This window comes from Kitasatospora sp. NPDC058444 (genome assembly GCF_042721415.1).
Taxonomy (GTDB): Bacteria; Actinomycetota; Actinomycetes; order Streptomycetales; family Streptomycetaceae; genus Kitasatospora.
Window position 1 is genome coordinate 111993 of record NZ_JBHXLL010000019.1, and the last position, 43976, is coordinate 155968.

Consider the following 43976-nt stretch of genomic DNA (forward strand, 5'->3'; position numbering starts at 1 on the left):
CCGGGGCCTACCAGCCGAGGAGGTGGGTGCGGTGGGTGAGGGCGGCGAGGACGGAGCCGGCGGTGGCCTCGGGGGTGAGGGCGGTGGTGTCGAGGCTGTGGGTGGCGGGCTTGGGGGCCGGGCCGGCGTGGAGGACGACGTAGTGGAGGGCGGCGCCGGTGGTGCGGCTCTCGCGGCGGAAGGTGTCGAGGGCGGCCGGGGCGGCGGAGGCCTCCACCACGACCTGGTAGCCGCGGGTGGCGTAGGCGAAGGCGGCCTGGGCGGCCGCGGCCAGGGCGGTGGCGTTCTGGCGCCCGGCCTCGGGCAGGTGGGGCGGGAGCTGGCCGCTGCGGATGACCCGCAGGAAGTCGTCCGTCCGCAGGTGGACGCTCGGGTTCAGCTCCCGGGCGAGCAGCTCCGCGACCGGGCTGTTCCCGGCCCCGGCCGGGTCGACGAGGACGAGGACGCCCCCGGCGCCACGGCCGCCCCCGAGCTCCGGCCCACCTACGGTCGTACGGTTCACAGCTGCTGATCCCTTCGCGGGCCGGGGACGGACGGGGAGCCGGGGCGGGGCGGTCGGAGTGCGAAGGGGCTGGTCGGCCCATATCCGGACAACCGACCGCCTCGTCCCTACGACTGATGCGTTTCGGGGATCAACCTAGTCCAAACGGGTGGCCCGAGTCGTCCCCCATCCGGTTCCTGGGCGGGTCGGCGGACCGGTCGGTGGCCGCCCGGCGGCCGGTCGGGGGCCGGTCGGTGGCCGGGCGGTGGCGGTGCGGCGGGGCAGCCGACGGGGAGTCGGGGGCGGTGCGGCGGGCGGTCGGGGCGCCCGCCGCGGGCCGCTACCGGTCCCCGGTGCGCAGCACGACCGGGTTGGTGAGCGCCGCCATCGGGCCCCAGGGCAGGTCGGGGCCCATCGCGTTGCCCTTGCCCGGGGTGCCGTCCGCCTTCGGGTGGCGCACCTCGGCCCGGACGTACGCGGCGAGCGAGGCGGTGGTGCGCCAGACCACGGTGCCGGCGCCGTCGGCGGGCAGCGACTCCTGGTGCATCTGCCCCTCGTCCGTGAGCAGGCGGACCGTCCCGCCGGGCACGCCGGAGACGGTGAGCCGGACGTCCAGCGGGGCGTCGCCCGGGACGGTCAGCTCCTCGCCGACGCCTGCCCGGCGGCCGTGCCCGGTCACGGTGAAGTCCACCTCGACGGCCGGGGATTCGGCCAGCCAGCTGCGCCCGGCGCGCAGCCCGTCGAGGATCGCGTCCCGGGTGAGGTCCTCGGCCAGCACCACGGTGTGGGGGGAGCCGATGACCTGCGGTTCGCTGTGCGCGTCGCTGTTGCCCAGGGCGGGCAGCCAGGAGCGGCCCTCGCGCAGGGCGACGGCGAGCCGGCCGTCCCAGGTGTCCACCGCGGACTCGTCGTCGTACGTCCAGGGGCCGTTCCACACCTCGACGGCGTCGGCCTCCTCGTAGCCGAACTTCCACTGGCAGGCGACGTAGGGGCAGTACGGGTGCGCGGGCACGACCAGGCCGCCGGCCCGGTGGACCTGGCGGACGAAGCGGGGGTACTCCTCGTCGCGCGAGCGGTAGCGCCAGTCGACGAACTGGCCGGGCTCCAGCCCGAGGGCCAGCCAGTGGCCGTTGCGGGTGGTGATCTCCTCGCCCGGCAGGATCAGCAGGTCGGGGCCGGCCAGCGGGCCCCAGGCGGCGTGCGAGGAGCTGGTGTTGTGGTCGGTCGAGACGATGAAGTCGAGGCCGGCCGCGCGTGCCCCGGCCGCCACCTCCTCGGGCTTGCGCCGCCCGTCGGAGTGGACGGTGTGCAGGTGGCAGTCGCCGCGGTACCAGGCCCGGCCGCGGCCGCGGGCGCGCTCCGCCGGGTACTGCGGGGTGAACTTCGGCCCGGGTGTGCCGAACCGGAGGGTGACCTCGACGTGGTAGTCCAGGCCCTGCGGGGCCACCTGGTAGGGGCCGAGGACCACGTGCCAGGTGCCGGGGTTGATCGGGCCGGGGAGGTAGCCGGGGGTCGCGGCGCCGCGGGAGAGGCTGAACCCGGTGCGGAAGCCGCCGGACCAGCCGCGGAAGCCGGGGCCGCCGAGGTCGGTGCCGCGCTCGTCGAAGATGCCGATGTCGCAGGAGTTGCCGGGGGTGCCGGCCGGGACCGGCGGCTTGTCGTAGCCGTAGGTGACGGCCATCTCCCGGACGCCTTCGGGGACTTCGACCGGGAGGTAGACGAAGTCGGGGGCGCCGGTGGGCAGGTGGCCGGTGAGGGTGAGGGTGCGGTCGGTGGGGGTGGTGCCGGGGCCGTCGGCGGGGGCGGCGTGCGCCTGGCCGGCGGTGGCGGCGAGGCCGAGGGCGGTGGCGGCGCCGGTGGCCAGGCCGGTGCGGAGCAGGTCACGGCGGGCTGGCCCGGCGGCCGGCGGGGAGGCGGGCTGGTCGGGGCGCGGTAAGGCGGACGGCACGGCGGACGGGGTGGTCGGCTGGTCGGGGCGCGGGGTGCTGGGTTCGGTCGGCATCGAGGCCTCCGGATCGGGGCGGGCGGGTCGCTCGCGTGCCTACCCCGGCGAGTGAACCGGGGGTGAGTCGGGGCCCACGGGGGCGGGGCGGGTCGGTGAAGAGGGGCCGGGCGGGGGCGGGGGCGAGTTGCGGGGAGTGACGAATGGTCGGTTCATTGTCATGTCATCGGTTTATATGAGAAATAGCGGAAAGGGGAGACGGACGTGGCGGTGAGTCGGCGGACGCTGCTCATGGTGGTGGCCGGAGGCGCCTTGGCGGGGTGCGGCGGCAGGACGGCGGAGGCCGGCCCGCCCGCACCGGCGGGCTCGGACCCGGCGGCCTCGGCGATACCGTCCGCCGCGCCGGCCGTCGCACCCTCCACCTCCACCTCCACCTCCACCGAGCCGCTCGCGACGCCGTCCGGAGGGCCTGCCGAGGCCGCCGCCGCACCGACGTCCGCACCGACGTCCGCGCCGGCGCCCACGCCGTCGCCCACCTCGACGCCCGCGCCGGAACCCGCGCACCAGCCGACCCGGGCCCAGGTGGTCGAGCGGTACGGGGCGCTGGCCCCGAGCGAGTGGGGCCTGGAGGTCTCCGGGGTGATCACCGACCTGCCGGACGGCGAGAGCGCCACAGCGCTCACCTTCGACGCCTGCGGCGGCCCCGGCGGCAACGGCTACGACGCCGACCTGATCGACTTCCTGCGGGCGCACGCCGTGCCGGCCACGCTCTTCCTGAACGCCCGCTGGATCGACGCCAACCCGGACGAGTTCGAGCAGCTCGCCGCCGACCCGCTGTTCGAGATCGGCAACCACGGCACCGTCCACCGCCCGCTCTCGGTCACCGGCCGCTCCGCCTACGGCATCGCCGGCACGGGCGACGTCGCCGAGGTGTACGACGAGGTGGCGGGCAACGCCCGGAAGCTCACGGAACTGCTCGGGCACCCGCCCCGGTTCTTCCGCTCCGGCACCGCGCACTACGACGACGTCGCCACCCGGGTGGTCGCCGACCTGGGCCAGCGCGTGGCGGGCTTCAGCGTGAACGGGGACGGCGGGGCGACGCTGCGGGCCGCCGAGGTGCGGCAGGAGTTCGCCTCCGCCCCGCCCGGCGCGATCGTGATCGGCCACCTGAACCACCCGGGAGGCGGCACCGCCCCCGGGGTGGCGGCGGCGCTGCCGGGGCTGCTGGCGGCGGGGCGGCGCTTCGTCCGGCTCTCGGAGGTGCTGTAGCCGGACGTCCCGGCCCGGGCCGGGAGGCCCAGGTGGCTTCAGGCCGGACGCCGCTGGCCGCCGGACGCATCGGGCCGGACGCCTCCGGCCGGGCCTCGGGCCGGACGCCTCGGGCCGCGCGCCTCGGGCTCGTCGGCTCAGGCCAGGCGCAGGCCGCCCGGGTGCTCCTCCTCGATGATCCGGACCAGCCAGTCGAAGACCGTCGGCCCCCGGCCCGCCCGGGCGGCCTCCAGCTCGGCGGTGATGCGCGCGCGGTTGGTGGGGTGGGCGTGGGCCAGCCGCAGCTCCAGCCGGCGGACCGTCTCCGGGTGGCCGAGGTTGCGGCGGGAGACCTCGTGGTGGCGCCACTCGATGACCCAGTCGCCGTCCTCGGGCGTGCCGTAGCCGCCGCGCAGGCAGTCGGCGAAGGCGTCGAGGTTGCGGCCGAAGTAGCCGTCCTCGCCGATGGTCCGCCCGACCACGTCCCAGAAGTCGTCCAGGGTCCTGATCCCGTTGCCGTCGATCACATACGTCACCGTCACGGGGTCGAGGATATGCCGCGTCGACGGCGGGTCGGAGGGCGCCGGGGAGATCGGGGAGGATGCCGGGGCGGGCAGGGGTGACGTCCGGCGGGACGTCAGGAGGGACGTCAGGGGGAGACGGCGATCGCGGTCGCGAGCAGCCCGTCCCGGACCGCCCAGCGGCCGTCGAAGCCGTCGAGCCGGCGGCCGTCGACCACCGGGCCCGGGACGAGCAGCCGGGCGGTGAAGGTGCCGTCCGGGGAGAGGTCCAGTTCGGCCTCGTCGAAGTCCAGGAACAGCCGGGTCAGCGGGAACCAGGCCTTGTAGACCGACTCCTTGGCGCTGAACAGGATGCGGTCCCACGGGACGCCCGGGTGCTCGGCCGCCAGCTTGGCGAGCCGCTGCCGCTCGACCGGCAGCGCGACGGTCTCCTGGACGCCCTCCGGCAGCGCCAGCGCGGGCTCGGCGTCGATGCCGACGGAGACGAGGACACCGGCCCGGGCGACGGCCGCGGCGCGGAACCCGTCGCAGTGGGTGAGGCTGCCGACCACGCCGTCCGGCCAGCTCGGCGCGCCGCGCAGGCCCGGGACGAGCGGCTGGTACGGGACGCCGAGCCGGGCGAGGGCGGTCCGGGCGCAGTGCCGGACGGTGGTGAACTCGCGGCGCCGCTTGTCGACGGCCCGGGCGACGGCCGGCTCCTCCTCGGGCTCCAGCCGGGCCTCCGGCGGGTCGTCGTAGGCCACCTCGGTCACCACGACGTCCGGCAGCAGGTCCCCGATCATCCGTTCCCCCCTCGGTCGGCCGCGCGGCCGGCTCGCCGCGCGGGACGAGGGTAACCCGCGCGGAGGGATCTTGGCGGGCGATCGGGGAGCAAGGCCGGGCGGCCCGGCTGCTCGGAGGCGGCCGCCTCCTCACGCAGCGCCCGGGCCTGGTGCGGCGGTCGTCACTGCGGCAGGAGCAGGTGGGCGAAGTCCAGCCCGAGGCTGCCGAGGACGGGCAGCGCGCCGAGGTCGGTCACGCCGGCGACCGGGATGCTGTAGCCCTGGTTCACCTCGCGGGGTGCCGCGTCGGCGGCGAGGGGTGCGGTGGTCGGGAGCAGGACGGTGCCGAGGAGCAGGGCGACGAGCGAGGTGCGCATCTGAGGGGGCCTCCGGAGGGGTTCGGGTGACGGGCTGTCAACACCCTCCGTGGTGGGGCGGTCACGCATCTTCGCCCCTTCGGCCGTATTGGTAAAGATGCCTGCCTTGTGTTCATGCCAACATCGCGAAGGTCTGGACCACCTTGCGGGCGGACGCATACCTTTCCTCCACGGGGGCGGACATTCGGGCGCCGAACTGTCGTGCGAATGCGTCGAGTTCCGAATGTCATGCTCATGACCTGAAGTGCACCCGCACCGCACCTGTACGGCACCTGCACCGCTCATGACCTGCACCTCAACCGGAGGGAACGAACCATGCGCGCCATCGGCAAGAACCTCAGGATCCTCGCGGGCGCCCCGCTCGCCGCAGCCGCCCTCATCGCCCTCACGGCCGGCTCCGCCAGCGCCGCGATACCGATCAACAAGCCCATGACCGGCAAGGCCACCTACTACAACGACGCCGGCTACGGCGCCTGCGGCACCCAGATCAACGCCGCCACCCAGATGCTGGTCGCCGTCTCGCACACCTGGTGGACCACCGCCAACCCCAACAACGACCCGGTCTGCAAGGGCATTTCGGTCAAGGTCACCTACCAGGGCAAGACCATCACCGTCCCGGTGAAGGACCAGTGCCCCTCCTGCGACTCCACCCACATCGACCTCAGCCAGCCGGCCTTCGCCAAGCTCGCCCCGCTGGACAAGGGCGTCATCTCCGGCCTGAGCTGGCAGTTCGTCAAGACCGCCCTGAACGGCAAGACCGTCGAGCTCTCCGCCCCGATCACCGGCTCCACCATCGGCTGAGCCCGCCCCTGACGGCGCTGCCCGCCCCCGCCTGGTCGCGGGGGCGGGCAGCGGCCCCGAGGGGCCCGGTGGCCGGTCGGTTGAACAGCGGGCGGGTGTCGGCGGTTCGGGATCACCGCCCACCGTCTCCGGGCGGCGCCCCGGCCTCCCCCAGTGGCGGCGCCATCGCCAGCAGCAGCTGGACGGCCGGCGGCGCCGTCCGCGGATCGTGGGCCAGCCCCAGCGTGACGGTCGGCACCGGGGCGGTGAGCCGGCGCAGGCAGACACCGGGTATCCGGAACACCCGGGCCCGGCCCTCCGGGATCGGCGCGATGCCGTACCCCGCCGCCACCGCCAGCAGCAGCTGCTCGTCGTCCGGTTCCTCCCGTACGATCCGCGGCGACCGGCCCGGCCACAGCTGTCCGGTGATCAGCGCGTGCATCCCGGGCCCGTTCTCCCGCGGCCACAGCACCACCGGCTCGTCCGCGATCCGGTGCCGGCCGATCCGGGCCCGGGAGCGGGCCAGCGGATGGCCGGCCGGCACGGCGAGCAGCAACTCCTCCTCGGCGATGACCCGGCAGTCGAGCCCGGGAACGTCCAGCGGCGGCCGGACGAACGCCGCGTCCAGCCGTCCGGCGAGCAGTTCGGCCACGTTGTGCGAGGTCCAGCCGGTCTGCAGGGCGACGTCCAGCCGGGGGTAGCGGTTGCGGAACTCCGTCACCAGGGCGTCGCAGGCCCCGCCCCGGGCCGAGCGGGTGTACGCCACCCGCAGCCGCCCCTCCCGCCCCTGGACCACCGCCGCGAGCCGCTCCTCGGCCGCCGCCACCTCCCGCAGCACCCGCCGCGCCTCCTCGGCGACGGCCCGCCCGACCGGGGTCAGCGCGCAGCCCCTGCTGGTCCGCTCCACCAGCTGCGCGCCGAGCTGCCGCTCCAGCGCCCTGACCTGCTGGCTCAGCGCGGGCTGCGCCACGTGCAGCCGGCGGGCCGCCCGGGTGAAGTTCAACTCCTCGGCCAGCACGGCGAAGTAGCGCATGCGGCGCAGATCGATCCGCAGATCCATCCGGCGATGATAAGCGCGGTTTATCGCCCGGGGACAGAACCGGTCTTGGACGGCCTGCGACGCGACCGGCTTTCCTGGAGACGGCCGCCGACACCCGGTGGGCGGCCCTTCGAGGGAGGAGTTCACGATGGACGTCGTCGTGGTCGGAAGCGGGATCATCGGGCTCACCACAGCGATCCGCCTTCAGGAGAGAGGACTTCGGGCCGTCGTGGTGACGGCCGACGGCCTGCTGTCGACGACCTCGGCCGTCGCCGCCGCCGTCTGGTTCCCCGTCGCCACGGGCACGAGCGGCCAGGTGGCGGACTGGTCCGCGACCGCCTTCGCCGAGTTCGCCCGCCAGGCCGCCGAGGGCGTCCCCGGGGTGTCGATGCGCAGCACCCGCATGCTGGCGCACGAGCCGCAGCCGGCGGGCCTGCCCTGGTGGGGCGAGGCCGTCCCCGACCTGCGCCGGCTGACGGCCGCCGAACGCGGACCGGAGTGCGCGGACGGCTGGTCCTTCACGGCCCCGGCCGTCGAGATGCCGCTCTACCTGCCCTGGCTGCTCGGCCGGTTCCTGGACAACGGGGGAGAGATCGTCCACCGCCGCCTCGACACCCTCGAGCAGGCCCTGGCCTGGGCGCCCGTGGTGGTCAACGCCACCGGAATCGGCGCCCGGCAGCTCTGCGAGGACCAGGCCGTGCACCCCGTGCGGGGCCAGCTCGTCCTGGTCTCCAACCCCGGCCTGCCCACCTCGACCCGCATCCAGGACGACCCGGCCGGCTACACCTACGTCCACCCCCGCAGCTCCGACGTCGTCCTCGGCGGCACCTTCGAGCCGGGCGACTGGAACACCGTCCCCGACCCGGGCACCGCCGAGGCCATCCTGGCCCGCTGCACGGCCCACATCCCGCAACTGCGCGACGCCCGCGTCCTCGGCCACACCGTCGGCCTGCGCCCCGCCCGCCACGGCGGCCCCCGCCTCGAAGCCGACCCGGACGGCCGGATCGTCCACAACTACGGCCACGGCGGCGCCGGCGTCACCCTCAGCTGGGGCTGCGCCGACGCCGCGGCCGCCCTGGTGGGCTGACCGGGGCCCCGGTGGCGACGGGACGCCGGGGATCCGCCCCCATCAGGGCACCCCGGCGGAACGTTTTCGCTACGGTTGCGCGCTGGGACCATCCCGCTCCACTCCCGAATTCCGTGTCTCCGGAGGAACCTTGGCCTCGATCACGCTCGACGCGGAGCGCCGCGTCCACGCCGACACCGGGCGCGTCCGGGTCACCGCCGTGGACGTCCTGCGCTCGCTCGGCTTCCAGATCACCTCGGAGATGGCCACCGTGGTGGAGGCCCGGCGCGGCTCCGCCGTCCGCTCGGCGATGCTCCTGCCCGACCAGGTGCCGCTGGCGGCCCGCCTCCACTTCGCTCCGGTCGAGGACGAACGCACCGCGGTGTCCCTGCACTTGACGGACCGGGCGATCTCGGTGATCGCGCTGGGCGTCCAGGACCCGTACGTGGCCGCCTTCCAGGCCGCGCTGCTGGCCCTCGACCAGGCCCTCGGCGGCCTCGACCCGACGGCGGCCGGGGCGGGCTTCCCCCCGCCCCGGTGGTGGACCCGCGCACCTCGGGCCGACGGCCTGGCCCGGCACCACGAGACCGGCCAACGCTTCGTCGGCGGGGTCGCCGCCCGCGTCAACGAGCGGCTCTCCGGCGGGCGCCGCTCCACCGGACCGTCCCTGTGGGAGGGCATCGAGCGCATCGTGTTCCGTTCCCCGGCCGGCTACCTGGCGATGGACATGGCCACCGCCCGCAGCCTGCTGGCGATCCCGGTGATGATCGGCAGCCGGCCGCAGGGCGTGCCGGACCAACTGGCCGCCGACGTCGCACGGTTGGCGGCCGTGGTGGAGGGCGGCCTCAGCTCGGGAGGGCTGGGCTCCGTGGAGGTGGCGGTCGCCGAGGCGGACCGCCCGGCCTTCGAGTTCCTGCACCGCCAGTTCGGCATCCGCTCGCGCCTGCCCGTCCGCACGCTCTGCACCTGCCGGGACTGCCGGCAGACCAAGGTGGTGAACCTGGACCTCAAGCGGCTGCGGCAGCGCAAGAGCCGGCTCAAGACGATCGCCTCCGTCGTCCAGACGACGTACGAGAAGGACGGCGACCCCAACCCCTTCCTGATCTTCGGGTCGATCTTCCAACAGTCCAGGATCGACCCCGACTTCGTCTGCGTGCGCTGCGAGAGCACCGTCGCCGACGAGCAGCCGGTGACCTTCTGCCCGAGCTGCGGCGACATGCGCACCGAATCCGTCCTGGACACCTGCTCCGAGTGCGGGCACGACTTCCAGGCCCTCGCCGCGGACCTTCCCGCCTGGGGCGCCGCACCCCCACCCCCGCTCGCCCCGCCGGTGCCACCCGCCCCGCCGGCCGCGCCGCCTCCGCCGCCGCCCGTCGCGCCCCCGATGCCCGCGGCTCCGCCGGCGCCGGGCTTCACCGCGCCCCGTCCGAGCTGCGGCATCTGCGGCGGCAGCTACCCGGTGCTCTGGTCCGTCCAGGTCCTCGACGGCCCCCACGCCAGACCGCTCACCGTCTGTGCGGCCACCCCCCGCTGCTCCCCGCCCTCCGTCGCCCCACCGGTCCGGATCCGCGTCTGAGGCCGCCCGCGGACGAGGCCCGCCGCCGCGCTCCCGCCGCGGCCCTGCCGCGGCGGACGGGGGTGCGGATCGCGGACTTCGTGCCCGGCTCGTACAGCTGGACGCGGGCCCTGGAACTGCTGCGGGACTGACAGGGTGGCTGATCCGGTGCGGTGATCCTTGCAGTGTGGGGGGTGGCCCGCGCCGGACCTCCGGCGGTAGCGTCCGGGCAGGTCAGCGAGGGTGTGGGAGGTTTCCGGTGGCGGCGGTCAACGGCGAGGTGTCGTTCTGGTACGCGGCGGACGGAGTGCCCGACCCGGGGCCGGCCCTCCCCGGGGACGCGGACGTGGACGTGTGCGTCGTCGGCGGCGGTTACACGGGGCTCTGGACCGCCTACTACCTGAAGAAGGCCGACCCCTCCCTCCGGATCGCCGTCCTGGAACAGCGCTTCTGCGGCTACGGCGCCTCCGGGCGCAACGGCGGCTGGCTGTACAACGGCTTCGCGGGCCGCGGCGCCTTCGCCAGGACGTACGGGCGGCAGCGCGCGGCGGCCATGCAGCGGGTGATGGACGAGGCGGTCGGGGAGGTCATCGGCATCGCGGAGGCCGAGGGGATCGAGGCGGACATCGTCCGCGGCGGCGTCCTCGAAGTCGCGCGCAGCAAACCCCAGTTGGACCGTCTGCGGGCCCACGTCGAGAGCGAGCGGGCCTACGGCGAGGGCCGCGTCGAGCTGCTCGGAGAAGAGGAGACGAGGCGCCGGATCGACGTCGCCGGCACCCTCGGCGGCTGCTGGACGGCGTACGGCGCCCGCATCCAGCCCGCCCGGCTCGCCCGCGGACTCGCGCGCACCGTACGCGAATTGGGTGTTGAGGTGCACGAGGGGACGGCGGTCACCGCGATCCTGCCCGGCTCCCGCTACCGCAAGCCCCGCGCCGTCACCCCGTACGGCACCGTCACCGCCGACCACGTGCTGCGCGCCACCGAGGGGTTCACCGCCGGGCTGCGCGGCGAGAAGCGCACCTGGCTGCCGATGAACTCCGCGATGGTCGCCACCGAGCCACTGCCCGCCGAGTTCTGGGCGGAGGCCGGCTGGGAGGGCCGCGAGGTGCTGGGCGACTTCGCGCACGCCTACATGTACGCGCAGCGCACCGCCGACGACCGGATCGCGCTCGGCGGGCGGGGCGTGCCGTACCGGTTCGGCTCGCGGACGGACTCCGACGGCAGCACCCAGGTGGAGACCGTCCGCCAGCTCCACCGCATCCTCGACCGGTTCTTCCCGGCCGCCGCCCACGCCCGGATCGACCACGCCTGGGCGGGCGTGCTCGGCGTCCCCCGGGACTGGTGTGCCACCGTGGAGCTGGACCGGCTGAGCGGACTCGGCTGGGCGGGCGGGTACGTCGGCAGCGGGGTGACCACCACCAACCTGGCCGGCCGCACCCTGCGGGACCTGGTGCTGGGCCGGGACACCGAGCTGACCCGGCTGCCCTGGGTGGGCCACACCGTGCGGCGCTGGGAGCCGGAGCCGCTGCGCTGGCTGGGCGTGCACGCGATGTACGCCGCGTACCACGCCGCCGACCGGCAGGAGGCGGCAGGGCGGGCCACCACCTCGCCGATCGCCCGGATCGCGGACGTCGTCGCCGGACGCTGAGCGCCCGGGTGTTGAACCCCCGAATGCCGAACGGGCGCCGAACGGGCGCCCGTTCGCGTGCGGGCGGCGTCCGGTTGACGGCCCGGCGGCGTGCCGCGCCGGCGGCGACGGCCTCCGGTGCGGTCGTCCCGCCAGGATGTGCGGATGACAGTCAACGAGGCGCAACCGCCGCCGTCGTCGCAGGAGCCACGGCCGTCGCGTCGATCGTCCGTTCGGACGTGCCGCCGAGCGGAGTCGGCCCGCAGCACCGACGGTGAAGGCGTGCTGAGGAGAACGCTGTCGGCCCTCGCGGTCGCCCTGCTGCTCTGCGCGCCCGGAAGCGGCGCGTGGGCCAGGTCGCCGGGCCGGCAGGTGGTGGTCGTCGACCAGGCCTCGCGCAGCGTGCTGGTGTTGCAGAGCGCCGAGGAGCTGATGGCCTACCGCGGGCCGGACCGGCTGCCGGTGGTCTGGGGCTGGAGTGCCGACCGGGCACCGGAGTTGGCGGATCTGACGCCCGCGCGCAGCTGGACCAACCCGGACGAGGCCAAGTCCCGCGTCCGGCACGGGCGGCGTTATCTGCTGACGACCGCCTCCGGTGGGCTGGCGGCCGTCGTGGAGACCACCACGGGCCGCGTCCACTGGGCGGCGGACCTGGGGACGGGCGCCAACCCGCACAGCATCGAGCTGCTGCCGGACGGCAACGTCGCCGTGGCGGCGAGCGCGGGCGGCTGGGTGCGGCTGTACGCGGCCTCACAGGGCCCGCGGGCCGCGGCGTACGCGGAGTTCCCGTTGCCGGGCGCGCACGGGGTGCACTGGGACGGGCGGAGCGGACTGCTCTGGGTGCTCGGTGACACGGCGCTGACCGCGCTGCGGGTCGGCGGCAGCCCGTCCGCGCCCACCCTGACCGCGGTGCGGAGCAGCGCGCTGCCGGGGCGCGGCGGGCACGACCTGGCGGGCGTCCTGGCGGCTCCCGGCCGGTTCTGGGTGACCACGTTGGCCGGTCTGTGGCGCTTCGACCCGGCCACCGACCGCTTCTCGGCCGTGCACCTGGCCGATCCGGCCGGCGAGCGGGACCTCAAGAGCGTCGGCGACGAGCCCGGCACCGGCCGCCTGCTCACGGTGGCGCCCGAGCACACCGGTCCGTGCGACTGGTGCACCTCGGTGATCACCCTGCACCGGCCGGAGGGGGAGCGGTCGCTGCGCGGCACGCATCTGTACAAGGCGAGGTGGTGGAGTGGCTGGTAGCAGACTTCGGCCCCCGGGGCGGCGATCTCGGCGCGCGCGTCGGAGATACCACCCGAAATGCGGACGGCATTCGGCTGATGGGGCATATTGTGTACACCGACAAACTACTCCGATGGAGGTCAGTTTCCCGTCGCGGTCCGCAAACCATCAGTCGACCCCGTTCGGCTGGGATAGCGTCGTGGGGTCGGGGGGTCGACACCGATCCGGTGCATTCGAACGCTAGCTACTGGGCCGTAATGGCCGAATGAGTCATGGAGAAAAACATGCGGAATTTCCCTGCGGAAAACCGGCCGGATGCAGTGGACGACCTTCAGCTCGCGATGGAATCACTGGCCGCCTTCCCGTCCCGGAACGCCGGAAGCGGGGCGGATGTGACCGAGCGGCTCGCGGCCGTTCACGACCTGTGCCGCGCCGTCGACGCGGTGCTGGACAGCCTGGTCGTGCAGGCGGCGGCGGAGGCGGCCGAAGAGGGCTGGACCGCGGCCCGGATGGCGGCCGAACACTCCGGCTACTACGCCAGGTTGCAGCGTGCGCTGCTCCCCGCCGGCGCCGGGCTGACCCGGCAGTGAGCGCGGTGCAGCCGGGGGTGCACGTGCTGTCCTGCCCCACCCGGTGGAGCGACGTCGACGAGAACGGGCACATCAACAACGCCCGTCTGGTCGGCTACGTCCAGGAGGGGATTCACGATCTGTTCCGTCACCACGAGACCGCGGTGAGGGAGTCGCTGTTCTCCTCCGGGTTCATTATCGCGAGGCACGAGATCGACTACCTGGAACAGCTGCACCACCGGCCCGAACCGTTGTCGGTGCGGCTCACCGTGGAACGGATCGGGCGGAGTTCGGCGCAGGTCGAGGTGAATGTCTGCCGGGACCGGCTCACGTTTATGCGGGCGCGGACCGTGGTGGTCGCGCGGGACCGCGAATCCGGCCGCTCGCGGGCGCTGAGCCCGGCCGAGCGGATCTTTCTCTCGGCGTTTATGCCGGACGCGGCCCGCGCCCAGGCGGTGCTGGCGGCCACGACGGTGACCGCGGTGACCACGGTGACGGCCGTGACGACGGTGACGGCCCCGGCGGCCGTGGGTGCCGCCACGGCGGCTACGACGGCAGCGGTGGCCGCGTCGGCCCCGGCGCAGCGCGTACCGGCCGGTGCGGCCGCCGGCGCGCTGGTGCCGCCCCGGCGGCCGCGCAGGCGGTGCCACGCCTCGGCGCGGTGAACCCCCGCCGCGGGCCGGCGGCGTGATCGACCACGGCGTCGGTCCGCCCGGTCCCGCCGGTTCGCCCGCTCCGCCCGGTCCCGCCGGTTCGCCCGCTCCGCCCGGTCGGCCTGGTCCGCCCGCTCCGCCCGGTCGGCCTGGTCCGCCCGCTCCGCCTGCCCCGCCCGGTCCGGCCGCCTGGGCTCCCGGCTCCCCGGTGTTCCCGGCCTCCCGGTGTCCGCGCGGACCGTCCCGCGGGCCCGTGGCGGACGGCCGGTTCCGAAGGCGCCCGGGCGAGTTACGCTGAGCAGCACGGGCACCGGTACGTCTGACGGCGGTCACAGGCTGCGATTTCCCTCCTGCCCCGGGGCGAGCGGGCCGCCGCAGGCCCGGCCGGAGCCCGCCGACCGGAAGGAGGACGCGATGACCATCTCCTGGGAGGACTTCCTCGCCCGCGTCGTGGAGCGCGGCGAGTACCAGGGCGAAGCCGAGGCGGATCACGCCTCCAGGGTCGTCCTGGCCCTGCTCGGCGAGCACCTGGTGGGGTCCGAGCGGGCCGAACTCGCCGACGCGCTGCCCGCCGCCTACGCCTCGCTGCTGCGCGACGCCGGGCCCGCGTCCGAGCCGCTGAGCGCCGAACGCTTCGTGGAGGCCGTGGTGGGGTGGATCGACGGGGCGACCCCGGCGACGGCGCAGTGGGACATCGGTGCGGTGCTCAGCACCGTCGGAGACCTGGTCCCCGGGGAGCTGCTGGACCGGGTGATCGAGCAACTCCCGGACGGCTACGACCTGCTGTTCGGCCACCCGGCGTCGGCCTGAGTCCGTCCGGGTGCCGTCGGGCCTCCGCTACCCCGTGGTGGCCCGGAACAGCTCCGCGCCCGGGCCGGTCAGCTCGACCGGCCCGGCGCCCGGGCGCAGATAGGCCGACGCGCCCGCCGGAAGCGGGAGTTCGGTGCCGCCGGGTGCGCGCAGCCGGGCCCGCCCGCGGACGCAGAGCAGGATCTGCGGGGTGGGGAGGTCGACCCGGGCGGCCACCGCGCCGGGGCGCAGCCGGGAGAGCCTGAACTCCTCGGCAGGGGACGGGTATTCCTCCTCGACGCCGTCGCCGCGCGGGGCCGGCACGAGCACCTCGGGCTCGCCGGGGCGGAAGGACGTGACCGCCAGCAGGCCGTCCACGTCGACGTGCTTGGGGGTGAGCCCGCAGCGCAGTACGTTGTCCGAGTTGGCCATCAACTCCACGCCCACGCCCCGCAGGTAGGCGTGCGGAACCCCGGCGGCCAGGGACAGGGCCTGCCCGGCCGCGAGCCGGACATGGTTGAGCAGCAGTGCGGCGAGCAGTCCCCGGTCGCCGGGGTACTCCTCGGCGAGGCGGGCGTACGCGGCGCAGCTCGCGCCGTACGGTCCGCCGGCGGCCGCCGTGCGGCGCAGGGCCTCGGTGACGGCGGCGAGTCCGGCGGCGGAGGCGTTCAGCCCGGAGCGCAGCAGCTCGGGGAGGACGGCCTCGGCGGGCCGGGCGCGCAGGGCGGCGGCCCAGGGGGAGAGCACGCCGAGCGCGTCCAGCAGTCGGGCGGTGGCGGCGGCCGGCCGGAAGCCGCAGAGGGCCTCGAACTCGCCGAGCGCGCACAGGAGTTCCGGCTTGTGCCCGCGGTCCTTGAACACCCGCTCCGGCGCCTCCAGCGGGATGCCCCGGGCCTGCTCCGACGCGTACCCGGCCTCGGCCTGGGCGCGGGTCGGGTGGACCTGGAGGGAGAGCGCCCGGTCGGCGGCCAGCACCTTGAACAGGAACGGCAGCGCCGGTCCGAACCGCCGTACGGTGTCCGCTCCGAGCAGGCCGTCCGGGTCGGCCTCGATCAGTTCGTCCAGCGGCCGCGGGCCGACACCGAAACCGCCGCCGTTGCCGCCGCCGTTGCCGCCGCCGTTGCCGCCGCCGGTGCCACCGCCAGTGCCACCTCCGGTGTCGCCGCCGGACAGCAGGGACGGTGCCGACGGGTGGGCGCCCAGCCAGAGTTCGGCCTGCGGGCCACCGTCGGGTGCGGTGCCGGTGAGCGCGGGGATGGCGGTGGGCGAGCCCCACGCGTAGCGGCGGACGGGATTGCGCAGCAGCGCGAAGGGAGGCGGTTCGGTCGGCGGCATGCGAGCGGCTCCGGGAGGCTCAGCGGCAGAGCGCGGCCGCGCCGATCAGCCCGGCGTCGGTGCCGAGTTCGGCGCGGCGCACGTCCAGGCCGCGGACGTACGAGAGGGTGGCGTAGCGGTCCAGGTGGCGGGCGAGCGGGGCGAACAGCACGTCCCCGGCCTCGGCCACGCCGCCGCCGACGACGACCCGGGAGAGGTCCACCAGGGCGGCCGTGGCGGCGATCCCGGCGGCCAGCGCCTGGGCGGCGCGGTCGAAGGAGGCGAGCGCGACCGGGTCGCCCGCGGTGGCGGAGGCGGCGACGGCGCGGGCCGTGCGGTCGCCGTCCGCCGGGCGCCAGCCCTCGGCGAGCGCCCGCCGGGCGATCGCGGTGCCGCTGGCGAGGCCCTCCAGGCAGCCGCGCGAGCCGCACGGGCAGGGCTCGCCGTCCAGGTCGACGGTGATGTGGCCGAGGTGGCCGGCGTTCCCGCTGGGGCCGGGGCGCACCGCGCCGTCCAGCACCAGCCCGGCGCCGACGCCGGTCGACACCACCAGGCAGAGCGCGTTGTCGGCGCCCCGGGCCGCGCCCTGCCAGTGCTCGGCGGCGGCCATCGCCACACCGTCCCCGGCGAGCCGGACGGGCAGCGCGCGCGCCGCCACCGCCGGGTGGGCGGCGACCTCCGCGACCAGCGGGAAGCCGCGCCAGCCGGGGATGTTGACGGGGCTGACGGTGCCGTCGGCGAGGTCGACCGGTCCGGCGCTGCCGACCCCGACGGCCGTCACCGCGGCCCAGTCGGCCGTCCCGGCGAGCTGTTCCAGCACCCGGTGCACCACGGCGAGCACGGCCGCGCCCGGCTCGGCGGCCGGCGTGGGCAGCTGGAGCCGGTGCCGCAGCCGTCCGCCGGCGTCGACCAGCGCCCCGGCGATCTTGGTGCCGCCGATGTCGATGGCGGCGAACAGCGGGGTGACGGGCACAGTGGGCTCCAGGGCGGTCGAGGCGGGCGGCGCCCCGGCCGTGGGGCCGAGGCGCCGAACAGCGTAGAGGCTGGGCCGAGGCGCCGAACAGCGCGGAGGCTACGCCGCGGCCCGCAGGCGGAGGGTGACCAGCTCGAAGGGGCGCAGCGCGAGGCGCACCGCGCCGTCCTCGACCGCCACCTCGCCGCGGGTGCCGTCCCACGGCCGCTCCAGCAGGTCGCAGGGGACGGCGCCGGCCAGCGGGAAGGAGGTGGTCAGCCGGCCCCGGGCGCGGCCGCCGCCGGCCTCGTAGACCCGCACGACCAGGTCCCCGCTGCGGTCGTCGGCGAGCTTGACGGCGCTCACCACCAGGGCGTCGTCGTCCAGCTCCACCAGCGGCACGACCCGCTCGGCGCTGCCGGTGACCCGCCGCTCGGGCAGGCCGATCCGGTAGCCCTCGCGGACGGCGTCGCCGATCGCGGCGCCGGGCACCAGGGCGTGCCGGAAGCGGTGCAGGCCCTGGTCGGTCTTCGGGTCGGGGAAGCGCGGGGCGCGCAGCAGGGAGAAGCGGACCGTGGTGGTGGTGCCGCCGTCGGTGTCGCGGACGGTCCGGGTGACGTCGTGGCCGTAGGTGGAGGCGGTGACCATGGCGATGCCCCAGCCGGGCTCGTCGAAGTGGACGAAGCGGTGGTTGCAGGCCTCGAACTTGGCGGCGTCCCAGCTGGTGTTGGTGTGGGTGGGCCGGTGGAGGTGGCCGAACTGGGTCTCGGCGGCGTAGCGCTCGGTGTGGATGTCCAGCGGGAACGCGGCCTTGAGGAACTTCTCGGTCTCGTGCCAGTCCACCTCGGTGTCGATGTCCAGGCGCTGCTCGCCGGCCGGCAGGGTGAGGGTCTGGACGACGGTGGAGGAGCCGAAGGAGCGGGTGATCCGTACCGAGGCCGCGGCGGCGGACGAGGCGGCGGTGAGCGAGTCCACGCCGGTCAGGTCGGTGACGGTGTTGCGGTAGAACTGGTCCACGTCCCAGGCGTCCCACATGTTGGGGAAGTCGGGGTGCAGCTGGAGCAGGTTGGCCCGGGCGCCGGGGGCGACGGTCTCCCGGCCGGTCGCGATCTCGACCGCCGAGGCGATCAGGCCGTCCGCGTCCACGACGACCTCCAGCAGGCCGTTGCGCAGCGTGAAGCCGCCCTCGGGGCGCTCGGCGGCCTCGCAGGCGCCGCCCGGGAGGGCGACGGCGGCGGCCCCGCCGGCCGGCACCGCGGAACGCGCGTGCGGTGCCGCGTTGAACACCAGCTCGCGCCCGCCGTCGGCCGCCCCGGCCAGTGCCTGCTGGGCCGCGCCGATCAGCCCCTCCAGCTCGCCGGCCAGCGCCGCGTACGTGGCCTCGGCCTCGCGGTGCACCCAGGCGATGGACGAGCCGGGCAGGATGTCGTGGAACTGGTGCAGCAGCACGGTCTTCCAGATCCGGTCCAGCTGCTCGTACGGGTACTCCGCGCCGGTGCGCAACGCGGCGGTGGAGCACCAGAGTTCGGCCTCGCGCAGCAGGTTCTCGCTGCGCCGGTTGCCCTGCTTGGTCTTCGCCTGGCTGGTCAGGGTGGCGCGGTGCAGTTCCAGGTAGAGCTCGCCGACCCAGACCGGCGGGTTCGGGTACTCGGCCTCGGCCTTGGCGAAGAACGCGGCGGGGTCCTCCCAGCGGACGGTGGCCGAGCCCTCCAGGTCCTTCATCCGGGCGGCCTTGGCGACCATCTCGCGCGTGGTGCCGCCGCCGCCGTCGCCCCAGCCGGTCGGGGCGAGCGAGTGCCGGGCGACGCCCTTGTCCTTGAAGTTCCGTGCCGCGTGGGCGATCTCGCTGCCCTTCATGGAGCAGTTGTAGGTGTCCACGGGCGGGAAGTGGGTGAAGATCCGGGTCCCGTCGATGCCCTCCCAGAGGAAGGTGTGGTGCGGGAACCGGTTCACCTGGCTCCACGAGATCTTCTGCGTGAGCAGCCACTTGGAGCCCGCGTTGCGGATGATCTGCGGCAGGCCGCCGGTGAAGCCGAAGGTGTCCGGCAGCCAGGCCTCGTGGTTCTCCACCCCGAACTCGTCCAGGAAGAACCGCTTGCCGTGGACGAACTGCCGGGCCATCGCCTCCGAGCTCGGCATGTTGGTGTCGGACTCCACCCACATGCCGCCGGCCGGGACGAACCGGCCCTCGGCGACGGCCTTGCGGACCCGGGCGTAGACCTCGGGGCGGTGCTCCTTGATCCAGGCGAACTGCTGGGCCTGGGACATGGTGTAGCGGAAGTCGGGCTCGTCCTCCAGCAGCGCGGTCATGTTGGCGGTGGTGCGGGCCACCTTGCGGACGGTCTCGCGCAGCGGCCAGAGCCAGGCCGAGTCGATGTGCGCGTGGCCGATCGCGCTGATCCGGTGCGCGGAGGGCACGGCGGGCGGGGCCAGCACCCCTTCGAGCTGCGAACGGGCGGCCGCCGCCGTGCCGTTGACGTCCTGGAGGTCGACGGCGTCGAGCGCCCGCTCGACCGCGCGCAGGATCTCCCAGCGGCGGGGGCCCTCCACCGGCAGCTCGGCCATCAGCTCGCCGAGCACCTCGAGGTCCATCACCAGCTGCCAGACCGTCTCGTCGAAGACGGCCAGGTCCATCCGGGCCAGCTTGTACTGCGGCTGGTCGCCGGCCGTCTCCCGGTCGCCCAACTCGGTGGGCAGGAAGGGGTGGTAGTCCAGGATGACCGGGTTGGAGGCGGCCTCGACGTGCAGCAGGACCTGCTCGCCGCCGGCCGCCGGCGCGGCGATCCGCACCCACTGGTTCTGCGGGTTGAGGCCCTTCACCGGGGAGCCGTCCGGGCGGTAGACCAGGCCCTCGCACTGGAAGCCGGGCATGTTGGCGTCGAAGCCGAGGTCGATCAGCGCCTCGACGGTGCGCCCGGCCCAGGCCTCGGGGACGGTACCGGTCACGGTGATCCAGCTGGTGCCCCAGGGCGCGCCCCAGGCGTCGCCCACCGCGATCGGCGTGCGGGGGGCGGCCAGGCCCTCGGCGACCGGGACGGGCTCGCCGGGCGCTGTCCAGATGCCGACCTCCAGCGGGACGGACTCGGGGTACACGGCGGGGCGGATGCGCTCGTCCAGGACGCGCTTGAGGCGGGACTCGACCAGGGTGCGGTCATCGTGCATGTCAGCGGGCTCCGTTGCGTGGCTGAGGGGAACGGACGGGCTAGGTGTTCTTTCCTGTGAGGTCGGGGACGCGGCTGGCGGACCCTAGAGAGAACGTACGTCGGAGGGGTGGACCACCTCGGTGATGCCGCGCGCGGCGAGGTGGGCGCGGTCCTCGGCGCGCTCGGCGAGGACCGCGGTCGGGCGGGCGCCCGCCTCGGCGAGGCGCATGAACGCCTCGTACGCTGACCCGCCGGGGCCGCAGACCGAGCGGCGGGGCGCGGTGACCTCGTCGCCGGTGGCGACCACCACGGCGGTGCCGCGCGGCTTCGGCGGCCGCCAGGACCGGCGGGCCTCGGCGGCGGCCTCGGCGAGCCGGGCGCCGGCCGGCTTGACCTTCCCTTCGGTGGTCAACAGGCCGAGGCCGTACTCCAGTTCGGGGAAGTCGGCGAGCGAGCGGTCCACGTCGTGCGAGCACCACCAGGTGACGCCCCACAGGTCCGGGCAGTCCAGCACGGCCGCCACGGTGGCACCGGTGAAGCGCGCCGCGTCCTCGGCCGTGATGTGCGGGGCGGGTGCGCCGACCTCCTGGAGCCAGACCGGGCGGGCCGGGTCGTCCGCCCAGGCCTTGGACAGCTCGACCAGGTACGCGGCGTGCTGGGCGGTGGCGGTGGAGTGCGCGCCGTAGCGCTGGGCGGTGCCGTTGAACACCCAGCTGTGCACGGCGGTGGCGGCGCCGATCCGGGCCGAGTGCCAGGGCGTGAACGGGTGGTCGTCCAGGTACCAGGCCGCGTCGTACGAGGCGTGCAGGTGCAGCCGGCCGGGGGCGCCCTGCTCGCAGGCGTCGAGCATCCGGCGCAGCCAGGCCTCCGCCTCGGCGGGGGTGGCCCGGTCCGGGTCGGGGTGCGGGGCGCCGGAGAACTGGTTGATCTCGTTGCCGAGCGTCATCCCGAGGAAGTTGGGCCGCTCGCGCAGCGCCCCGGCGAGGGTGCGCAGGTAGGCGGCCTGGCCGTCGAGCACCTCGGGGTCGGTGAAGAGGTTGCGCCGGTGCCAGGTCCGCGTCCAGGACGGCAGGAAGTCGAAGCTGGACAGGTGGCCCTGCAGCCCGTCCACCGCGACGTCCAGTCCGCGCTCGCCGGCCGCGTCCACCAGGGCCGTCAGCTGCTCGACGGCGCGCGGGCGGATCAGGGTGCGGTTGGGCTGGAAGACCGGCCAGAGCGGGAAGACCCGGACGTGGTCCAGGCCGAGGGCGGCGATGGAGTCGAGGTCGGCGCGCACGGCGTCGAGGTCGAAGTCGAGCCAGTGGTGGAACCAGCCGGCGCTGGGGGTGTAGTTGACGCCGAAACGGGGAGTGGTGGCCATCGGATCGATTCCTCAACGGGTGTGGGGCGTAGGTGCGGTGGGCCATGTCCCTTGGGGCGGGCTATCCCTTGACGGCTCCCTCCTCGACGCCCTTGAAGAAGAAGCGCTGGCAGACGCCGAACACCACGACGATCGGCAGGAAGGCGATCATGGTGCCGGCCGCGATCAGCCGGGGGTTGGCGGAGAAGGTGCCGTTGAGGTACTGGAGGCCGACGGTGAGGGTGTACTTCTGCGGGTCGTTGAGCACGATCAGCGGCCAGAGGAAGTCGTCCCACGCGCCGATGAAGGTGAAGATCACGATCACGCTGAGCATCCCGCGCACGTTCGGCAGGCCGATGTGCCACAGCCGCTGCCAGACGCCGGCGCCGTCCACCAGCGCGGCCTGGTCGAGCTCGACCGGGACGGCGGCGAAGGCGGTGCGCATCAGCAGCACGTTGAGCATCGCGATCGAGCCGGGCAGCGCCACCCCGGCCAGGCTGTCGGCCAGGCCGAGGCCGCGCACCAGCACGTACTGGGAGACGATGGTGACCTCGCCGGGCAGGATCAGGGTGGCGAGGAACAGGCCGAGGACGAGCTTCGCCCCGCGGAAGCGCAGCCGGGCGAGCGCGTAGCCGGCCAGCGTGCAGCCGACCACGTTGCCGGTGATGCAGACCACGGCGACGATCACCGAGTTGAGCGCGTAGGTCCACACCGGGACGACCTCGGCGACCTTGCCGTAGTTGCCCAGGGTGGGCTGGTCGGGCAGGAAGCTCGGGGTGCGGGTGTAGACGTCCTCGGCGGGGCCCTTGAGGGAGGTGGACAGCTGCCACAGGAAGGGGCCGACGACCAGCAGCAGGACCAGCACCAGCAGCAGGTAGCGGGCGGCGACCTGGGCGGTGGAGGGGGTGTTGAAGCCCCTGGCGGGCCTGGCGGGCCTGGCGGGCCTGGCGGTCTTGGTGGGCCTGGTGGGCCTTTCGGGCCTGGTGGGCCGGGGCGTTCCCGGGGTGTCGGTGGGCTCGGTGCGGACGGTGGTCACGGGCTCAGGCCGCCTTCCGGTTCAGCCGCATCAGGAACAGCATCGGGCCGAGGGTGACGACGAACAGCAGCAGGCTGAGCGCCGAGGCGTAGCCCAGGTGGCCGTTGAAGCCGCGGCTGTACATCTGGATCAGCATCACCACCGACATGTCCCGTCCGCCGGGGCCGCCCAGGCCGTTGGAGAGCACGTACAGCTCGGAGAAGACGCGCAGTGAGCTCACCGAGATCAGCGCCGAGATCAGGATCATGGTCGGGCGGACCCCGGGCAGGGTGACGTGCCGGAACCGGTGCAGCGGGCCGGCGCCGTCCACGGCCGCCGCCTCGTGCAGTTCGCGCGGGACGTTGGCGAGGGCGGACAGGTAGATGACCATGTAGTAGCCGAGGCCCTTCCAGACGGTCAGGGCGATGGCGCTGAACAGCAGCAGCCAGCGGTCGGTCAGGAAGGGCACCGGCGAGTCGGCCAGTCCGGTCTGCCGCAGCAGGCCGTTGGCCAGGCCCCGCTCGTCCAGCACCCAGCCCCAGATCAGTGCCACCACGACGGCGGAGGCGATCACCGGGGTGTAGAAGGCGGTGCGGAAGAACGTGATGCCGGGGAGCTTGCGCTGCACCAGCAGGGCGAGCAGCAGGGGCAGGACGGTCAGCAGGGGCAGGCAGAGCAGCATGAACACGATGCTGTTGAGCAGGGCGTCGGCGAGCTGTTCGTCGTCCAGCAGCCGGCCGTAGTTCTCCAGCCCGGTGAACCGCCCGCCGCCCAGGGGCTTGGCGTTGGTGAAGGACAGGATCACGGTGTTGACGGCCGGCCAGAGGTTGAAGACGGCCAGCCAGACGATCGCGGGCCCGGCGAGCAGCCAGGGGGTGAACCAACGCCGGTGGGTCATGCCGATGCCTTCCTGGGCCTGGGGTGGGATCAGCCCTTGAGCAGCTTGTCGCACTGCTCGACGGCGGTGTCCAGTGCCTGCTTGGAGCTGGTCTCGCCGCTGATGGCCAGCGCGAACTGCTGCTTGATGACGGTGCCCATCGCGTCGTCCACCTCGACCGGCTGGATCAGCTCGGCCTTGGCGAGCGAGGTGAAGGCGATCACCTTGGCGTCGCCCGCGTTGGTGCCGTCGCTCCGGCTGAAGAAGGGGTCGTTCGCGGAGGCCTTGGTGGACGGGAAGACGCTGGTCAGGTGGGCGAAGGCGGCCTGGTTCTCGGGGCTGGTCACCCAGCGGGCGAGGGCCACGGCGGCGGCCGGGTTCCTGGTGTTCTTCGGGATGGACAGGCCCTGGACGTACAGCGGCGGGGTGGCCATCGCGGGGGAGGGGACGACCTTCGGGGCGAGGGTCGGGTTGTCGGTGGCGAGGCTGGTGATGAAGTTGCCGCCGCCGGTGGTCCAGGCCGCGGTGCCGGAGCTGAAGAGCTTGGAGTTGCCGGCGTAGGTGTCGGTGAGCACCCCGTTCGGCATCAGGCCCTCCTTGAAGGCGTCGCGGTACTTGTCGAGCAGCGCGGCGGCCTCGGGGGTGTTGAAGGTGAAGGACTTCCCGTCGTCGGACATGATCTTCACGCCGATGTTGTAGAGGTCGCCGATGCCGGGCTTCCGGCTCATCAGATAGCTCTGGCCGCCGGACTTCTCCTTCATCGTCCGGGCCTGGGCGATCAGTTCGTCCAGGTCGGCCGGTGGCTTCCGCGGGTCCAGTCCGTATTTGGTGAGGAGCTCCGAACTCCAGTAGTTCACATCGGTGTTGAGGTACCACGGGTAGCCGAAGGTGCCCTGGTGGCCGTTGAAGCGGTAGGCGTCCACGCTGCCGGGGACGTACTCCTCGGCGAGCCTGGGGTCGGCCTTGGCGACGTCCAGCAGGACGTCCTTCTTCGCCAGCGGGAAGGCGAAGTCCGGCGGGAGGTTGACCACGTCCGGCAGGCTGCCGGCGGCGGCCTGGCTGAGCACCTTGTCGGAGTATCCCTCGCCGGGCTGGTCGAGCCACTCGACCTCGACGCCGGGGTACTTCTTCCGGAAGCCGTCGATCACGCCCTGCATGTAGTCGGTGAACTTCGGCTTGAGCGCCCAGGTCTGGAGCGAGACCTTGCCCTTGACCTCGCCGGTGGCGGCCGCACTCGCCACCGTGTCGCTGTCCTTGCTGTCGCCGGAGCCGAGTCCGCAGCCGGTGAGGGCGGCGGTGGCGAGCGCGGTCGTGGTCAGTGCCGCCCAGATTCTGCGCATGAGGGTCTCCCGGTCCTGGGGTGGGTGGGGGATCGTGCTGAGCTCGGGGGTGGTCGGTGTCGGATCCCGGGGGGTTGTGCGGGATTCCGTAACCTGACTAACTAAACCGGTCTAGCTATGCCAGGGACTATGCTCCCGCCTAAACTTGGATGTCAAGAGAAGGAGTCGGGTTTCGTGGGCAGACCGACGATCGCCGACATCGCCCGCCAGGCCGGTGTCTCCAAGGGCGCGGTGTCCTTCGCGCTCAACGGCCGCCCGGGCGTCAGCGAGGCGACCAGGACCCGGATCCTGCGCATCGCCGAGGAGATGAACTGGCGCCCGCACAGCGCCGCGCGCGCCCTCGGCGGAGCCCGGGCCGACGCCGTCGGCCTGGTGATCGCCCGGCCGGCCCGCACCATCGGTGTCGAGCCGTTCTTCAGCCAACTGCTCTCCGGGCTCCAGGCGGTGCTCTCGGCCGGCTCGGTCGCGCTGCACCTGATGGTGGTCGAGGACACCGCCGCCGAGATCGAGGTCTACCGGGGCTGGGCCTCCGAGCACCGGGTGGACGGCTTCATCGTGGTCGACCTCCAGGTCAAGGACCCGCGGCTGCCGGTCCTCGACGAACTCGGGCTGCCCGCCGTCGTGCTGGGCGGGCCCGGCAAGGGCGGCAAGCAGATGCGGATCTGGGCCGACGACCGGGAGGCGATGCTCTCGATCGTCGACTACCTGGCCGCCATCGGGCACCGCCGGATCGCCCACCTCGCCGGACTGCCGCACTTCCAGCACACCCAGCGGCGGATCCGCGCGCTGCGCGACGCCTCGCGCCGGCTCGGGCTGGAGGAGGCGGTGTCGGTGCCCACCGACTTCAGCGACGCCGAGGGCGCGGCCGCCACCCGGACCCTGCTGTCCCGGGCCAGGCGGCCCACCGCGATCGTCTACGACAGCGACGTGATGGCCGTCGCCGGGCTCGGCGTGGCGGGGGAGATGGGCGTCGCGGTGCCCGGCGAGCTGTCCATCGTCTCCTTCGACGACTCGGTGCTCGCCCGGATCGTCCACCCGCCGCTGACCGCGCTCAGCCGGGACACCTTCGCGCTCGGCGAGCAGGTCGCTCGCAGCCTGCTGGCGGCGCTGGACGAGGCCGGGCCGGGGCGGGACCTCCAGATGCCCACGCCGCGGCTGACCGTGCGGGAGTCCACCTCGCCGCCGGGGGCGGCGCCGGGTGGGGCCGTCGGCGGTTCGCCCTCCGGTTCTGCCACCGGTTCGCCCGCCGGCGCGCCCTCCGGTTCTGCCACCGGTTCCGTCGCGGGGTCCGTCACCGCGTCCGTCGCCGGTTCGCCCGCCGGGGTGGATGCTGCGCGCATCGTTGACAGCGGTTCTGAACCGGTTTAGCCTCGCAGCGCCGAGCGGGCTCCGCTCGGCGCGCTCCGTCCGGCCCCCGCTGCCCGACCCGCTGCCCGAACCGCCGCCCGACCCGCTCCCCGCCGCGTCCGTACGCCGAGGAAGCCCGGCCGCGGTGCGCCACCCCACCCGCTCCAGCACCGGCACGCCCGCATGCAGCCGGGCCCCCGTCCACGACGGCGGGCCCGCCCCACCCTCCTCCGCTCGATCGGAGCCACCGCATGTCACGACGCCTCCCCCTGCTGCTCAGCGCCGCACTCGCGACGGCCGCGCTGTCCGCCGCCCCGGCGGCCCGGGCCGACCCGACACCCGCCGCCGCGCCCGCCGTCACCGGCACCGCACGTGCCGCTGCCACCGCCGGCACTCAGCCCTTCGCCTCGTACTGGTACCCCAGCGGCATCCTGAACTGGGACCCGGCCACCGACCCGGACGCGCGCTTCAACCGCTCCCGCGTCCCGCTCCAGCCGCGCACGAGCGACCCGGCGCTGCGGGCCAACGCCAACGCCCGTACCGGCGAGGGGAAGATCGCCTCACTGGTCTCCTTCGGCCCCACCTCCAACAACCCCTCGCAGGGCTCCGCCGACCCGAACTACTACGCCTTCGGCTACTGGCAGTACGTGGACAAGCTGGTGTTCTGGGGCGGCTCGGCCGGCGAGGGCCTGATCCTCGCCCCCAACCCGACCGTGATCGACGCCGCCCACCGCAACGGCGTCAAGGTGTACGGCACGGTCTTCTTCCCACCCGGCGCGTACGGCGGCCAGCTCCAGTGGGTGCGCGACTTCGTCCAGAAGTCCGGCAGCCGCTACCCCGTCGCCGACAAGCTCGTCCAGGCCGCGCAGTACTACGGCTTCGACGGCTGGTTCATCAACCAGGAGACCGGCGGCGGCGATTCGGCGCTCGCCGGCGAACTGCGCAACCTGATGCAGTACACCAAGGCGCAGGGCGGCACCGAGTTCATGTGGTACGACGCGATGACCACCTCCGGCGCGGTCAACTGGCAGAACGCCCTCACCTCGGCCAACTCGCCCTTCCTCCAAGAGGGTTCGAAACGCACCGCGGACTCGATGTTCCTGAACTTCAACTGGTCGGCGAGCGGGCTGAACTCCTCCCGGACACTCGCCCGGCAGCTCGGCCGCAGCGAGTACGAGCTCTACTCCGGCATCGACACCGAGGCCAACGGCTACGACACCGGCGTGAACTGGTCCGCCCTCTTCCCGTCCGGGCAGCCGCACACCACCTCGCTCGGCCTCTACCGCCCGGAGTGGACCTGGAAGTCCGCTACCGACCGCGCCGACTTCTACGCCAAGGACGCCCGCTACTGGGTCGGAGCCGCCGCCGACCCGTCCCGGATCGACCTCTCGGCGAGCTGGCCCGGCCTGGCCGGCTACGTGGCCGAGTCCTCGCCGATCACCGCCAAGCCCTTCGTCACCAACTTCGACACCGGGCAGGGCGACTTCTACAACGTGGCCGGCACCCGGGCCGCCACCGGCGGCTGGAACAACCTCTCGCTCCAGGACGTCCCGCCCACCTACCGCTGGGTGGTCGAGTCGAGCGGCAGCCGGCTCACCCCGTCCGTCGACTTCACCGACGCCTACCAGGGCGGCTCCTCGCTGCGGCTGAGCGGCAAGCTCGACGCCGCCAACACCGTCCGGCTGTACCAGACCAGGCTGCCGGTCGCCGCGAACACCAGGCTGGACCTGGTCGTCAGGACCCCGGCCGCCGGGCCCACCAGGCTCAAGGCCGCCGTCTCCTTCACCGACGCGCCGAGCAGCTTCACCACCGTCGACGTCGGCGCCAACTCCGGTACCGGCTGGGAGCGGCACACCCTCGACCTCTCCCCGTACGCGGGCCGCACCGTCGCCCAGATCGCCCTGCGGGTCGAGGGCAGCGACCCGGCCTACGACCTCCGGATCGGCCAAGTCGCCCTCTACGACGGCTCGGTGGAGACCCCGGCGGCTCCGGCCGGCCTTACCGTGCTCGGCGCGAGCGACGTGACCGCCGGGTCCAGTCAGTCCCTGCGGCTGTCCTGGACGGCGGCGCCCGGCGGCAACGTGCACCACTACGAGGTGTACCGGCGCAACGCGGACGGCAGCCGCACCTTCCTCGGTGCCACGCCCAACGACGCGTACTTCGTCGGGCGGCTCGACCGGGCGGGCGGCGAGACCGCCACCACGGTCGACGTCGAGGCGGTGTCCACCACCTACGGGCGCTCGGCCGCCGCCTCCACCACGGTGAGCTGGAACGGCACCCCGCCCACCGCCACCAACCTGGCGTTGAACCGCCCGGCCACCGCCTCCGGCCAGTGCAACGCCAACGAGGGCCCGGCCAAGGCCGTCAACGGCAGCACCGGCGGCGGGACCAGCGACAAGTGGTGCACCCTGACCTCCGCCAAGTGGCTGGAGGTGGACCTCGGATCGGCGAAGCAGCTGTCCTCCTTCGTGGTGAAGCACGCCTCGGCGGGCGGTGAGAGCAGCTCCTACAACACGCGCGACTTCACCATCCAGGCTCGGTCGGGCGCCAACGACCCCTGGACGACCGTCGCCGACGTCAAGGGCAACACCGTCGGCACCACCACCCACCCGGTGAACACCACGGCCCGCTACGTCCGCCTGGTGGTCACCACACCCACCCAGAGCACCGACCCGGCCGCCCGCGTCTACGAGTTCGAGGCCTGGGGCGCTTAGCCCCCCGTGGAAAGGAGGCCCCCGTGCCGGTCACCATCACCTCCGTCGAGAGCACGGACCTGTTCGTCGGCCCCGAGGACGCCCCGCGCCAGGTGCTGCGGGTGCGGCTGGAGGGCCCGGCCGCCCGGATCACCGTCAGCGGCCCGGGAGTTCGCGGCGAAGCGACCGGCACGGGACCGGTCGAGGTCCCGCTGGAGATCGGCGGGGCCTCGCCCGGCGACCGACTGCCCGTCACCGTCACCGCCACGGCTGTGGCCACGGCTGCGGCCGCAGCCTCGGCCTCGGACGGCGGCGCGGAGGCGAGCGGGGAGATGAGCGTGGAGACGAGCGTGGAGGCGCTCGTCGAGGTCGCCGAGCCCGGCTGGACGATGTTCCTGGTCTCGCACTTCCACTACGACCCGGTCTGGTGGAACACCCAGGCCGCCTACACCTCCCCCTGGGAACTGCTCTCCGCCGACGCCACCACCCGCCCCCGCTGGGAGCGCAACGGGTTCGCCCTCGTCGACGCGCACCTGGACCTCGCCCTGCGGGACCCGGTCTACAGGTTCGTGCTCGCCGAAGTCGACTACCTGAAGCCGTACTTCGACCAGCACCCGGAGCGCCGCGCCACGCTGCGGCTGCTGCTGGAACGCGGTCAGGTCGAACTCGTCGGCGGCACCTACAACGAGCCGAACACCAACCTGACCGGCGCCGAGACCACCATCCGCAACATCGTCCTCGGCATCGGCTACCAGCGCGACATCCTCGGCGGCGACCCCCGAACCGCCTGGCAGCTCGACGTGTTCGGCCACGACCCGCAGTTCCCCGGCCACCTCGCCGCGGCCGGCCTCACCGGCAGCGCCTGGGCCCGCGGCCCCTTCCACCAGTGGGGCCCGATCCAGAAGAACTTCCGCGAGGCCAAGGACGACGCCCGGGTGATGCAGTTCCCGAGCGAGTTCGAGTGGATCGCCCCCGGCGGCGAGGGCGTGCTCACCCACTACATGCCGCACCACTACTCGGCCGGTTGGTGGATGGACTCGTCCCCGGACCTCGCCACCGCCGAACAGGCCGTCTACGAGCTGTACCGGAAGCTCAAGCCGGTGGGGGCGACGAAGAACCTGCTGCTGCCGGTCGGGACGGACCACACCCCGCCGAACAAGTGGGTCACCGCGATCCACCGCTCCTGGGCCGCCAGGTACCTCTGGCCCCGCTTCGTGTGCGCCACCCCGCGCGACTTCCTCGACGCCGTCCGGGCCGAGCTGGCGGCCACCGGCCGGCGACCCAGCCCGCAGACCCGGGACATGAACCCGGTGTACACCGGCAAGGACGTCTCGTACATCGACACCAAGCAGGCCCAACGGGCGGGCGAGGTCGCGGCGGTGGACGCGGAGAAGCTCGCCACGCTCGCCTCCGTCCACGGCCTCGGTCGCTACCCGGCCGCCGCACTGGACAAGGTCTGGCGCCAACTCGCCTACGGCGCGCACCACGACGCGATCACCGGCTCCGAGTCCGACCAGGTGTACCTGGACCTGCTCGGCGGCTGGCGGGAGGCGTACGACCTGGCGTCCGGCGTGCGGGACGCGGCGCTGGACGCGCTCTGCGCGCGCATCTCCACGGTGGGCGCGGGCCGGGCCGTCGTGGTCACCAACACGCTCTCCTTCGACCGGACCGACCTGGTCGCCGTCGAACTCCCTTCCGGCGCACGATCCGTGCGGGTTCTGGACGACCGGGGTGAGGCCGTGCCCAGCGCCGTCGACCGGGGCGTGCTGCGCTTCCTGGCCGCGGGCGTTCCGGCGCTCGGCTGGCGCACCTGGCGGCTGGTGGAGGGGGAGGCGGACCGGCCGTGGACGGCCGAGCCCGGCACGACGATCGGGAACGGCCGCTACCGGGTCACCGCCGATCCGTCGCGCGGCGGCGGCCTGTCCTCGGTGTGGGACCTGCTGCACGAACGGGAGTTGATCCAGGACGGCCGGATCGGCAACGAGCTGCGGGTGTACGAGGAGTACCCGCAGCACCCCGACTTCGGCGAGGGCCCCTGGCACCTGGTGCCCAGCGGGCCGGTGGTCGGCTCCGGGGATGCCGTCGCCTCGGATGTCGCCGCTCCTGGTGCCGCCGCTTCGGTCCGCCGGGAGACCGGCCCGCTCGGCGAGCGCCTGGTGATCGAGGGCACGGTCGACTCCCTCCGGTACGAGCAGACCGTCACGCTCTGGCGCGGCCTCGACCGGGTGGACTGCCGCACCCGCGTGGTGGACTACTCCGGCGCCGACCGACTGCTGCGGCTGCGCTTCCCGGTGGACGTCCCGGGCGGCCTGCCGGTCAGCGAGGTCGCGGGCGCGGTCGTCGGACGCGGCTTCGCGATGCCGGACGTGGACTCGGCGGAGGCGCCCTGGACCCTGGACAATCCGGCCAACACCTGGTTCGGCCTCGGCGCCACGGCGCGGGCCGAACTGGCCGACCCGGCAGGGGCGGTGATCGGCTCGCGGGCCCTCGGCGTGGCGGAGGTCGTCGTCCCGACGCTGGACGACGCCGCCGACGCCCGCCCGCTGGTGGTCGCGCTGGCGCGGGTCGGGGTCACGGCCACCACCTCGGGAGCGGACTGGGCGCGGTACGGGTGGCTGGACGTGGACTCCAACCTGCCGGACTTCCGCATCGTGGTCGGCTCGCCCGAAGTCAACCCGGTGGCAAAGGAGTTGATAGCGCAGACGGGGGAGGAGTACGCGGCCGTCCTGAAGGCGCACGGCGCGGTGTGGGTGCCCGCCCTGACGCCCCTCGCCGAGGCCTGGCAACCCAGCGCCGATCTGCGCGACCTGCGGGCACTGCCGGCGCTCGTCGTCTCCGATGCGGCGGCACTGGTCGACGACCTGGCCGACGCCCGGATCACCGCCGTCTGCCCGTCGGCCGTCACGGACCAACTGGCCGACCACACCGTGGCGTTGCTCAGCTTCGGCCTGCCCGGCTTCGCCGTCGACACCACCGGCGCGCTGCACCTGTCGCTGATGCGCTCCTGCACCGGCTGGCCGTCCGGAGTCTGGATCGACCCGCCCCGCCGCACCCTGCCCGACGGCACCCCTTTCCAACTCCAGCACTGGACACATGAGTTCAACTACGCGCTGGTCGGAGGGGACGGAGACTGGCGGGACCAGACCCTCCCCGCCCAAGGCCAGGAGTTCAACCACCCGCTCCACGCCCGGATCGCCCCGGCCCAGGAGGGGCCGCTGCCGGCCACCCTGTCCTGGCTGCGGGTCGAACCGCAGCGCGAGGTCCTGCTCGGCGCGCTCAAGCCGGCCGGCAACCCGATCGCGCACGGCTCGACGGCGCCGGTCGGGAGCGAACTGACCGTCCGGCTCGTCGAGTCGACCGGCCTCGGGCGGACGGCGGAACTCGGCGGCGCGCTCGGTCTCGGGGAGGTGCGGGCCGCCGACCTGCTGGAACGCCCGCGCCCTTCCGACGGCCCCGCCCTCGACCTCGCCGGCTCGCGGATCGCCACCCTGCTCGCGACCCCCGCCGTCACCGCGCCCGCGGGTGAAGCCTCCCTCGGCCCGACCGCGGAGGCCGCCCAACCCGTCCACGCCCGCTACTGGTTGCACAACCGGGGGCCGGCACCGCTCGGCTACCTGCCGGTCTCCGTCGGCGCCTCGCCCGGGCTCCTGCGAACGGCGGGCGACGCGGTGACGCTCTCGGTAGCCCTCTCCTCGCAGCTGCGGGACGCGGCGGTCGAGGGCACGGCCGTGGTACTGCCGCCCGAGGGTTGGGCGAGCAGCGTCGGCAGCCGCCCGTACCGGCTCGCACCCGATGGCCACCTGCGCTTCCCGGTCACCCTCACCCCGCCGGCCGGGGCCGAGGCGGGGCTGTACTTCGCAGCCGTCCGGATCGAGCACGACGGGCAGCAGATCGAGGACGTGGTGACCATCGCCGTCGGCGACCTCCCCGAGCTGCTGCCCGTACCCGGCGACACCCCGGAGGACTGGACGATCGCCCAGGGCACCAAGGCCACGAGCGGACGGGACACCGGCCTGGACGTCGCGGTCTCCACCGAGGCCCTGTACCTCACCGCCGGCGGCCGTGCCACGCTCAGCCTCACCCTCACCAACCGCACACGCGGCGAGATCCGGGGCGAGCTCCAGCTCGTCTCCCCGTGGGGCACCTGGGAGGCGATCGCCGACCCCGTCCGCGGCTTCGCCGTTCCGGCCGGCACCTCCACGACCGTCGACTTCGCCGTCACCGCGCCCGAAGCAACCGACCCGGGCTCGTACTGGGCCCTGGCGAAGGTCATGTGGTTCGGGCGCTGCCAGTACGCCCCGACCGTCGCCCTGGTGGTGGAGGCATGACCCTCGGCCTGCTCGACGGACGTCCCCTGCCACGCACCGCCCTCGACCACCGTCTCGCGGCCCTCCGGAACGGCCCGCGCGCCTCCGCGCTGCCACAGCCCGGAAGTTCGGAGGACCGCCAGCTCGCCCGGTGGGCGGCCCAGGTGCTGCTGACCGAAGCCCTCTGCGAGGCAGTGGCGGCCGAGCGCAGCCTACCCGTCGGTTCCTCGACCCCAGCCCGCCTCGACCAGCAAGCCGCCGTCGAACTCGGCTCCGTCACGGCGGCCGCCTACGAGGGCAGCGCAGCCGTCCGAGCCGTCTACGACGCCGTAACGGCCGCCATCGAGCCCTCACCCGCCGACGTGGCCCACTACCGCACCATGACCACCCGCCCACCGGTGGAGCACTGGCATGTCGTCCTCCCCGACGGCGAGTTGGAGGCCGACCCCACCACCCTCCCGACCGCCCTCGCCGAAGCCCTTTGCACGGCCCCACCCGGCGAGTGGGTCACCGCCGGCCCCTGGACAGCCGCCCTGCTCGCTGTGACCAAGCCCCCGGAGCCTCCCGACCCCACCCCGTCCCTGCGGGACGCCGCCCGCCGCGCCGCCTTCGTCCGCTGGCTGGATCACGAACGCGCCCGACGCCTCACCCTGGTCGAGGGCCTGGAACACCCCGGCGACCCCGCCCAACCCGACAACCACCACCGCCACTGAGGTCCCCCGGGCGCGGCAGGCGCACCAGGCCGCCCCTTGTTGCGGACCCTGCCCGATGGCGTCTTCATGGGTGATGCGGGGGATTCGTGGAGCTGGTCGACCCGGCTCCCACTGTTCGTCACCAAGCCCGCGAAGACCCAGACAAGAGAGCCGTGACCATGCCTCTTCCCATGTTTCCGGCACAGATCATGCTGCACACCGACCAGCAGAACGGTCAGTTCCTCTTCGTCTCGAACGACACGCAGGGGGACGACAAGGTGGTCGAAGCCCACCCCTACCCCGGCGAATTCAGGAACAGGTTCGAGGCCCAAGCCGGCGGTAGCGGGAACGTCCGTCTCTACAATCCCGCGACCGGCTGCTACCTGTTCGTCTCCGAGGACGACCGGGGCGGAGACAAGGTCGTCGAAGCACACCCCGTATCGCGATGAGGCCCGTAACAGCTTCATGGTCCTCGAACCCGATCCCGGGGTGTTCGTCTTCCTCAACCCCAGCACCAACCGATTCGTGTTCATCTCGAATGACAGGGAAGGCGATGACTTCGTGATGGAGGCCCACCCCGACAACGAGCTCCGCAACCGCTTCACGGCGATACCGGTGGCCTGAGATCCTTCGACCTCGCCGACGCTGATGCGAGGACTTGCCCCGCGCCCGCCGCGCCCGCCGCGCCCGCCTCGCGCGCGGCGGGCAAAGCAGGTCTGCGCCATGGCAAGGCTGTTCAGCGAAGGGGACGGACCATGACAGAGTAGAGCGGGGCGTCCTCGAACGGACGGTGCTCGCCGACCTTCTCGTGGCGTCAGACGCTGTACCGCTCGTGGGGGATGCCCGCCGCCCAGACGGCCTCGAAGGCGGCGGAGCAGAGCCGCACCGCCGCCTGGTCCTCCGTGAAGGCGTGTCCCGCCCAGTCGCCGTCGCCCGTGAACCAGTGGAAGAGCACCAGTCGGCGGTCGATCAGCCAGAAGTCGTTGCCCGGGAGGGCGATGGCCGATGCCCGGCTGCGGGGCAGCCAGCGGACCTGTTCGCCGGCCGCGAGGTTCACCGGGGTGACGGCGTGCTCGTAGCGGATGTACTCGGTCACGGGCTCCGAGACGATCCGGGCGCGGCGCATGACGACACCCCGGGATATCGCGTCCTCCACCAGCGGGATCCACGTGGGCCAGAACGACATGCTCGGGTCGTTGTCCACTTCGCCGGTCCTCCTGAACCGCTCGAAGGGCTCGACCTCGTCGCCGACCGAGTAGCTGTCGCGCATCTCCAGGTGTACGGCGGAGCGCGTGGCGCCCCTCAGCAGTTCGGCGAAGTCCGGTGCGCTCTGCGTCATCGCAAGCCTCCGTCAAGATCGGGTGGTCCTCAGCGGGATGCGGACCACATTCTCCCCCTTGCGAGGAGGCGGCCGGCGGGGAGGTCCGCCACCGGGTAACGCGCGCCGCACCGGGGGTACTTGAGACACCGGGGTCGGGATCGGTCGCAGCGGGACTTCGTCCGGTGGGTGAGCCGGGTGCGGCCGACAGGGGGCGCCGGGTTGTCGGCGCCGAGGGCCCCGGCCGGCACGCCCACCGGCGGCGTGGACAGGTCGAGCGTGCCTCGCGGGCCTGGTCGATGGCCTACGGCCTCCGGGTACGTTTCATGACGATGCGTCAGATGATCGCTGTCCGAAGGGAACCCTCTCCTCCGTCGACAGCACTCGGCGCAGGACGGTGATCAACTCTCCATCTCCGGTGGGTGGTTTCGGAGTCCGCCAGGCGATGTGGCCGTCCGGGCGGACGAGGGCGGCACCGGTGGTCGGGAGGCCGGTGGCCTTGGCCCAGAGGGGAGTTGGGAGCGGGTGCACGGTGACGGGCAGGCCCGCCGCCGTGGCGTCGGCCGCCTGCCGCGGCCAGGCCGCGTCGCCGGAGGCGGTGAACAGGGTGAAGCCGGGCCCGACCAGGTCCAGGGTGGACGCGGCCCCGGGCGGGCCGGGGAGTCGTAGGTGGGGGAGGCGGGTGCCGGGTGCGCCGGCGGGGTGTTCGAGGTCGGGGGCCAGGGGTGGGAGCGCGGGGTCGGAGGGGTCGGTGACGACCGCCGTCGAGCGGTAGGCCGCGGTGAGCAGCAGCTCGTCGTCGATCCGGTATCCGGCGCGGGCACGGGAGTTGGCGAGCGAGATGTCGATGACCTGACGGGCGACCGGGCGGCGCTCGGCCTCGTAGGTGTCCAGCAGCGCCTCGCCGGCCGTACCCGCGGTGACCGCCGCGAGCTTCCAGGCGAGGTTGTCCGCGTCGCCGATGCCGGTGTTCATGCCGTGCCCGCCGGTCGGCGGCACCACGTGGGCGGCGTCGCCCGCGAGCAGCACCCGCGCGTGGCGGTAGGTCTCGGCGAGGCGGGCGTCCATCCGCCAGGTCATGGTGTCGCGGACGGTGACGGCCAGCTCGGGCAGCCCGGCGGCCTCGCGGACGAGTCGGCCGAGTGCCTGGTGGTCGGCCGACAGGGCCTCGGTGTCGGTGTGTTCGGGGTCGTACGGGTACTGGTAGATCCACTGCCGGTCGTTGTCGACGGCCAGGAAGCCGCCACGGCCCGGCCCGGTGAGGAAGTACGACGCGCTGGCGCGGTCGGCCACGACCTCGCCGAGCGGTGCCTCGAAGCGGATGCTGAGGAAGTGGCCGAGGCCGGTCGGTCCCGCCATGGCGATCCCGGCCGCCTCGCGCACGGTGCTCGACGCGCCGTCGCAGCCGATCAGCCGGTCGGCGCGCACGGTGTGCCGTTCGCCGGTCGTCCGGTCCTCCAGCAGGGCGTGCACGGCGTCGTCGTCCTGGGTGAGGGAGAGCAGCCGGGTGGCGAACCGGACGCCGTCCGGGGCGAGTCGGCGGGCCCGCCGCAGCAGGACGGCCTCCAGCGCGTCCTGCGAGCAGATCAGTCCGGGCGAGGGGGTGTGCTCGGTGCCCTCCGGCCCGTCGGCCGCCACGCCGGTGCGGACGAAGTCCGGGTCGACCAGGCTGCGGCCCCGGTAGAAGAACACCTGCGAGGCCGGGAGTCCGGCCCGCCGGACCTCCTCCTCCAGGCCGCACCGCCGGAACACCTCCATCGAACGCGCCGACACCCCACGGGCCTTGGGGTGGCGCGAGGTGCCCGGGTGCGCCTCGACGAGCAGGTGCGGGACGCCGTGGCCGGACAGCTGGACGGACAGGGTCAGACCGACCGGGCCGCCGCCGACGATGAGCACGGACGTGGTCTCCGGGAATCGCATGCCACACTCCTGCATCACGTTGTAACGCCTACTGGATCATTTTGAAGTTACCATGGTTCGGACGGCACCCTCCGACCTTTCGAGGCGACCCCCATGCCCCAGCCCCAGGACCCCGCCCGGCACGCCGACGGCGGCAACCCCCGCGGTCTCCACTTCCTCACCGACCTAGCCAACACCGTCCGCGAGGACCCCACCGTGGGTGCCGCCGAACTCCAGGCCCTCCTGGACCGCCACGGCGGCCCGCCCTTCCGGCTCACCGAAGCCGACGCCCGCGAACTGCGCGAGGCCGCCGCCGAGGTGATCGCCGTCCTCGAGGCGGACGACCCGGACCGGGCGGCCGAACTGATCAACGCCCTGCTCGACCGCCACCCGGCCCGCCCCCGACTGGTCCGCCTCCCCGGCCGGCCCTGGTCCCTCCACACCCGCGCCCCCGCCGACGCCGGCCTCACCCACTGGCTGCTCTCCACCGCCGCCCTCGCCCTCGGCCTGTGGCTCAGCGAACGCGGCCGCTGCGCCTGGGGCTGCTGCGCCGCCCCGGGCTGCGAGCGCTTCTTCATCGACACCGGCCGCCGCACCCCGCAGCGCTACTGCACCCCGCGCTGCGCCACCCGTGTCCGGGTCGCCGCCCACCGCGCGCAGAAGGGGGACCGGGCCTGAGGTCGGGTCGGCAGCCGCGCCCCGGTGACCCGACCGCCGAACTCCGGGCCGGAGGTCGCGCACGTGCACGACCGGCCGAGGCCACCCCCGTGGTGCGGGGCGTACCCCTTGGGTCGCCCGGGCCGCCCCGGCACCCCAGGGGCACTGTGCCGCCGCCAGGTCCCAACTCCCCGATTGACGAAGGTCGTTCGACTACGTCACGCTCGACGAACCGCCGGGCGGGCGGTCGGACGTGCCGCGCGTGTCGTGTGCCCGCGCGCCGCCCGACGCCCCGGCCCGGATGTCCACCGTGCACCCGTGTGGAGGTACCGCCATGTCCAAGCGCCGTCTCGCCGTCCCCGGAGCCGCCGTCGCCGCTCTGGCCCTCGCCGCCCTGCTCCTCCCGGCCACCGCCGCCCACGCCGCCCCGCCCGCCGACTCGTGCACCCAGAACTGGAGCGTCAACTCCGGCGAGGGCTACGCGAACGGCAAGACCTGCAACAACCACACCAAGCTCGTCGGCACCGTGCACGACACCAAGGCGGACGGCCGCTGTCCCTACGTGCGCGGCAACCTCTCCGGCGGCGGCTACGTCGACAGCGACTGGGCCGGGGGCAAGGGCAAGTCCCGCGCCATCACCCTGTACGCCCCCGCGCGCACCCACTTCACCAGCATCACCATGCGCTACATCGGCTGCTGACCCGGCCGCCGCGCCGCACCCCGCCGGGAAACGCGCCGGGCCGGAAAGCGTTTCGGCCCCCTCCGGGTTCGGAGGGGGCCGACGGCCGATGGGAAGGGCGTCCTGCCGGACGGAACCGGCAGGACGCCTTCACACCTCGGGATCAACGGAGTCGTGTCACAGGCTCACGAGCTGCATGCGGCTGCACACCACGAACCCCTGGTGCGTGCCGTCGGACAACAGCAGTGTCCGGTAGAGCTCGCGGTCCTCCTCCGAGATGTCCGCGAATTCGTCGATATCGGGGACCCCACCGACCTCGGACACGTACAGCGCGTCGAAAGTCCGTCGGAGCTTCATCGCCAAGACGTTCTTGAACTCCAGCTCCAGGACCGGCTTCGTGTCGTCCTCCCAGGTTCGCAGCACCAGGCAGCGGTGCGACACCGAGTAGGACCAGGGGCGGAAGGCCCTCTCGGTCCGCAGGGGCAGGTCGTTGAGTCCCGCCAAAAACGTCGTTCCACTGCTCATGCGAAGGGCTCGTCTCAGTCGAAGGGGCTTGTCGTCTCTTCACCGTTCAGATACCACTTCACGCGATCCCGTACCTCCTTCGGCGCAGCCTTGATCATTGCCAGCTCCCAGCCTGTGAAGGGCTTCACGGGATTCGCCATCCCTTCCTGTGCCGCGGCCCACTCCCGTGCCTTCTCCTTCCCGATGCCGTCGAGGTTGAAGAAGATGTCGGTCTTCTTTCCCGGGGTGAGCGCGTCGCGGACGGTCTGCTTCCAGTCCGTGCCGTCGGGGAAGGTCATGTACGACTTCGCTTTGACGTCCTTGGCGAACTTGCCCAGCAGGTCAGCGCCCGTCTCGCTCTCGGAGAGACCGAGGGCGAGACGCTTCGGGCAGTAGTTCGTCGCGTTGTGGACCAGGACCGGGAGGTCGCCCGCCAGCACGTAGTACGTGTGGAGGTCGGCGACGGTGAGGTTGTAGGCGGGCTGGAGGGTGTTCCAGTGCCGGACGTCCTCAACGCGCCGGGGCTGTCCGGCGGGGTCGCGCAGTTCGTCGCCGGGCTTGAGGTCGGCGGCGTCCGTCCACTGCTTCCGGTTCTCGGCCCAGAAGGGGTGGTGGTCGGTACTGGTCAGGGACTGCCCGGCGCCCAGGGAGACGTCGGTGAAGTCGCGGTCGTCCGGGGTGTAGATGGTGTCCGCCACCCGACGGGGACCGGTGAGTCCGGTGGTGGGATCGGTGGCGAGGACGTCGTCGCCGATCCTGACGGTCTCGATGGCACGGGTGGATCCGTCGGCCATCAGGACGCGGGTGCCGGCCGGGAAGCTGTTCAGCGGGCAGACCGGCGGAACGCGGGTGACGAGCTTCTGGATGAACTCGACGGCCTTCTCACCCCAGGAGCCGAACTTCTTGGCCCACTGGGCGAGCTTGGCGACGGCGGCGCCGTCGCCGATGAAGGGGATCGCGCCGATGCAGGAGGTGAGCGCCTCGGTGGTGCGGCCCTCGACCGCGTAGTAGGCGCAGTTGACGAGGTCCGCGATGTCGGCGAGGCCGGGGGCGATGACGCCGCCCGCGCCGCCGATGACGTCGAGGGTGAGGTGGATGCTCTCGGAGAAGAGGTGGTAGAGGTAGCTGACGTTCTCGCTGTCCTCCTTCGCCTTCTTGATCTCGTCCTCGAGCGCCGCGATCGCGTCCTGCTTCTCCTTCTCGGCCGCAGCCTGCTGCTCGGCCTCCTTGCGCTCCGCCTCGAGCTTGGCGAGCCGGGCCTTCTCCTCGGCCTCCCGCCGCGTCTCGTAGGTCGCGTGGGCGCTGTCGGCGGAGGCCTGGGCGGCCGTCGCGTCCTGACCGGCCGCCTCGGCGGAGCTGCGGGCGGCGCTTGCGGACTCATTGGCTTCGGCCGCCGCCCAGCGCGCCTGCCGGGCCGACTGTTCGGCCCGGTTGGCGGAGTAGACGGCCTTGGCGGCGTCGCGGTTGGCGGAGGCCTTGGCGGCGTTGGCGCTCTTCGCCGAGGCGGCTGCCTTGGTGGCGGAGGCCTGGGCGGCGTCGGCGGCGGCCTGGGCCTTGGCGACCTGGTCGGCGGCGGTGTTGGCCGAGGCCTGGGCCTGGGCCGCGTAGCCGTTGGCCTCGGCGGCGGCGTCGCGGGCGATGGCGGCGGCGGCCTGGGCCGTGGCCGCGTTCTTCTGCGCGGTGGCGGCGGCGGCGGTGGCCTCGGCGATCAGGCCCTTGACGTCGGCGACGTGGACGGCGGTGAGCCGGTCCTTCTGCTGGGCGGTGTACTGGCCCTGGGCGACGAAGGTGCGCAGGTCCTGGACGGGGCCTTCGAGGGCGATCCGGGCCGCGGCCTTGAGCTCGGGTTCGGTGTCCTGGGCGTCCTCCAGTCGGGTGGCGGTCAGCCGGTCGTCGGCGGCCTGCGCGTCGGCCAGTCCCTTGCCGAGGAAGTCCCGCAGCGCGGCGGGGGTGTTGACCCGGAGCGCGGCGTCGGCCGCGGCCTTGACGGCGGGGCCGGCGGTGTCGCTCAGGCGGGTGATCGTGAGCCGGTTCTCCGGCGCGGCGGCATCGAACTGACCGCTGGTCAGGAAGGCGTCGACCTGGCCTGTGCTGCCCTGCAGCGCGGTGTAGGCGGCGGTGCGGACCGCGTCGCTCTCCGAGTCCCCGTAGATCTTGGTGGCGCGGTCGCGCGCGTCGTGCTCCTCGGCCTGCTTGCGGCCGCCCTTCACGTAGGAGAACACCGCGGCGTCGTTGCCGGTGAGAGCCGCGTCGGCTGCCGCCGATCCCCAAGTGCTCGACATCTTGCGGGAGATGAGGGCGAGCTTGCGGCCGTCGGTGGCGACCTGTGCCGGCGTGGTGCCGGGCTGGTTGGCCAGCAGGGCCAGGCGGTCGGCCTCGGCCTTCGCCTGTTGGACGTCCTGGGCCGCCTGGTCGGTCTGCGCCTGCTTGTCCGCCTGGTCGGCCTTGGCCTTGCGGGCCTTCTCCACGGCTGCTGCGGTGCGGTTGGCCAGGTCTTCGGCCTCGGTGCGACGGGTCAGGTCCTGGACGGCGTTGGCCTTGTCGACCGCGGTCTGGGCGTCCGTGGCGAAGCCGGAGGCGGCGTTCGCGTGGTCGGTCGACTCCTGCGCGGCGTTCGCGCTGGCGCCGGCGTGGTCGGCGGCGTCCCGGGCGGCCTGCGCCGCCGCGGCGGCGTGGGAGGCCGCGGACGCCAGCAGCGTCTTGGCGGCCTCGGCCTGAGTGGCGGCCTCGCCGGCCAGCTGCTGCGACGCCGCGGCGGCACGGCCGGCCTCGGCGGCCGAGCGACGCGTCGCCGCGGCGGCCTGCTTGGCCTTCGCCGACTGACCGCCCGCGCTGTCCGCGTAGGCGCCGGCCTGCTCGGCCGAACCCGCCGCGGAATCGGCGTTGCCCTTGGCACTGAGTGCGGCACCCGCCGCGTCCTTGCTCCGGGCCGCGGCCTCGTTGGCCTTCACCAGCGTGGCGTTCGCATCGGCGGCGATCTTGGCCGCGGCGTCGGCGGCGTCCGCCGCCACCCGCGCCTCGTGCGCCTTGGTCGCGTCACCGGCCGCCGCAGCGGCAGCCGTCCGCGCGTTCGCCGCGGCCCGCTGGGCACCGGCCGCGGCCGCCGCGGCGTTCGACGCCGCGACGGCGGCGGCCCGCGCCGAGGCGTTGGCCGCACGGGCGGCGGTCATCGCCGTCTGCGCCGCCGCACCCGCGCGCTCGGCCGCACTCGCTGCCCTGTTCGCCGCCTCCGTGGCCTTGGCCGTGTCGGCTCCGGCCTGCTGCGTCTCGATCGCCGCCCGCGCGGCATCCGCCTTGGCCAGCTCCGAGTTGTGGACCGCCTGGTCCTTGGCCTCGATCGCTGCGGCCGTCTCCTGGGCCGCCTGCGCGCTCGCGTCCTTCGCCTGCTGCGCCAGCTGCGCGATGCTCGCGCGCTCCTGGTCACGGCTCTGCGCGATGTACTGGCCGGTCGCGAGGAAGTCCCGCACGTCCTGGATCGACCCGTTCAGCGCGATGCGTGCCGCCGCCTGGACGTTGGGTCCACCGGAGCTCAGGATCTGGACCAGCTTGACCCGGTCGTCGCCGTCCTTCGCGGTGAACTGGGTCTCCGTCAGGAACTTCTGCAGATCGTCACTGGTGTTGGCGCGCAGTGCGGCATCGCCCGCGGCCCGCAGACTGCGGCCGGCGCCCATCGCGGGGTCGGTGATCCGGGTGATCCACAGCCGCCGGTCGGCGTCGAGGGCGTCCTGCCAGCCGCTGTCGAGGAAGGTGCGCAGCTCGTCGGCGGTGCCGTCGATGGCCTTGTCGGCGGCCTCGCGGACCTTCGGCCCGCCGACGCTGGAGATCTGGGTGGCGGCGAGCAGGTCGTCCGCGTGCTGGGCTCCGGCGAGTTCGTTGTCGACGAACCGCTTCACGTCCTGCTCGGAGCCCGCGAGCGCGGCCTCGGCCAGGGCATGGGTGCGGGGACCGCTGTTGAGCCATGCCTTCAGTGTCCGCTCGCGGTCGCTCGGCTGGGTCTGCCCGGGGAGCGGCTCGACGGCGGCGGCGCTCGGGACGCCGGCCCCGACCAGTCCGGCCGTGAGGGCCAGTGGCAGCAGGCCCAGGGAGAGCCTGCCCAGCAGCGGCGGCCCTCCCCTCCCTCGCCGTCGTGAACGGGATATCGATTGGCGCACGGGAAAACCTCCACTGTCGACATCGGCCGATTCCCGGCCGCAGCGGAGCCACGATAAGTGACACTCCAACAGAACGCCCACGAAGTCAAACGGTCCAGTCGTCCACTGGGCGTCAAAGTGCCTCAGTGGACTCATAATTCGGCAAAGGTGTCGCACCGTCAGTATGTGATCAAATGCCCTCCAAACCGTGACAACCTACCCGCCTGAGCTGCCAAAAGGGTCTTGGCGCGACCTCAGTTGATCTGGTTCGATGGGGCGGTTTCCGCCGGTGGTCAAGGGGAGGGCCGAAGCGGCTTTCAAGGCTTGCTTACAGCATTCATGACGCATCGTCGTGTCATGCCGGTTCTCCTGCCATCCGGGCTCTTCGCCCCATTCCGGCAATCTGTCGACCAGGTCAACACCGAACGAACGAAGAGGATTAGCAATGGCAAAGCGCATGTCCCGCTGGCTCGTTGGCGGCGCCGTCGCCGCGGCCGCCACGCTCGGCGTCTCCGCGATCGCCTCCGCCGACGGCACCCCCGCGGACAACTCCGCCGCGCCGGTGGCCGTCGAGGACTTCATCCACCCCGGCCCGGCCCCGTACCCGAACGTGAAGCTGCTGCGCGGCGACGGCCACATCGTGCTGTCCGACTGCACCAAGGACGACCAGATCAGCGTGCTCAGCTGGGACCTGCCCAACAGCAGCGGCAACCAGATCTGCTTCCGCGCCACCGGCAGCACCGGCTACCTCGCCGTCGAGGTCCCGAACGTGTTCCGGATCCGCACCGACGACTACGCGCTCAACGCCAAGCTCACCAGCGACGGCGCCTCCCAGAGCCTCGACATCGCCAAGGGCACCGCCGTCCCCGTCGGGATCGGCTCCGGCAACGGCACCGGCAAGCCCACCACCCTGCTCGAACTGCGCGTCACCGGCTGACCCCACCCCGCCCCGCTCCCCGCTCACCTTCCCGATGGAGCCCCAGGTGACCCACAACCCCCTGCGCACCACCACCGCACGCCGGTGGCTGGCCACCGCCGCGGCGACCGCCGCGGTCCTCGGCGGAGCCACCGCCATCGCCTCCGCCGACACCACCCCCGCGGACAACTCCGCCGCACCGCCGGCCGTCGAGGACTTCAC

General features: G+C 73.7%; 36 protein-coding genes. 18 read left to right on the plus strand and 18 right to left on the minus strand.

From position 1 onward, the window contains the following. Window positions 1-7: 7 nt before the first annotated feature. From ACFWP2_RS21170 to ACFWP2_RS21180, 3 genes are all read right to left on the minus strand, one after another. Window positions 8-502 (minus strand): ATP-binding protein, encoded by a 495-nt coding sequence (locus ACFWP2_RS21170; protein WP_380453538.1) that lies wholly within the window; start codon window positions 500-502, stop codon window positions 8-10. A gap of 319 nt (window positions 503-821) precedes the next feature. After that, complete coding sequence (locus ACFWP2_RS21175) at window positions 822-2483, minus strand: CehA/McbA family metallohydrolase (protein WP_380453541.1); 1662 nt, start codon at window positions 2481-2483, stop codon at window positions 822-824. 158 nt (window positions 2484-2641) lie between these two features. Then, complete coding sequence (locus tag ACFWP2_RS21180) at window positions 2642-2947, minus strand: hypothetical protein (RefSeq protein ID WP_380453543.1); 306 nt, start codon at window positions 2945-2947, stop codon at window positions 2642-2644. A gap of 58 nt (window positions 2948-3005) precedes the next feature. Here ACFWP2_RS21180 and ACFWP2_RS21185 point away from each other — a divergent pair, with 58 nt between their 5' ends. Next, window positions 3006-3692, plus strand: coding sequence for a polysaccharide deacetylase family protein (locus ACFWP2_RS21185; protein ID WP_380453545.1), 687 nt, complete (start codon window positions 3006-3008; stop codon window positions 3690-3692). 137 nt (window positions 3693-3829) lie between these two features. Here the strand turns inward: ACFWP2_RS21185 and ACFWP2_RS21190 are convergent, their stop codons facing one another. The 3 genes from ACFWP2_RS21190 to ACFWP2_RS21200 form a co-directional block, all read right to left on the minus strand. After that, complete coding sequence (locus tag ACFWP2_RS21190) at window positions 3830-4213, minus strand: barstar family protein (RefSeq protein WP_380453550.1); 384 nt, start codon at window positions 4211-4213, stop codon at window positions 3830-3832. A gap of 107 nt (window positions 4214-4320) precedes the next feature. Beyond that, window positions 4321-4974, minus strand: a complete 654-nt coding sequence (locus ACFWP2_RS21195; protein ID WP_380453552.1) for a 4'-phosphopantetheinyl transferase — start codon at window positions 4972-4974, stop codon at window positions 4321-4323. A gap of 161 nt (window positions 4975-5135) precedes the next feature. Beyond that, the gene (locus ACFWP2_RS21200) at window positions 5136-5330 is read right to left on the minus strand and encodes a hypothetical protein (protein ID WP_380453555.1); all 195 of its coding nucleotides are present in this window, start codon (window positions 5328-5330) and stop codon (window positions 5136-5138) included. Window positions 5331-5645: 315 nt separating this feature from the next. Between ACFWP2_RS21200 and ACFWP2_RS21205 the strand changes: the two genes are divergently transcribed. Then, entirely contained in the window at window positions 5646-6131 is a 486-nt protein-coding gene (locus ACFWP2_RS21205) for a cysteine/serine endopeptidase inhibitor (protein WP_380453557.1), read from the plus strand. 112 nt (window positions 6132-6243) lie between these two features. On the opposite strand, the gene ACFWP2_RS21210 is transcribed toward ACFWP2_RS21205, so the two are convergent. Beyond that, window positions 6244-7170, minus strand: coding sequence for a LysR family transcriptional regulator (locus tag ACFWP2_RS21210; RefSeq protein WP_380453559.1), 927 nt, complete (start codon window positions 7168-7170; stop codon window positions 6244-6246). Between the two features lie 127 nt (window positions 7171-7297). On the opposite strand from ACFWP2_RS21210, the gene ACFWP2_RS21215 reads away from it, so the two are divergent. From ACFWP2_RS21215 to ACFWP2_RS21245, 7 genes are all read left to right on the plus strand, one after another. Next, entirely contained in the window at window positions 7298-8236 is a 939-nt protein-coding gene (locus ACFWP2_RS21215) for an FAD-dependent oxidoreductase (protein WP_380453561.1), read from the plus strand. Window positions 8237-8366: 130 nt separating this feature from the next. Next, window positions 8367-9791, plus strand: a complete 1425-nt coding sequence (locus tag ACFWP2_RS21220; RefSeq protein WP_380453563.1) for a hypothetical protein — start codon at window positions 8367-8369, stop codon at window positions 9789-9791. 238 nt (window positions 9792-10029) lie between these two features. After that, on the plus strand, window positions 10030-11418 hold the full coding sequence (locus ACFWP2_RS21225) for an NAD(P)/FAD-dependent oxidoreductase (RefSeq protein ID WP_380453565.1): 1389 nt from the start codon (window positions 10030-10032) through the stop codon (window positions 11416-11418). A gap of 261 nt (window positions 11419-11679) precedes the next feature. Beyond that, the gene (locus ACFWP2_RS21230; protein ID WP_380453567.1) at window positions 11680-12642 is read left to right on the plus strand and encodes a DUF6528 family protein; all 963 of its coding nucleotides are present in this window, start codon (window positions 11680-11682) and stop codon (window positions 12640-12642) included. Between the two features lie 251 nt (window positions 12643-12893). Next, complete coding sequence (locus tag ACFWP2_RS21235) at window positions 12894-13211, plus strand: hypothetical protein (protein WP_380453570.1); 318 nt, start codon at window positions 12894-12896, stop codon at window positions 13209-13211. Further along, window positions 13208-13855: an acyl-CoA thioesterase gene (locus ACFWP2_RS21240; RefSeq protein ID WP_380453572.1), complete on the plus strand. Its 648-nt coding sequence runs from the start codon at window positions 13208-13210 to the stop codon at window positions 13853-13855. Before ACFWP2_RS21235 ends, ACFWP2_RS21240 begins: the two co-directional genes overlap by 4 nt. A gap of 402 nt (window positions 13856-14257) precedes the next feature. Next, a complete protein-coding gene (locus ACFWP2_RS21245) occupies window positions 14258-14653 on the plus strand; it encodes a DUF2267 domain-containing protein (protein WP_380453574.1) in 396 nt (131 codons plus the stop codon). A gap of 27 nt (window positions 14654-14680) precedes the next feature. On the opposite strand, the gene manA is transcribed toward ACFWP2_RS21245, so the two are convergent. The 7 genes from manA to ACFWP2_RS21280 form a co-directional block, all read right to left on the minus strand. Next, a complete protein-coding gene (manA, locus tag ACFWP2_RS21250; RefSeq protein WP_380453577.1) occupies window positions 14681-15967 on the minus strand; it encodes a mannose-6-phosphate isomerase, class I in 1287 nt (428 codons plus the stop codon). Window positions 15968-15986: 19 nt separating this feature from the next. Next, window positions 15987-16919: an ROK family protein gene (locus tag ACFWP2_RS21255; RefSeq protein WP_380453580.1), complete on the minus strand. Its 933-nt coding sequence runs from the start codon at window positions 16917-16919 to the stop codon at window positions 15987-15989. Between the two features lie 99 nt (window positions 16920-17018). Next, window positions 17019-20060, minus strand: coding sequence for an alpha-mannosidase (locus ACFWP2_RS21260; protein ID WP_380453583.1), 3042 nt, complete (start codon window positions 20058-20060; stop codon window positions 17019-17021). An 84-nt stretch (window positions 20061-20144) separates the two neighbouring features. Continuing rightward, on the minus strand, window positions 20145-21401 hold the full coding sequence (locus ACFWP2_RS21265) for a glycosyl hydrolase (protein WP_380453586.1): 1257 nt from the start codon (window positions 21399-21401) through the stop codon (window positions 20145-20147). 61 nt (window positions 21402-21462) lie between these two features. Continuing rightward, on the minus strand, window positions 21463-22416 hold the full coding sequence (locus ACFWP2_RS21270; RefSeq protein WP_380453588.1) for a carbohydrate ABC transporter permease: 954 nt from the start codon (window positions 22414-22416) through the stop codon (window positions 21463-21465). A gap of 4 nt (window positions 22417-22420) precedes the next feature. After that, a complete protein-coding gene (locus tag ACFWP2_RS21275; RefSeq protein ID WP_380453590.1) occupies window positions 22421-23293 on the minus strand; it encodes a carbohydrate ABC transporter permease in 873 nt (290 codons plus the stop codon). Window positions 23294-23322: 29 nt separating this feature from the next. Continuing rightward, the gene (locus tag ACFWP2_RS21280; protein WP_380453592.1) at window positions 23323-24612 is read right to left on the minus strand and encodes an ABC transporter substrate-binding protein; all 1290 of its coding nucleotides are present in this window, start codon (window positions 24610-24612) and stop codon (window positions 23323-23325) included. 174 nt (window positions 24613-24786) lie between these two features. Between ACFWP2_RS21280 and ACFWP2_RS21285 the strand changes: the two genes are divergently transcribed. The 6 genes from ACFWP2_RS21285 (at window position 24787) to ACFWP2_RS21310 (ending at window position 34275) form a co-directional block, all read left to right on the plus strand. Beyond that, window positions 24787-25980, plus strand: a complete 1194-nt coding sequence (locus ACFWP2_RS21285; RefSeq protein WP_380453594.1) for a LacI family DNA-binding transcriptional regulator — start codon at window positions 24787-24789, stop codon at window positions 25978-25980. A gap of 230 nt (window positions 25981-26210) precedes the next feature. Beyond that, window positions 26211-28673, plus strand: a complete 2463-nt coding sequence (locus ACFWP2_RS21290) for a discoidin domain-containing protein (RefSeq protein ID WP_380453596.1) — start codon at window positions 26211-26213, stop codon at window positions 28671-28673. Between the two features lie 23 nt (window positions 28674-28696). Continuing rightward, window positions 28697-32980: an NEW3 domain-containing protein gene (locus ACFWP2_RS21295; RefSeq protein WP_380453598.1), complete on the plus strand. Its 4284-nt coding sequence runs from the start codon at window positions 28697-28699 to the stop codon at window positions 32978-32980. After that, window positions 32977-33672 carry a hypothetical protein gene (locus ACFWP2_RS21300; protein ID WP_380453601.1) on the plus strand — a complete coding sequence of 232 codons (696 nt, stop codon included), beginning with the start codon at window positions 32977-32979 and terminating at the stop codon, window positions 33670-33672. The genes ACFWP2_RS21295 and ACFWP2_RS21300 overlap by 4 nt, the downstream gene beginning before the upstream one ends. An 86-nt stretch (window positions 33673-33758) precedes the next feature. After that, on the plus strand, window positions 33759-34100 hold the full coding sequence (locus ACFWP2_RS21305) for a hypothetical protein (RefSeq protein WP_380453604.1): 342 nt from the start codon (window positions 33759-33761) through the stop codon (window positions 34098-34100). Window positions 34101-34116: 16 nt separating this feature from the next. Continuing rightward, the gene (locus ACFWP2_RS21310) at window positions 34117-34275 is read left to right on the plus strand and encodes a hypothetical protein (protein WP_380453606.1); all 159 of its coding nucleotides are present in this window, start codon (window positions 34117-34119) and stop codon (window positions 34273-34275) included. A gap of 190 nt (window positions 34276-34465) precedes the next feature. On the opposite strand, the gene ACFWP2_RS21315 is transcribed toward ACFWP2_RS21310, so the two are convergent. Both ACFWP2_RS21315 and ACFWP2_RS21320 read right to left on the minus strand, forming a co-directional pair. Continuing rightward, a complete protein-coding gene (locus ACFWP2_RS21315) occupies window positions 34466-34990 on the minus strand; it encodes a DUF6879 family protein (RefSeq protein ID WP_380453608.1) in 525 nt (174 codons plus the stop codon). Between the two features lie 303 nt (window positions 34991-35293). Next, entirely contained in the window at window positions 35294-36889 is a 1596-nt protein-coding gene (locus ACFWP2_RS21320) for an FAD-dependent monooxygenase (protein WP_380453610.1), read from the minus strand. A gap of 93 nt (window positions 36890-36982) precedes the next feature. Here ACFWP2_RS21320 and ACFWP2_RS21325 point away from each other — a divergent pair, with 93 nt between their 5' ends. Both ACFWP2_RS21325 and ACFWP2_RS21330 read left to right on the plus strand, forming a co-directional pair. Beyond that, a complete protein-coding gene (locus ACFWP2_RS21325) occupies window positions 36983-37546 on the plus strand; it encodes a CGNR zinc finger domain-containing protein (RefSeq protein WP_380453612.1) in 564 nt (187 codons plus the stop codon). Between the two features lie 313 nt (window positions 37547-37859). Continuing rightward, window positions 37860-38225 carry a hypothetical protein gene (locus ACFWP2_RS21330; RefSeq protein WP_380453615.1) on the plus strand — a complete coding sequence of 122 codons (366 nt, stop codon included), beginning with the start codon at window positions 37860-37862 and terminating at the stop codon, window positions 38223-38225. Window positions 38226-38381: 156 nt separating this feature from the next. Here ACFWP2_RS21330 and ACFWP2_RS21335 read toward each other — a convergent pair whose 3' ends face one another. Both ACFWP2_RS21335 and ACFWP2_RS21340 read right to left on the minus strand, forming a co-directional pair. Beyond that, window positions 38382-38729: a hypothetical protein gene (locus tag ACFWP2_RS21335; RefSeq protein ID WP_380453618.1), complete on the minus strand. Its 348-nt coding sequence runs from the start codon at window positions 38727-38729 to the stop codon at window positions 38382-38384. A 14-nt stretch (window positions 38730-38743) separates the two neighbouring features. After that, window positions 38744-42859, minus strand: coding sequence for a polymorphic toxin-type HINT domain-containing protein (locus tag ACFWP2_RS21340; protein WP_380453620.1), 4116 nt, complete (start codon window positions 42857-42859; stop codon window positions 38744-38746). Between the two features lie 424 nt (window positions 42860-43283). On the opposite strand from ACFWP2_RS21340, the gene ACFWP2_RS21345 reads away from it, so the two are divergent. Beyond that, window positions 43284-43775 carry a hypothetical protein gene (locus ACFWP2_RS21345; protein WP_380453622.1) on the plus strand — a complete coding sequence of 164 codons (492 nt, stop codon included), beginning with the start codon at window positions 43284-43286 and terminating at the stop codon, window positions 43773-43775. The last annotated feature ends 201 nt before the right edge of the window (window positions 43776-43976 follow it).

Excerpts from the sequence above, each read along its gene's own strand:
- ACFWP2_RS21275 (WP_380453590.1), bottom strand. The coding sequence starts at position 23,293 with ATGACCCACCGGCGTTGGTTCACCCCCTGGCTGCTCGCCGGGCCCGCG.
- ACFWP2_RS21345 (WP_380453622.1), top strand. The coding sequence starts at position 43,284 with ATGGCAAAGCGCATGTCCCGCTGGCTCGTTGGCGGCGCCGTCGCCGCG.
- ACFWP2_RS21200 (WP_380453555.1), bottom strand. The coding sequence starts at position 5,330 with ATGCGCACCTCGCTCGTCGCCCTGCTCCTCGGCACCGTCCTGCTCCCG.
- ACFWP2_RS21300 (WP_380453601.1), top strand. The coding sequence starts at position 32,977 with ATGACCCTCGGCCTGCTCGACGGACGTCCCCTGCCACGCACCGCCCTC.
- ACFWP2_RS21335 (WP_380453618.1), bottom strand. The coding sequence starts at position 38,729 with ATGAGCAGTGGAACGACGTTTTTGGCGGGACTCAACGACCTGCCCCTG.
- ACFWP2_RS21265 (WP_380453586.1), bottom strand. The coding sequence starts at position 21,401 with ATGGCCACCACTCCCCGTTTCGGCGTCAACTACACCCCCAGCGCCGGC.
- ACFWP2_RS21195 (WP_380453552.1), bottom strand. The coding sequence starts at position 4,974 with ATGATCGGGGACCTGCTGCCGGACGTCGTGGTGACCGAGGTGGCCTAC.
- manA (WP_380453577.1), bottom strand. The coding sequence starts at position 15,967 with ATGCCGCCGACCGAACCGCCTCCCTTCGCGCTGCTGCGCAATCCCGTC.
- ACFWP2_RS21280 (WP_380453592.1), bottom strand. The coding sequence starts at position 24,612 with ATGCGCAGAATCTGGGCGGCACTGACCACGACCGCGCTCGCCACCGCC.
- ACFWP2_RS21315 (WP_380453608.1), bottom strand. The coding sequence starts at position 34,990 with ATGACGCAGAGCGCACCGGACTTCGCCGAACTGCTGAGGGGCGCCACG.
- ACFWP2_RS21290 (WP_380453596.1), top strand. The coding sequence starts at position 26,211 with ATGTCACGACGCCTCCCCCTGCTGCTCAGCGCCGCACTCGCGACGGCC.
- ACFWP2_RS21330 (WP_380453615.1), top strand. The coding sequence starts at position 37,860 with ATGTCCAAGCGCCGTCTCGCCGTCCCCGGAGCCGCCGTCGCCGCTCTG.
- ACFWP2_RS21260 (WP_380453583.1), bottom strand. The coding sequence starts at position 20,060 with ATGCACGATGACCGCACCCTGGTCGAGTCCCGCCTCAAGCGCGTCCTG.
- ACFWP2_RS21245 (WP_380453574.1), top strand. The coding sequence starts at position 14,258 with ATGACCATCTCCTGGGAGGACTTCCTCGCCCGCGTCGTGGAGCGCGGC.
- ACFWP2_RS21215 (WP_380453561.1), top strand. The coding sequence starts at position 7,298 with ATGGACGTCGTCGTGGTCGGAAGCGGGATCATCGGGCTCACCACAGCG.
- ACFWP2_RS21310 (WP_380453606.1), top strand. The coding sequence starts at position 34,117 with ATGGTCCTCGAACCCGATCCCGGGGTGTTCGTCTTCCTCAACCCCAGC.
- ACFWP2_RS21175 (WP_380453541.1), bottom strand. The coding sequence starts at position 2,483 with ATGCCGACCGAACCCAGCACCCCGCGCCCCGACCAGCCGACCACCCCG.
- ACFWP2_RS21235 (WP_380453570.1), top strand. The coding sequence starts at position 12,894 with ATGGAGAAAAACATGCGGAATTTCCCTGCGGAAAACCGGCCGGATGCA.
- ACFWP2_RS21320 (WP_380453610.1), bottom strand. The coding sequence starts at position 36,889 with ATGCGATTCCCGGAGACCACGTCCGTGCTCATCGTCGGCGGCGGCCCG.
- ACFWP2_RS21325 (WP_380453612.1), top strand. The coding sequence starts at position 36,983 with ATGCCCCAGCCCCAGGACCCCGCCCGGCACGCCGACGGCGGCAACCCC.
- ACFWP2_RS21210 (WP_380453559.1), bottom strand. The coding sequence starts at position 7,170 with ATGGATCTGCGGATCGATCTGCGCCGCATGCGCTACTTCGCCGTGCTG.
- ACFWP2_RS21205 (WP_380453557.1), top strand. The coding sequence starts at position 5,646 with ATGCGCGCCATCGGCAAGAACCTCAGGATCCTCGCGGGCGCCCCGCTC.